Here is a 56433-nt window from a genome sequence, read left to right on the forward strand (position 1 = left end):
CCGACCGCTGGTCGGGCCGCCCCGACGTCCCGCCGGTGACGCTCCGCCTCGGGTACGAGGAGAACAGCCCCAGCTGGCACACCGGCGGCGACAAGGGAGACCCCGTCGTCCTCGGCGGCACCCGCGCCGACCTGCTCGGCTGGCTCTCCGGCCGCGGCGAGAAGGGCGCCCACCTCGCCGTCCTCACGGGCGACCACCTCCCGGAGCTCCCGCCCCTATAGCCCCGCCGTCGGGCCCCCGCCTGTCGGTGCCCGACGATAGGCTGAGCCCATGACGTACAGCGGAGCTGTGAAGGTCGGCGGGCCCGCCGATGTGCACGAGTTGACGGACCTGATGATCTCCAAGGTCGCCGTCGGCCCGATGGACAACAACGCGTATCTGCTGCGCTGCCGGGCGACCGGCGAGCAGCTCCTGATCGACGCGGCCAACGAGGCCCACACGCTCCTCACGCTGATCGGTGACGACGGCATCGCGTCCGTCGTCACCACCCACCAGCACGGCGACCACTGGCAGGCACTCGCCGAGGTGGTCGCGGCGACCGGCGCGCGGACGTACGCGGGCGCGTACGACGCGGAGGGCATCCCCGTGCCGACGGACGTCCTGGTCGAGGACGGCGACACGATCACGGTCGGCCGGGTCACGCTGACCGCCCGCCGTCTCGTCGGGCACACGCCCGGCTCGATCGCGCTCGTCTACGACGACCCGCACGGCCACCCGCACGTCTTCACCGGCGACTGCCTGTTCCCCGGCGGTGTCGGGAACACGTGGAAGGACCCGAAGGCCTTCGCGAGCCTGATCGAGGACGTGGAGACCAAGCTCTTCGCGGTCCTGCCGGACGAGAGCTGGGTCTATCCCGGCCACGGCAAGGACACCACGCTCGGTGACGAGCGGCCGAACCTGCCCGCGTGGCACGCGCGCGGCTGGTGACGGCCCCGGGGCCCGCCTGACCGGCGGAGGCGCACGGTCGATCACCGTGTGCTTCCGCGCGCCCCCGTAACCCCGGTGGACGCCGGGTAGTTGGCGCGACATGCGCCACAGTCACTCTCCGCGTCCGTCCCCGGATCCGGACTCCCCGCCCGATCCGCACGCTCCCGATCTTCCGGACACCCACCCGGACACCCCGGACGCCTTGGACACCCCGGACGCCCCGGACGGCAAGGGATCCCCGGCCTCCCCCGCCGCGCCGCCGCCGTCCATGGCGCGGCTCGCCGCCGCCTCGCTCGTCGGGACGGCCATCGAGTTCTTCGACTTCTTCGTCTACGGGACCGCCGCCGCCCTCGTCCTCGGGCCGCTCTTCTTCCCGACCTTCTCCCCCGTCGCCGGGACCCTCGCCGCCTTCGGCACCTTCGCCGTCGGTTTCGTGGCCCGGCCGCTCGGCTCCGTGCTCTTCGGCCACATCGGCGACCGGTACGGACGGCGCCCGGTCATGTTCGCCTCGCTGGTGCTCACCGGCTGCGCCACGGTGGCGGTCGGCCTCGTCCCGACGTACGCGACCCTCGGCATCGCCGCCCCCGTCCTGCTGCTCGTCCTGCGCTTCCTGCAGGGGCTCGGCCTGGGCGGCGAATGGGGCGGTGCCGTGCTGCTCACCGCCGAGCACGCGCCGGAGCGGCGCCGGGGGCTGTGGGCAAGCTTCCCGCAGGTCGGCCCGCCGGTGGGCTTCCTGCTCGCCAACGGCGTGATGCTGGTGCTGTCGGCCACGCTCACCGAGGCCCAGTTCCGGGACTGGGGCTGGCGCGTACCGTTCTGGGCGGCCGGGGTGCTCGCGGCGGGCGGGCTGCTGCTGCGCTCCTCGCTCCACGAGACCCCGCAGTTCGAGGAGCTGAGCAAGACCGGGCGGCGGGCGAACGCCCCGCTCACCGAGGTGGCGCGCGAGCACTGGCGGCTCGTCCTGCTCACGGCGGGGGCGCTCGCCGTCGGGTACGCGGTCTTCTACACGGTCTCCACCTGGGCCCTGGCCTACGGCACCGAGCGGCTGGGGGTGAGCCGTACGACCATGCTGGTCTGCATCATGGCGGCGGTGGCGCTCTCGGGGATCGTGACTCCGCCGGCGGCGATGCTGGGCGACCGCTACGGCCGCCGCCCGCTCTGCCTGTTCGGCTGCGCGGCCTCGGCGGTGTGGATGTTCCCGATGATCGCCCTGCTGCACACGGGACGGCCGACGCTGATGTTCCTCGGCTTCGCGGGCGCGCTGCTGGCCTTCATCACGATGTTCGCGGTGGTCGCGGCGTACCTGCCCGAGCTCTACGAGCCGAGGGTGCGGTGCACGGGCGCGGCCGTCGGCTACAACCTGGCGGGCGTCCTGGGCGGGGCGCTGACGCCGATCGTGGCGACGGCGCTGTCCGAGGGCGCGGGCCCGCCGTGGGGCGTGGCGGCGTATCTGACGGTGGTCGCGCTGGTGAGCCTCGGCTGCTTCGCCCTGCTGCCGGAGACCGTGCCGGCCCGGTCGGAGGTGCCGGAGCGGGTTCCGGCGCAGGGCGTGTCCGCGTAAGCCGCGAAGGCTGCCCCGGAACGCGACGCGGCCGGTGCGGGCGGTGGTGAGCCGCCCGCACCGGCCGCGGTGCGTTCCTACGGTGCCGTACGCCGTCAGGCTCCGACGCTGTCCTTCTCGGTCTCGCCCGCCTCGGCGGCCGGGTTCTCGCCCTTCGCGGGGGCCTCGGCAGCCTCCGCCGCCTCGCGCTCCGCCTGCTTCTTGGAGGCGATGAGGCTGGTGATCGTGGTGATGACCAGGACGCCACCGATGACGGTGAGGGAGAACGGGATGGAGATCTCGGGGACATGGACCCCGGACTCGTGCAGTGCGTGCAGCACCAGCTTCACGCCGATGAAGCCGAGGATCACCGACAGGCCGTAGCTGAGGTGGACCAGCTTCTTGAGCAGTCCGCCGATCAGGAAGTACAGCTGCCGCAGACCCATCAGGGCGAAGGCGTTGGCGGTGAAGACGATGTACGGGTCCTGGGTCAGGCCGAAGATCGCCGGGATCGAGTCGAGGGCGAACAGGACGTCGGTCGTGCCGATGGCCAGCATGACGACCATCAGCGGGGTCAGCACCCGCTTGCCGTTGACCCTGATGAAGAGCTTCGTGCCGTGGTACTTGTCCGCGACGCCGAACTTCTTCTCGACGGACTTGAGGAGACGGTTCTCCTCCCAGTCCTCCTCGTCCTCTCCGGCGCGCGCCTCCTTGATGAGCTTCCAGGCGGTGTAGATCAGGAACGCGCCGAAGATGTAGAAGACCCAGGAGAAGCTGGCGATGATCGTGGCGCCGGCGGCGATGAAGATCGCGCGCAGGACCAGGGCGATCAGTACGCCGATGAGCAGCACGCGCTGCTGGAGGTGGGACGGCACCGAGAACTTCGCCATGATCAGGACGAAGACGAAGAGGTTGTCGACACTCAGCGACTTCTCGGTGATGAATCCGGCGAAGAACTCGCCGGACGCCTGACTGTTGCCGAAGAACGCGAGGCCGATGCCGAAGAGCACGGCCAGGGCGATCCAGACGATCGTCCAGATTCCGGCTTCCTTGACCGACACGTCGTGGGGCTTGCGCCCGATGAAGAAGTCGATCGCGATGAGGGCGCTCAGACCGAGAATGGTCAGCACCCAGAGAGTCGTCGAAACGTCCACTGCGCCTCCGGCGTCGTACGGCTACTTGATCAGCGTCGTCGCTGCCGGAGGTCTCTTCCACCCGGGCCGTGCATGACGGGCCGGGCCGACGCCCCGGGATCGCCCCCCGGTCGGGGGTGCGTCCGTATTGACGGGAACGCCGCGCTAGGGGAGTACTCCCCTCCGCGCCAAGAACACTACCCGAAGAACCAAGAAAAGGTAAAGGCAAGGGTAAAGGCGACCCAAAGGGCCAGGTCAGCGGGGCTTCGCGTCACCCTTTCGCCAAGTCGACATCCCGTCGGTTCAGCCTCTTCCAGCTCAGCCGCCCCACTGGCGACGGGACTCGGCGACCCGGGCGAGGACCTGCGACAGCACCCGGCTGCCGAACGGGAAGAGCGGCGGCTCGTACGTCCAGGCGTGGCCGACCCACGGATCGGCGAGATGGTCGTCCGGTACCGGCGTGATCCGCAGCAGCGAGCGCCACAGCGGGTCGAGCACCGGGCCGTAGGCGGAGGCGTCCTCGCGGTCCGCGACCATCATGAGGTGGACCCCGACCGCCGGGCCCTCGTCCGCGAGGTACCGGAGCCGGGTCACCGCCCGGTCGTCGAAACCGTGCGGGAAGTCATGGACGATCAGAAGCTGCTCGGCGGTGTCCAGACCGGGCGGCAGCGCGTCGGGGGCGCCCGCCCGCAGCGCCATCTGCACCAGGTCCACCCGCTCGGTGAGCCGGCCGAGGACGTCCTGGACCCCGGCGGCTCCGGCGGCCGGCGGGCCCGCGAGCACGCCCGCCTCGACCAGGGGCGCGAGCGCCGGGGCCGCCGTGCCCGCGGGGTCGACGACATGGACCGTGAACTCGCCGGGCGGGTACACCGCGAGCAGCCGGGCCGCGTGCGCGACGGCGGTGTCCATCGCGAGGCGGCGCAGCTCGGCCTCGTCGAGCAGGCCCGCCGCCTCGGAGTGCTCGCGCCCCATGTCGACCCAGAGCCCGCGCTCCAGCGGGAGCCGGACGAGCATCGGGATGCGCAGCTCGGGCCGCTCGGGGAGGTGGAGGTCGCCGAGGCGGACGGCCATCGGGGCCTCCATGGGGACCCGGTAGGCGTGCCAGACGGGGTTGCCCCAGCCGGCGTAGGCGGGCGGCAGGGCCGGTTCGACGACCTGGCACTCGGCGGCGAGCTGGTCCAGGTCCCGGTCCAGGACCTCCTGGGCGCGGGCGGTGAGCTCGTCGTGCTTGGCGCGGGCGGCCGCGCGGGCGGCGTCCCCGGCGCCGCCGATCCGGCTCCGGGGGTCGGAGAGGAGGCCGTCGAGCTCCTTGTCGAGCCGGGACTCGGCGAACTCGCAGGCGCTGCGGTACGCGGCGGTGGTGCGGGCGAGGTCCTCGAACATGCCCCACACCTGGTTGTAGAGCCGCTCGTCCATGGACCAGCCGCTCGCGTCCCCCGCGACGGGAACGGGCGGGGCCGGCCGGGGCGGCTCGGGAGCCGCCCGGCGGCGGCGCGGGTGGGCGTAGTCGATGGGGCCGCCGGCCGAGCTCGTGGGCACGGGGGTGGACGGCGGGGGCGGCGGGGGCGTCGAGGCCGGCGGGGTCATCGGCACGGTGGGCGTCGCCGGCTCGGCGGCGGCCTGCGACTCGTGCGCCGCGGACGCCGACTGCCGTACGCGCTCGGCCTCGGGGACGCGCGGCGGCGGGGCGGAGACCGAGCGGGCCAGGCCCCTTGAGACGGCCTCCAGGATCGTGGCGGCCAGGTCGGCGGGGCGCTGGAGACCCTGGTCGCCGAGCATGGCCGCGAGACCGCCCTCGTACCCCTGGCCCATGGCGCGCACCTTCCAGGCGCCCTGACGGCGGTACAGCTCCAGGGCGACGACGGCGGATTCGCGGTCGAGGCCGGTGATCGTGTAGGTGGCGATCTCGGCGCCGTCGAGGCCGGTGACGGCGACGAAGGGCGCCGCGGCCGCGCCGAAGCGGGTCGGTCCGCCGACGCCGACGGGCAGCGCGAGGAGGACCGAGAGCCGGTGCACGGCGGCCGGGACGGCGTCCAGGTCGACGGCGAGGCGGTGGTCGGCGGCGGCCTGCTGGGAGACCTCGACGCCGGGCAGCGAGGGCGAGCCGGGGTGGGCGATCCATTCGACGCCCGCGACCCGGCCTCCTTCGTCCGCGAGGGTGGCTCCGGCGACGACCGGATGGCCGGCCGAGACCCGGATCTCCAGTCGGGCGTCGGGCAGCGGGTGGTTCTGTCCCCGGACCAGCTCGGCCGTCATCGTCTCTGTCCCCTCGGATCCGATGGTGATGCGGGACAGCTCCCGGCGGCCTGCTGCCTCCGGGAGCTGACGGTGTGTGTGGTGCGGTGCCGGACTACAGGTGCGGCAGGATCGCGGGCATGAGGTCCTGGAACGTCCGGCCGTTGGCCGGGTTGCCCAGGGCCGTCATCTGCCATCCCGAGCCCGCCCGGTGCACCTTCGCCATGATCTGCGCGGTGTACTGACCGCCGCCGTCCAGGGTGAAGCGCGCGAGCTCCTGGCCGTTGGTCTCGTCGACGATCCGGCAGAAGGCGTTCTGCACCTCCTGGAAGGTCTGCCCGGTGAAGGAGTTCACCGTGAAGACGATCTGGTCGATGTGGACGGGGACGCGCTGGAGGTCGACCAGGATCGACTCGTCGTCGCCGCCCGAGCCCGCGCCGCCCACCAGGTTGTCGCCGGTGTGCCGGACCGAGCCGTCGTCACTGACCAGGTGCCGGAAGAAGACCACGTCGACCGGCTGCTTGTCGGCGAAGAGCACCGCGGAGGCGTCCAGGTCGACCTCGCGCGTACGCGAACCGAACAGGCCGCGTCGGGGCGCCGCCCGCCAGCCGAGCCCCATCCGTACGGACGTCAGGTCGCCGCCGCCCTGCTTCTCCAGGCTGATGGCCTGACCCTTGGTCATGTTGACCGTCACGCGCTGTCCCCTCTCTAGCGATCCCCGCCGCCGCCTCCGCTGTGCGCGCCGGTTGTCCAGCACCCTACGCAGGGGCACTGACAGCGCAGCAGAGAGGGCGCGGTTTTGTGTCGGTGTTGCAACACACCGGGCACTCCGGACGGCGGCCCTCCGCACCGCGGGCCACGCCCGCCGCACAGGGCGCCGCCGCCCGCCGTGTCAGGCGAGTCCCGCCTCCTTCATCTGGCGCAACTCCTTCTTCAGCTCTCCCACTTCGTCCCGCAGCCGGGCGGCCACCTCGAACTGCAGCTCCGCCGCGGCGGCGCGCATCCGATCGGTCATCTCCTCGATGATCGCGGCGAGTTCGGTCGCCGGGCGGTCGCCGAGCTCGACCGTGGAGCCCGCCTTGCCGCCCTTGGCCTTGCCCTTGGGGGCGTGCGCGGCGAGGGAGGGCACGGGGGCCTTGGCGCCCTTGCCGTCCTTGCCCTGGCGGTAGCCGGTGCCGAGGAGCTGCTCGGTGTCGACCTCCTCGCGGGCGATGGTGGCCACGATGTCGTTGATCTTCTTGCGGAGCGGCTGCGGGTCGATGCCGTTGGCCGTGTTGTACGCGACCTGCTTCTCGCGCCGGCGGTTGGTCTCGTCGATCGCCTTCTCCATGGCGGGCGTGACGGTGTCCGCGTACATGTGGACCTGCCCGGAGACGTTGCGCGCCGCGCGGCCGATGGTCTGGATCAGCGAGGTGCCGGAGCGCAGGAAGCCCTGCTTGTCGGCGTCGAGGATGGCGACGAGCGAGACCTCGGGCAGGTCGAGTCCCTCACGGAGCAGGTTGATGCCGACCAGGACGTCGTACTCGCCGGCCCGCAGCTCGCGCAGCAGCTCGATCCGGCGCAGGGTGTCGACGTCGCTGTGGAGATAGCGGACCTGGATGCCGAGCTCGAGGAAGTAGTCGGTGAGGTCCTCGGCCATCTTCTTGGTCAGCGTGGTGACGAGGACCCGCTCGTCCTTCTCGGTGCGCAGCCGGATCTCGTGGACCAGGTCGTCGATCTGGCCCTCGGTGGGCTTGACGACGACCTCGGGGTCGACGAGGCCGGTGGGGCGGATGATCTGCTCCACGAAGCCGTCGCCGCGCGACAGCTCGTACGTGCCGGGGGTGGCCGAAAGGTAGACGGTCTGGCCGATCCGCTCCTGGAACTCCTCCCACTTCAGCGGCCGGTTGTCGAGCGCGGAGGGCAGCCGGAAGCCGTGGTCGACCAGGGTCCGCTTGCGGGAGGCGTCGCCCTCGTACATGGCGCCGATCTGCGGGACCGTGACGTGCGACTCGTCGATGACGAGGAGGAAGTCCTCGGGGAAGTAGTCCAGGAGCGTGTTGGGGGCGGAGCCGGGCTCGCGGTCGTCGAAGTGCATCGAGTAGTTCTCGATGCCGGAGCAGGAGCCGATCTGGCGCATCATCTCGATGTCGTACGTGGTGCGCATGCGCAGGCGCTGCGCCTCCAGCATCTTGCCCTGCTTCTCCAGCTCGGCGAGCCGGGTCTCCAGCTCGCGCTCGATGCCGTTGACCGCCTTCTCCATGCGCTCGGGGCCCGCCACGTAGTGGCTGGCGGGGAAGACGTACAGCTCGTGGTCCTCGCTGATGACCTCGCCGGTGAGCGGGTGGAGCGTGGAGAGCGCCTCGATCTCGTCGCCGAACATCTCGATGCGGACGGCGAGCTCCTCGTAGACCGGGAAGATCTCGATGGTGTCGCCGCGGACCCGGAAGGTGCCCCGGGTGAACGCCAGGTCGTTGCGCGTGTACTGGATGTCGACGAAGCGGCGCAGCAGCTGGTCCCGGTCGATCTCCTCGCCGACCTTGAGCGGGACCATCCGGTCCACGTACTCCTGGGGCGTGCCGAGACCGTAGATGCAGGAGACGGAGGCGACCACGACGACGTCCCGGCGGGTCAGCAGCGAGTTCGTCGCGGAGTGGCGGAGCCGCTCGACCTCCTCGTTGATCGAGGAGTCCTTCTCGATGTAGGTGTCCGACTGCGGGACGTACGCCTCGGGCTGGTAGTAGTCGTAGTACGAGACGAAGTACTCGACCGCGTTGTTCGGCAGGAGCTCGCGGAACTCGTTGGCCAGCTGGGCGGCCAGCGTCTTGTTCGGCGCCATCACGAGCGTGGGGCGCTGCAGCTTCTCGATCATCCACGCGGTGGTCGCGGACTTTCCTGTGCCGGTCGCGCCGAGGAGGACGACGTCCTTCTCGCCCGCGCGGATGCGCCGGTCGAGCTCGGCGATCGCCGCGGGCTGGTCGCCGCTGGGCTGGTAGGGACTGACGACCTCGAAGGGCGCCACCGTACGTTCGATCTGGGAAACGGGCCGCATGGAACCACCGTACGACCCCCCACTGACAGTCGGGCCGCCCCCGGCTCAGCGGGTGCTCGCAAACCCCGCTCTCACCACTCCTGGGAGCGGTGCGCGCCCCGGCCCGCGGTCCGGCCGGCGCTCCTGCGGCCTGCGCGTGTGCCGCGCGTGCCGCGTCCGGAGGGCTGTCGGGCGGACCAGTTCGCGGGCTCGCCGTAGGCGGGGGCGCGGCGCTGGGCGGGCACGCCGGGGCGGTACGGGCCGTGGGTGGTGGGGCGCTGCCAGTCCGGGTCGCCCATCACGAGCAGCGGGTCGAACATGACGACCACGGCGGCCAGGAGCAGGAAGACCGCCGGGCCGATCAGCATCGGCAGGAGGAGCGAGGTGGCGGAGTCGCCGCTTCCGGTGGCGCCGCCCATGCCGTGGACATGGACGTTGACGGCCGCCATGGCCGTGTAGTGCATGCCGCTGACGGCGAGGCCCATCACCATGCTGGCGCCGACGCTGGCCAGGAATCCGCGCACCGAGACGGCCGCCCAGAGGGCGGTGGTGGCCGCGACGACGGCGATCACCACGGAGAGGGCGACGGTGGGGGTGTCGTAGTCGATGGTCCCCTGGAGCCGCATGCCGGCCATGCCCAGGTAGTGCATGGTCGCGACGCCGAGACCGGTGATCGTGCCGCCGGTGACCAGGGTGAGCGCGGTGGCGCCGCGGTAGCCGACGATGAAGATGCCGATGCCGACCATCAGGATGGCGACGCCCAGGCTGGCGAAGGTGATCGGGCGGTCGTAGCTGATCGGCGCCCGGTCGACGGAGAAGCCGATCATCGCGATGAAGTGCATCGTCCAGATGCCGGTGCCTATCGAGGTGGCGCCGAGGGCGAGCCAGCCGGCCTTGAAGCTGTCGCGGTGCCGCAGGGATCTCGTGGTGCAGCGCAGACCCAGGGCCCCGCCGAGGCAGGCCATGAGATAGGCGGCGACCGGTGTGACGAGGCCGTAACTGAAACCGTCGACCGTGCCCTGCATGAGCGTCTGCCCTCCAACCCCGTGGTGTCACGTCGTCCGATTTCAGTCGGTACCGCTGAGTAGTCCTACCGGGGCGAGATTATGGCGCGCCGAGGGCCGTACGACCACGAGGTCCGGGAATTGGCGGCGGTGAGACCGAGACGAGACCGGGCCGTGACGACCGCGATGTCAGTGGCCGGTCGTACGGTGAGGTCCATGGACACCACGGTGGAATGGGCGGTCGTGCCGAGCGACATCGGTCCGCTGCTGCTCGCGGCGACCGATCGCGGCCTGGTGAGCGTGGTCTTCCACGCCGATGAGGCGGTGCGGGAGGCGGCGGTCGGCCGGCTGGCGGGGCAGCTCGGCGCGGAGCCGGTGCAGAGCGCCTCGGGCCGGCTCGCCGAGCCGATACGGCAGCTCGCCGAGTACTTCGCGGGCGGGCGGCGCGCGTTCGACCTGCCGCTCGATTGGACGCTGACGGCGGGCTTCAACCGCCAGGTGCTGCGCGAGCTGGCGGAGGGGGTGCCGTTCGGGGCGGTCGTCGGGTACGGAGACCTGGCGAAGCGGGTTGGGCAGCCGGGCGCCGCCCAGGCCGTCGGGGCGGCGATGGGCGCCAATCCGCTGCCGGTGGTCGTGCCGTGCCACCGGGTGGTGGAGAGCGACGGCGGGATCGGCGGCTTCGGGGGCGGCCTGGAGACCAAGCGGACGCTGCTCGCCCTGGAGGGCGTGCTGCCGCAGCCGCTCTTCTGAGGCACGGGGCGTTCTCAGGGGCGGGGGCGGCTGGCACACTCTCGTCAGTGACCAACAGCCCCGATGCCCCTGACGCCGCCGGCTCTCCCCTCACCGCGTTTCCGACGGAGAAGTCCCCCGTCACGGCGGGTGACGCGGCCGCCGCCGGACACATACCGGCGCTGCGGCGGCGCATACAGGCCGTGCTGATCGCCGGGCAGATACTCGGCGGGCTCGGCATAGCCACCGGTATCGCGCTGGCCGCCGTCCTGGCCAAGGAGGTCAGCGGCTCGGAGGCCCTGTCGGGTCTCGCCTCGACCGCCTCGGTGGCAGGACCCGCGCTGCTCGCCATGCCGCTGGCCGCCCTCATGGGCGCGCGCGGGCGGCGGCCCGGGCTCGTCCTGGCCTATCTGATCGGGGCGCTCGGCGCCGGAGTCGTCGTCCTCGGAGCCGTCGTCGACAGCTTCCCGCTCCTCCTCGCCGGTCTGGTCGGCTTCGGGGCCGCGTCCTCGGCGAACCTCGCGGCCCGGTTCGCCGCCGCCGACCTGGCCGAACCGGACCGCCGCGCCCGGGCCATCTCCACCGTCGTCTGGGCCACGACCATCGGCGCGGTCCTCGGACCCAACATCGCCGCGCCCGCCGGTGAGAGCGTGGCCGGCCTCGGCATCCCAGCGGCGGCCGGACCCTTCGTCTGGGCGGCCGGCGTCTTCCTCGTCGCCGCGCTCGTGGTGGCGCTGCTGCTGCGCCCAGACCCGCTCCTGACGGCCCGCGCTCTCGCGGCCCCCGAGGACGGCCAGGAGGCCGACGCCCGCTCGCTGCGGGCGGGGGTGCGGGCGGTACGGGAGTCCTCCGGCGCCCGCCTCGCGCTGGTGACCGTCGCCGCCTCGCACACCGCGATGGTCTCGATCATGTCGATGACCCCGGTGGCGCTGAGCCACCACGGCGCCGGGATCCAGCTGATCGGCCTCGTCATCAGCGGCCACATCGCCGGCATGTACGCCTTCTCGCCCGTCATGGGCTGGCTGTCGGACCGGCTCGGCCGGCTCTCCGTCATCGGGCTCGCGGTCGGACTCCTCTCCGTGGCCGCGCTGCTCGCCGGCACGGCGGGGCCGAGCCACGGCCAGACCGCCGCGGGCCTCTTCGTCCTCGGCCTGGGCTGGTCGGCGGGTCTTGTGTCGGGCTCGGCCCTGCTCACGGACTCCGTGCCCCAGGCCGCCCGGGCCGCGGTACAGGGCCTGTCGGACTTCATGATGAACACCGCCGCGGGAGTCGGCGGTCTGATGGCCGGGCTGATCGTGGCCGAGGCGGGCTACGGCTGGCTGAACCTGGTGGGCGCGTGCCTGCTGCTGCCGATGGCGGCGCTGGCGGTCCGCGGAGTCATGCGCCGGACGGCCTGACGGCCTGACGGCCTGACGGCCCTCGAAGCCGAACATCAGATATTGGATCCGATATCCAAGATCCAATATCCGATGTCCGATGCCGTCCCGAACCCGTCGCGCTCAGAGGCTGATGTGGTACGCCTTGCGCAGCGTCTCGTGCACCGTCCAGGTGGTCCGGTCGCCCTCGCGCAGCACGCACGCGTCGCCCGGGCCGATCTCGAGCGTGGCCCCGCCCTCGACGGCGACGGTGGCGCGCCCGCTGACGACGACGAAGAGCTCGTTGGCCTCCGTGTCGGTCACCACGCCGGGGGTGATCTGCCAGATGCCGCGCACCTGCTTGCCGTCGGCGGACTCCCAGAGGACCTTTCCGGTCACCTCGGGCGTGCCGGAGACGATCTGGGCGGGGTCGAGCGGCTCGGGCTCAAGGTCCGCGTCGGGGATGTGGACGGCGAAGGAGGCCTGGTCGTGTGTCGTCATGGCGGGTGACTGTAGCGGGATCTCCGGCCTGCCCCACGGCCGGGACAGGGTGGAGGAATCGACTCCACTTCCCGTCTGACCAGGAGACTTCACCGGGTCGCCCACCGGCGACGGAATCCGAAGCGCGGCCTCGGACCGGCACCCGAACGGCCGCCCGCCCTTCCGCCCGTTCACCACGGCGGCCCGGCGACTGATTTCGTACACGGTGCCGTACACGCCCACTTGGCCTAGCTCGGGTCGAAGTCGCCCGCTCCGGCGTCGTATAGGTGACAGATGGACACCTCGGCCCCCTCGGGGGCGGAATGGCTCATACGCGTACGCCGGCGAGGGCGGCATCGCGGCGCGGCACGGCCGGAAACCGGGGGTGGCGGGGCAGGTTACGGACCGATGTCCCCGCTGGTCACCGATGGCGCCTTTGGTGCGCCCAATGTTGGTCGGTCGGAATCCACCGAGCCCCCTGTCCTGCTTGGCGTGCGCGCGTCAAACTCCCTCGTGACCTCCTCCCCCACCTCCGACAGGAGAGTGTGATGCCCGCGATATCCATCGCTCCCCGCACCATCCCCGGCACCGCCCGCCGCACCGCGGCACTCACCGCCGCCGCGCTCCTCGCGGCCGTCTCGGCCGTCACGGCCGCCCCCGCGGCCCAGGCCGCCACCGGCCCCGGCGCCCCCCAACCGCAGGCCCCCGGCGCCTCCTACAAGGCCGCGCACGACACCCTCGGCCCGCAGCGGCTCACCCCGGCCCAGCGGAGACTGAGCGCCGCCAAGGAGGCCGAGGCGAGCAGAGGCTTCGACGGCCTCCGCACCCGGGCCGCGCTCGCCGGCTACAAGGTCTCCGGCGGACTCCACCAGTCGCAGAAGACCTCGTACTGGTGCGGACCCGCCACCCTCGTGATCACCCAGTCCGCGCGCGACGGAGTCGCCGGCCGCTCGCAGCAGGACGCGGCGACCCTCCTCAAGACCAACACCAGCGGCACGGCCTGGTACGGCATCAACATCAACGTGCCCAACCCGACCGGCTATCCGATGGCCGACGCCCTGAACAGCCGCCTGCCCGGCGCCGGTTACGTACCCCGGGCGCTGCCGTACACCCCGACCGCCACCGACAAGGCGAACTTCAAGCAGGCCATCACGCACAACACCGACAACGACTACGCGATCGCGGGCAACGCCTGGGAGGTACCGGGCGGCCCGCATCTCGTCGGTCACCCGAACGTGGAGATATTCCACTGGGTCTCGATCGACGGCTACAACACCGACAACGCCGCCGGACAGGTCAACTACCTCGACCCGGTGGGCGGGGTGAGTACGAGCGTGATCTCGTGGGCGGGCTCCGTGCCCAAGGCGGCGCACATCTCGTCCGACACCATCACCACCATCATGGGTGGCCGTGGCTACGTCTGGTAAATCCCCCCGGCCGTCCTCCCCCGCCGGGGCCCGCGCCCTGGCCCTGCTGCTGACGGGCGTCCTGTTCGCGGGATGCTCGTCGGCGCGGTCCGGTCCCGAGCCGGTGCCGGACCGGTCCAGCGCACCGGCACCCCGGCCGAGCGCGCTTGCGGCCGCGTGCGAGGTCGGGCTCCCCGCGGCCTGGCGCTCCGCGCTCGACGCGGGCGAGCTGCGGACCCCGGCGGGGCAGCGGGCGGTGCTGACCGACACCGGACCGGGCTGGACGGTCGTCCAGCTCACCGGCGGCGACCGGCGCCGGGCCGCCCTGATCCGCCCGGGCGGCGCGCCGCGCACGCTGCTCGACCTCGCCGACCCGGTCGAGCACCAACTCCTCGCGGCCGACTTCGACGGCCGCCGCTGGGCCGCGTTCGCCGTCCTGGAAGGACGGACCCTGGACAGCCCGTGGAGCCTGTACGTGTGGGACGCCGAGACGGGCGCGTCCCGGCGGCTCGCCCGGGCCGACCGGCCGGGCCCCCTCCCCCAGCCGGTCGTCCGCGACGGCACGGTCCACTGGGCGCAGGGCGTCGGCGACGGCAGGGCCACGGTGTACGCGGCCCCGGCGGCCGGCGGCGCCCCGAGGGCCCTGCGTACGGGCGTGATGGACACGCCGTTCGCCGCGGGCGGGCTGCTCGTGTGGCGGGAGTCGGCGGGTGCCAACACCCGGCTCGCCGCCGTCTCCTTCACCAACGGCCGCGCCGCCGCGCTGCCCGGCCCGCTGGCCGCGCTCCGCGACATCCGCTCGGTGGTCTCCGACGGCGGCACCTGGGCCTGGGTGGAGGGCGAGTCCGCGCCCCGGCTGATGGTGTGGCGTCCGGGGGACGCGCGGGCGACGGCGGTCGTGACCACCTCCCCGGCGGTCGACGGCATGGACCAGTTGCGGATCAGCGGCCGTCTGGTCACCTGGCGCACCCCCGAGACCTCGTACGCCCTGGACCTGAACTCGGGCTCGTACGCGCGGATCACTCCGGCGTACGGCTACGCGCAGGCCAGGGGCGGCGCATTGGCGGTCGCGTACAGCGTGGGCAACGCGAAGAACGCCGACGCCCGACCGGTGATCCAGGTGGTCGACGCGGGCCGGTTGCCCGGGCTGCCGCGCTGTGGCTGAAGCACGCCACCGAGGTTTGAGGGGCGTGTGGTCGGCCAGAAATGGGACATGTCCACACAGGTGTCCGAAGAAGTGCGGGAGGCTCTCCGCGAAGGCCGGCCCGTCGTCGCGCTGGAGTCCACGATCATCTCCCACGGCCTGCCGCGCCCGCGCAATCTGACCGTGGCCCGGGAGCTGGAGGCGCTGGTACGGAGCGGGGGCGCCGTGCCCGCGACGATCGCGGTGATCGACGGGGTGGCCCATGTCGGCCTGGACGAGGCCGGGTTGATACGGATCGCGGAGGACCCGACGGTCCGGAAGCTGGGCCACCGCGATCTCGGGCCCGCGCTCGCGACCGGGGCGACCGGCGCGACGACGGTCTCGGCGACCGCGTGGCTCGCGGACGCGGCCGGCATCCGGGTCTTCGCGACCGGCGGGCTCGGCGGGGTGCACCGGGAGTGGACCGAGACGCAGGACGAGTCGGCCGATCTGCGGCTGCTCTCCCGGGTCGGGATCACGGTGGTGTGCGCGGGCGTGAAGTCGATCCTCGACGTCCCGGCGACCCTGCAACGCCTGGAGACCCTGGGCGTGACGGTGGTCGGGTACGGGACGGAGCACTTCCCCGGGTTCTATCTGGCCTCCTCCGGGGAGCCGGTCGACTGGACGCTCCGGACACCCGAGGAGGTGGCGGGGGTGATACGGGCGAAGGACGGCCTCGGCGAGCCGTACGCGGCGCTGATCGTCGCCAACCCGGTCCCGGTGGGCGAGCAGTTGGATCCGGCGCTGCACGACCGGGTCCTCGCCCAGGGCCTCGCGGCGGCGAAGGAGAAGGGGATCGGCGGCCAGGCCGTGACCCCGTTCCTGCTGGAGTATCTGATGGTGCACACCGACGGGGCGTCCCTGGAGGCGAACCTGGCGGCGGTGCGCGGCAATGTGCGGCTCGGGGCGCGGATCGCCGCCGCGTACGCCGGCGTCGGCGCATGAGCGGTCTCCTCGTCGTCGGTGACGTGGTCACCGACATCGTGGCCCGGCACCGGACGCCGCTCGCTCCGGCGACCGACACGGCCGCCGAGATCCGTCGGCTGCCGGGCGGAGCGGGGGCCAACGCGGCCTGCTGGGCGGCGCGTTCGGGCTGCGCGTCGGTGGCGCTGCTCGGCCGGGTCGGCGCGGACGAGGCCGTGTGGCACGAGGGGGCGCTGCGCCGGGCGGGCGTGCGGCCGATGCTGGTCACGGACGGCGAGGTCGGTACGGCGACGGTGATATCCCTGGTCGACGCGGGCGCCGAGCGTACGTTCCTGACCGACAGCGGCGCGGCGCTGCGCATCTCCCCCGCCGACTGGTCCGACGCGTTCCTCGACGGAGCGGCGCGCCTTCATCTGTCGGGGTATCTCTTCTTCGCCGAGTCGAGCCGTGCCGCCGCGCTGCGGGCGATGAGCGGCGCGCGGCAGGCGGGGATCCCGGTGAGCGTGGACCCGGCGTCCGAGGGGTTCCTGAAGCAGCTGGGAGTGGAGCGGTTCCTCGCGGCCGCGCGAGGGGCGGAGGCGCTGTTCCCGAACGCCGACGAGGCTCTGTTGCTCACGGGGTGCGCCGATCCCGCCGAGGCTGCGGAGACCCTGAGCCGTACGTTCCCGCTGGTCGCGGTCACCCTCGGGGCCGGGGGCGCGCTGGTCGCCGAGGCGGGCGCGGTCACGGGGCGCGTTCCGGCCCCGGACGTACGGCCGGTGGACTCCACGGGCGCGGGCGACGCCTTCACCGGGGCGTTCCTCGCGGCCCGGCTGGCGGGCGCGGACGCCCTGGAGGCGGCCGAGGCGGGCTGCCGGGCGGGCGCGGAGGCCGTGACGGTGGTGGGCGGGCGCCCGCCGTCGCGGCCCTAGGGCAGGCCGGTCCAGGCGGGGTGGCGGGGGTCGTCGGCGCGGACGACCACGTCGGCGGCGTCGGACGGGCCGACCTCGTTCTCGTACCGCTCGAAGGCGGGCAGGGTCCAGGGCTCCTCGGTGCGGCGCGCGAGGGCGCCGGGCGAGAGCCGCAGATGCGCGGTCGTGTCGAAGGGGAACCAGTGCCCGAGGAGGAACGGCCCGTGCACCACGAGGACTCCGCCCGGCGGGAGTTCCGTGTAGGGGCTGCGGGTGGCGCGGTCGGTGACGGGGTCCCACAGGTCGGGCAGGACGCGCCCGGTGCCGCCCGCCTCCAACGGCCCGAACACCTCGCGCCAGAGCGCCCCGGTGTCGAACCAGCCGCTGTAGTACGAGTCGGGGTCCTGCTTCCCGTACTCGTAACGGAGCGAGGCGGGCCGCAGGAACCCTCCCGTGCCGACGACGAGCACGGACCGGCCGCGCAGCCGCAGCGCCTCGGCGATCCGCTCGGCGGTCTCCTCGGTCGGCGCCGCGGGCGCCCCGTCGATGCCGACCTTCAGCCAGGCGCTCCCGTCACCGGGCGTCGCGCCGTCGATGTGCGCGGCGAGGGCCTCGGAGAGGCGCTCCCAGGTGATCGCTTCGAATCGCACGGGCTTGACCTTGTCATTGGCGTCAGGGTTCGAGCATCGAGTCTATGAACAGCGCAGAGCCGCACAGGATCATTGTCGTCACCGGAGCGGGCACCGGCATCGGCCGGGCCACCGCCCGGGCGTTCGCCGCCGCGGGCGCCGGCGTCGTCGCCGTGGGCCGCAGGCCGGGCCCGCTGGCGGAGACCGCCGAGGGGGTGCCGGGGATCCGGCCGCTGGTCGCCGACATCACGGCCGAGGGCGCGGCCGAGCGGATCGTACGGTCGGTGCTGGACGCACACGGGCGCCTCGACGTCCTCGTCAACAACGCGGGCATCGCCACCGGCGGCCCGCTCGGGACGCTCGACCGGTCGGTCGTCGGCCCGCTCGTCGAGACCAATCTCGTCGCCCCGATCCTGCTGACCCAGGCCGCCGTGCCCGCACTCGAGGCGACCGGGGGTGTGGTCGTCAACGTGACGACGACGGTCGGTCAGCGTGGCTGGCCGAACAACTCCGTCTATCCGGCGACCAAGAGCGCCCTGGAGACGCTCACCCGCTGCTGGGCCGTGGAGCTCGCCCCGCGCGGCATCCGGGTGGTCGCCGTGGCGCCCGGCGCGATCGAGACGCCGATCGCCGACCACATGGGGCTGACTCCCGAGCGGCGCGCGGCGGTCCGGGCGTGGCAGATCGCGCGGACGCCGCTCGGGCGGGTCGGGCTTCCGGAGGAGGTGGCCTGGGCGATCACCCGGCTCGCCTCGCCCGAGGCCGCGTTCCTGACGGGGACGGTCCTGCCCGTCGACGGGGGTGCGCTGGTCGCGTGATACGACTGCGCGGGGAGGTGGGTCCTTGCGCATCGGTGAACTGGCCCGGAGGACGGGGACGACGCCCCGGGCGCTCCGCCACTACGAGCAGGCCGGGTTGATCACGTCGGTCCGTGCGGCGAACGGGTACCGGATCTACGACACGACCGCGGTGGCTCGGGTGTCCAATATCCGCTATCTCCTGGACGCGGGGCTGACCTTGGAGGACGTGGCCGCGTTCAGCGCCTGCCTCGACGGCGACATGCCGGCCGCGCCGCCGTCCGCCCGCGGGCTCGACATCGCCCGCGAGCGGCTGGCCGTCCTGGAGGCCCGGATCGCGGCGCAGACCGCGGCCCGGGACCGGCTGGCCGCCGCTCTGGCCGCACACTTCTAGCGCAGCGCGCAGTCCGGCGCTTCCGCCTCGATCGCGAGCGGTGCGCCCTGGGGCAGCAGGCAGGTCATGTAGAGCACGACGGGCTCGGTGCCGAAGTTGTGTCCGATGTGCCGGTTCCTGCGGCCCGCGGGTTCGACGAACGCCTCGCCCGCGGACAGGGTCTCGACGGAGCAGTCGTGCAGGACGCGGGTCAGCGTGCCCGACTGGACGACGGCGATGATCTGGCCGGGGTGGTGGTGCCAGCCGGTGGAGTCGCCCGGGGCGAGGGTGACGGTCCGGAAGACGACGTCCGTCCGGCCCTTGGGCGGCTTGATCCGGAGCGTCCCGGCGGAGGTCCCCTTCGCGAGCGTGGAGCGGGCCTCGCGCATGCCCGCCCGCTCGACCACCAGGGCCTCACCGGCCCGTGTCCCCCGGTCGGTGCGGACGTCGATCCCCATGGAGCAGCCCCTCCCGCTTCCCCGCGCGGCTCTCGCTTCATGGCCGCAAACAGCCCTACGTTACTCGTAAGGGTGATGAGCCGGACGGGGATTGACGATCAGTCGATCGCCACCGGCAGGAGTCGCTCCCGCAGTTCACCGGCGAGAACGCCGTCTCCGGTCACCTCGATCCGGCCGTCCCGCACCGCCCGGGCGAGCGTCGTCTCCCCGCCCGCCAGGGCCCGGCAGGTCGCGGAGTCCGTCCGCAGCACCACGTCGGCGGGATCGGCCGGCGGTCCGTCTCCGTACGCGGGCGGCCCGTCGCCCCCGACCCGTACATGGAACGCGCCCTCGTCCAGGGTCACTTGGACGACTCCCTCCACCACGCCCTCCAGGGCGCCGATCAGCGGGACGGCGAACCAGTGGGCGCGTACGGCGTCGGTCGGGCGGGGCTCTTCCAGGGCGGGTGCGCCCCACTGCGCCAGGGCCCGCAGGACGGGGAGCAGTGCGCGGCCGCGCGCCGTGAGCTCGTACACGTACGCGGAGACGGGCGCGGGCAGGCGGCGGCGGGTGACGAGTTCGGCGCCCTCCATGTCCTTGAGGCGGCCGGCCAGCACGTCCGTACTGACTCCGGGAAGGTCGGCGTGCAGGTCCGTGTAGCGGCGCGGCCCGGCGAGGAGTTCACGGACGATCAGCAGTGTCCAGCGGTCGCCCACGACGTCGAGGGCACGGGCGGCGGCGCAGTACTGGTCATAGCTTCGACGACGTGGCATGCGACGCAGTCTAGACAAGTTGTTGGACTTTCCAAGCTCGAACTTGGTAAAACCAAGCAGCACCATTACGTCTGGGGAGGTCGTCGCATGGAGTTCCGGCAGTCGAGCAAGCTGAGCGAGGTCTGCTACGAGATCCGGGGCCCGGTCATCGAGCACGCCAACGCCCTGGAGGAGGCGGGCCACAGCGTCCTGCGCCTCAACACCGGAAACCCCGCGCTCTTCGGGTTCGAGGCGCCCGAGGAGATCGTCCAGGACATGATCCGGATGCTCCCGAAGGCCCACGGCTACACGGACTCCCGCGGCATCCTCTCCGCCCGGCGCGCGGTCGCCCAGCGCTACCAGGCGATGGGCCTGCCGGAGGTCGACGTCGACGACGTGTTCCTCGGCAACGGCGTCTCCGAGCTGGTCTCCATGGCCGTCCAGGCGCTCCTGGAGGACGGCGACGAGGTGCTGATCCCCGCCCCCGACTTCCCCCTGTGGACGGCGGTGACCACCCTCGCGGGCGGCAAGGCGGTGCACTACCTCTGCGACGAGTCGGCCGACTGGTACCCGGACCTGGACGACATGGCCGCGAAGATCACCGACCGCACCCGCGCCGTCGTGATCATCAACCCCAACAACCCCACGGGCGCGGTGTATCCGCGCGAGATCGTCGAGGGCATCCTCGACCTCGCCCGCCGCCACGGTCTGATGGTCTTCGCCGACGAGATCTACGACCAGATCGTCTACGACGAGGCCGTGCACTACCCGGCCGCCTCCCTCGCCCCCGATCTCGTCGTCCTCACCTTCGGCGGGCTCTCCAAGACCTACCGGGTCGCCGGCTTCCGTTCGGGCTGGCTGGTCGTCAGCGGACCGCAGCAGCACGCCAAGAGCTATCTGGAGGGCCTGACCATGCTGGCCTCCATGCGGCTGTGCCCGAACGCCCCCGCCCAGTACGCCATCCAGGCCGCGCTCGGCGGCCGGCAGTCGATCCATGAGCTCACCGCCCCGGGCGGCAGGCTCCACGAGCAGCGCGACAAGGCGTGGGAGAAGCTCAACGAGATCCCCGGCGTCTCCTGCGTGAAGCCGAAGGGCGCGCTCTACGCCTTCCCGCGCCTCGACCCGAAGGTGCACAGGATCCACGACGACGAGAAGTTCGTCCTCGACCTGCTGCTGCGCGAGAAGATCCAGGTGGTGCAGGGCACCGGCTTCAACTGGCCCCGCCCGGACCACTTCCGCATCCTGACCCTGCCGTACGCCGACGATCTCGACGCGGCGATCAGCCGCATCGGCCGCTTCCTGAGCGGCTACCGGCAGTAGAAGGGAAGTCGGGGGGAATCAGGCGGAAACTCGGGGGAAAAACGGAGCGGGTCCGAGGGCGTAGCCGGCCCCCGGACCCTGTTCGATGCCGCTCACATCACACGCCGGCACACTTGAGAGCCCGGGTCAGTCGTCATTGCGTCGCGTCCTGCCGTTGGACCACGGCCGATCGAGCTCGGCCGACCAGATTCGAACTGGCATTTCGACGCACCAGGGCCCGGGCCCGGTCGATCCGGCGATGAGCGGCGCATACTGAATCTGGAGCAATAGTCTGAGTTTGAACGCGACCCTTCTCAGAAGGGCCGCGCATTCACGACAAGGCTCAGCTTCAGCTTTGCGCTCCTCGCGCACCCCGACCGTGTTCTGTGGCCGGGGAGTTCATGGGTTGTCCCGCTACCCGAAGAGGTAGCCGAAGACGGCGTCCCCGACCCGCTGGTCGGTGACCTCGGCGCCGTTCGCCTCCTCACGGGCGAACTTCACCGCCTGCTGGAGCTTCTCCACCCGCTCCAGGAGCTCGTTCACGCGCCGGGCCGGCAGGGCGCCGGAGAACTTCACCGTGGTCCAGTAACCGACCGGCACGTCCTCGAAGTACACCTCGACCTGCGCCGGGTGCTTGTCGGTCGCCTCCGCCTTGACGTGGTTGCGCGGCACCTTCTTCGTCCGCACCGTGCGGACGACCTCGGTCTTCCACGCGTCCGTCGACGGGTCCTGCGTCCACGACTCGGCCGCGTCGAGGACGGGCAGCTTGCGGACGAAGGTGTGGATGTCCGTCAGCTGCTTCTCCAGGAACAGGAGGTACGCGACGGGCACCTGGCTCACCAGCACACGTCCGTCGACGGTGACGTCGGCGCGCGCCTCGCAGTTGGCCCAGTCCTTGGTGGCGGTCACATCGAAGAGCCGCGTCAGCGCCCGCGCGGTGTCGCGCAGCACGTCCTCGGCCTTCACCTGCACCAGCGTGGACTCGGGCGGAAGCTGCTCGCCCTCCTCGTCCTTCGGCTGGTAGGTACGGGAGATGCCGGCGAGCAACGCGGGCTTCTGCAGCCCGTGATGTGCCGCCGTCAGGTCCTGCTGCGCCCTGGACTTGACGCCCTTCTCCACTGCGATGATCTGATTGAGTTTCGTTGCCACGCGACAGACCCTAGAGGGTGATGGGACGTGGAATCGAACGAATATCGACGAGGAGCAACCGGAGCCATGGATACGGCCCTGATCGCCGTGGTGGGCACCCTGCTGGGTGTGATCGCCACCCACTGGTTCCAGAGCCGCGCGGACGAGCGCACGGCCTCGCTGGCCCGGGACGAACAGCTGCGCCAGGAGCGGATCTCGGCGTACAGCGCGTTCGCCGGCGAGGTCGTCGACTACCGGCGCAGCCAGAACGACCGTTGGTTCCGGGCCGCGCAGGACCCCGACTCGGAGCGGGCGGAGGAGTCGCGCTACGCCTCGTACCGTCAGCGCACCGCCACCCGTCAGGCGCTCTTCCGCGTCCAGCTGGTCTGTGACGACCCCGCCACCCGCGAACTCGCCGAGTCCGCCTTCGACATGACCAACTGCATGCACGAGGCGCGCGACGAGGAGGACCGCGCGCGGCGCTCCCGGGAGGCGAAGGTGGCGCTCGACCGGTTCATCGCGGCGGCCGCGCCCGGAGTGCGCTGAGGCTGAAGCCGAGACCGAGACCGAGGAGGCCGCCGTGGACCTGGTCGCACCCGTCGTCGTCGAACCGCTCAAACGCCGCCGCTGCTCGGAGTGCGCGCAGGGGCCACTGGAGCGGATGATCGTGGAGTTCAACGCTCCGGTCTGCTTGGACTGCGCCGACCTGGGCCATCTGGTGTTCCTGCGGCGCGGGAACACCGCCCTCACCCGGCGGGCCCGGGAGGGCAGCGCGCTGTGGGCGGTGGTCGTACGGCACAACCGGCGCCGTACCCGGTACGAACGTCAGGGCCTCCTCGTCGAGGAGGCGGCGCTCGCCCGGGCCGAGGCGGCCTGTCTCGCGGACGCGGAGGCGCGGTCGCGGCGGCGGGCGCGGGACGCGGCCCGCCGTGCGGAGCGGGACGCGGAGGTCACGGCCGCCCTCGAGGCGGAGATCCTGCGGCTCTTCCCGCGCTGTCCGCTGGACCGGGCGGCGGAGATCGCGGCTCACGCCTCCCGCAAGGGCAGTGGCCGGGTGGGGCGTACGGCGGCGGGGCGGGCGCTCGACCGGGGTGCGGTCACGGCCGCGGTGCGGGCCGCCGTACGGCATGTCGACACCGAGTACGACACGCTGCTCATGCGCGGGGTTCCCCGGCACCAGGCCCGGACGAACGTCGCACCCACCATCGAGGCGGTGCTCCGGGCCTGGCGACCCGTGTGAGCCGGGAGGTACCGCGCGGGAGGTCTCAGACCTGGGCGCGCGAGCGGCGGTAGAGGAGCGCGCCGCCGAGCAGCATCGCCGCGGCGGCCGGGGCGGCGTAGCCGACCAGGTCCGAGCCGGTGCTGGCGAGCTCGACGGAGTCGCCCTGCGGGCCGGGCGCGGGGGCCGGGACCTCGGCCTCGTCGTCGACCGGGGAAGGCAGCGGCTTCGGCTCGTCCACCGGCGGCTTCGGCTCCTCGACGGGCGCCTCGGGCTCGCCGGGGCCGTTGACGGCGGTGTTGCCGATGGCCGGGTTGCCGATGCCGACGACGTTGACGGAGTTGCCGCTCACGTTGACGGGGAGGTCGATCGGCAGCTGGATGCCGTTGCCGGAGAGCACGCCGGGCGAGCCCGCCGCGATCCCCTCGGCGGTGGCGCCACCGCCGTTGGACGAGCCGCCCTGGTGGGAGCCGCCGCCGGGGTGGCCGCCGCTGCGCGGGGTGCCGGGCTGGTCCTTGTGGTGGCGGCCGCCGCCGTCGGCGTCCGAGCCGTACCCGTCGGACGGGCTCGTGTTGGCGCAGCGGTTGCCCACGGCCGGGTTGAGCAGCCCGACGACGTTGACGGTGTTCCCGCAGACGTTGACCGGGACGTGCACCGGCAGCTGGATCGTGTTGCCGGAGCCGACGCCCGGCGAACCGACCGCGGCGCCCTGTGCGCCGGAGTCGGCGTGCGCGGCTCCCGCCGAGAGCGCGAGTGCGCCACCCGTGACCATCAATGTGGCCAGACCACTTCGGCGAATCTGCCTCATGGCTTCCTGCCTTCTGGAGGTGTTCACGGGCATTCGCCCGTACCGCAATTAACGCGATCCTGGCGAGGCCGGATCAGGCCGTTGGCGGGTTTCACTCCATCGAGTGGGAATGACCTCGAACGGACGGGGTAAACGCTGCCGTTCGAACGACAAGCGGCACGCGGCCCAGAGAGGGCAGGGTCAGCGGCCCAGCAGGTCGGTGAGGGCTCCGACGGGGTCGGCGTCGGGGGTGCCGCGCGGCCACCAGTCCTCGCGGTCGGCGTCCGACTCGTAGCCGTACCAGAGTCCGTCGCGGCCGAAGCGGAGTTGGAGCGACCGGGTCGACAGGTGGTTGCGCCAGGGGCGGAAGGCCGGGAAGTCGGCGGCGAGCAGGGCGGGTCGGGCCCGGTCGAAGGGGCCGGCGGGCGGGTCCCAGGGCTCTTCGAGGACGCTGAGTCCGGCGATTCCGCCCTGCCGCCAGGCGGCGACGGCGCGGGCCAGGTCGGTGGGGGTGCGGTCGAGGGCGTGCGCCAGGTCGCGGTAGAGCGCGCGGGTGGAGGCGGTGAGCCCGGAGCCGGGGTGGGCGGCGGCCAGCCGGACGGCGTCCTGCCAGGGGGTAAGCGCGGCGACGGGGTCGTGGCCGGTGGCGAGGAAGGCGTGGGCGCGGGCGGCGGCCTCCGACGCGAGCAGGTCGAGGGCGAGGGGGTCGGGGGCGTGCGGGTCCGGCGGGTAGACGGGCGGGCGGCCCGGCTGGGCGGGCAGAGGGAGCGGCGGCGGCAGCGGGGGCAGGGCGTGGCCCGTCAGCGGGGCGAGGGCGGTGCGGGCCGGGACGGTCGCCATGGGCGGCGCGGTCGCGCTCTTCTCGGCGGCGGAACGGGCCGCGTTGCGGTGGGTGAGGGCGGCCAGGATCTCATGCTCGCCGCGCCCCCGCATCAGGAAGAGGACGAAGGGGTCCTCGTCGAGGAGCCGGGCCGACTGGTAGCAGAGGGCGGCGGCGTGCTTGCAGGGGAAGCCGTTGTCCGGGCAGGAGCAGTCGGGGACGAGGTCGCCGGGCGCGGGCAGCAGACCGGTGACGGCCTCCAGGGCGTGCGGGACGTCCTTGTCGAGCAGGGCGGCGATGTGGTCGGGGCGGGCGGCGACCTCGTCCAGGAACCGCTCCCAGCCGTCGTCGCCGAGCGTCCGCAGCCGGATCTCGGTGCGGTACGGGCGGGGGCGGGAGCCGTGGACGTACGCGACGACCCGGCCGGGGGTGACCGTGATCGCGTCGACGTGACCGCGCCCCGCGTACGCCTTGCCCCGGGCCAGCCGCGCCGGGTCGAGGGCGGTGTCCTCCAGCACCTCCACCCAGGCGTTGCCCCACCAGGTGGCGGCGAACCGGCCGTCGGGTGCCTCGCGCGGGGCGAGGGCGGGGAACGTACGGCGCAGGTCGTCGTGGCGCGGGCCCCCGAACCTTCCGGACCCGGCCCCGGACCCGGTTCCGGGGCGGCGGGCGGCGCCGGCGCGCGGCGAGGAGCCGGAGCGGCGGTTCATGACGGCCTCCTCAGGGACACGAGGTCGGCCAGCTCGCGGTCGGTCAGCTCGGTCAGGGCGGCCTCTCCGGAGCCGAGGACGGCGTCGGCCAGGGCGCGCTTGGCGCGGAGCATCTCGGCGATGGTGTCCTCCACCGTGCCTTCAGCGATCAGGCGGTGGACCTGCACCGGCTGGGTCTGGCCGATCCGGTAGGCGCGGTCGGTGGCCTGCTCCTCGACGGCCGGGTTCCACCAGCGGTCGAAGTGGACGACGTGCCCGGCCCGGGTGAGGTTGAGGCCGGTGCCCGCCGCCTTCAGCGACAGCAGGAAGACGGGCACGTCACCGGATTGGAAGCGGTCGACCATGCGCTCGCGCTCGGCCACGGGCGTTCCGCCGTGGAGCAGTTGGGCCGGGATCGCCCGGGCGGCCAGGTGGTCGGCGAGCAGCCGGGCCATGGTGACGTACTGGGTGAAGACGAGCACGGAGCCGCCCTCGGCCAGGATCGTGTCCAGAAGCTCGTCGAGCAGGGCGAGTTTGCCGGAGCGGCCGGCGAGCCTGGCCGTGCCGCCGCCCTTGGCCGTCTGCTCCTTGAGGTACTGCGCGGGGTGGTTGCAGATCTGCTTGAGCGAGGTGAGCAGCTTCATGACGAGCCCGCGGCGGGCGATGCCCTCGGCGCCCTCGATCTGCGCCATGGTCTCGCGGACCACCGCCTCGTAGAGCGAGACCTGCTCGCGGGTGAGGGCCACGGGGTGGTCGGACTCGGTCTTCGGCGGCAGCTCGGGGACGATGCCGGGGTCGGACTTGCGGCGGCGCAGCAGGAAGGGCCTGACCATGCGGGCGAGGCGGTCGACGGCCTCCTGGTGCTCGATCTCCTCGTTGTTCTCGACGGCGCGCGCGTGGCGGGAGCGGAAGGCCTTGAGGGGGCCGAGGAGGCCGGGGGTGGTCCAGTCGAGCAGGGCCCACAGCTCGGAGAGGTTGTTCTCGACGGGCGTGCCGGTGAGGGCGACGCGGGCGGCCGTGGGGATGGTCCGCAGCGCCTTGGCGGTGGCGGAGAAGGGGTTCTTGACGTGCTGGGCCTCGTCGGCGACGACCATCCCCCACTCCTGCTCGGCCAGCTGGGGGGCGCTGGTGCGGAGGGTGCCGTAGGTGGTGAGGACGAAGCCCGCAGGGCCGGAGTCCGGGGTGACTCCGTCGAGGGAGCGGTCGGCGCCGTGGAAGCGGCGCACGGGGACGCCGGGGGCGAAGCGCTGGATCTCCCGCTGCCAGTTGCCCAGCAGGGAGGCGGGGCAGACGACGAGGGTGGGGGCGCGGCGGGCCCGGCGCAGGTGGAGGGCGATGAGGGTGACGGTCTTGCCGAGCCCCATGTCGTCGGCGAGGCAGCCGCCGAGTCCGAGCGAGGTCATGAGATCGAGCCAGGCCAGTCCGCGCAGTTGGTAGTCGCGCAGGGTGGCGTCGAGCCCGGCGGGCGCCTCGATCTCCTCGGGTCCGGCGACGAGCCGGTCCCGGAGCGTCGCGAGGGCGCCGACGGGCACGGCGCGGACGGTCTCGCCGTCCACCTCGGCGGTGCCGCTGAGGGCGACCGCGAGGGCGTCGACGGGCTCCAGCAGGCCGAGTTCGCGCTTGCGGGCCTTGCGGACCAGGTCGGGGTCGACGACCACCCACTGGTCGCGCAGCCGCACGATGGGCCGGTGGGACTCGGCGAGCGCGTCCATCTCGCGCTCAGTGAGCGGGTCGCCGTCGAGCGCCAACTGCCAGTTGAAGCGGAGCAGTTCCTCGCTGTCGAAGAACGCCGTGCCGTCGGTGGCGGAGCCCGGGGCGGCCAGGGGCGGGCGGACGACGGCGGAGGCGCTGAGCGAGCGGGCCAGTTCGCGGGGCCAGTGGACGGCCACCCCGGCGTCGGCGAGGCGGGCGGCGGCGGGGCCGAGCAGCTCGTACAGCTCGTCCTCGGTGACGGCGAGGACATCGGGGACGTCGCGCTCCAGGAGCCGGCCGAGCGGTGGCCAGACGCGGGCCGCGCGGCGCAGCGCGAGGACGGCGTCGATCCGGGCACGGGGTCCGAAGAGCTCGTCGCCGCCGCCCGCCCAGAGGGCGGCGGCGTCGATGACGAGGGTGGGGTCGGCCAGGCTGTGGACCTGGAGCAGGGCCGCGGCGGCCTGGCGCTCGTCGCCGCCCTCCTCGGCGACGTCGAAGAGCTCGTACCCGGAGAGGTCGAGCCGGAGCGAGACCCGGACCCCGGCGTCCATGCCGGCGGCGGCCTCGGCCGCCCAGGCACGCGCGCGGGGCAGGTGCTGGGCGCCGCGCGCGGCGAACGGCGCCCCGGCGGCGTGGGCGGCGGCGGGTGTACGGGGCAGGGTGTCGGCGACCGCGTCGAGGAAGGCCCGCACCAGTGCCTCCGGCTCGGGCAGCTGGAGCGGGGTGCGGCCGGGCACGGGCACCGCGTGGGCTTCGTGGGGCATGGCGGCGGCGACGGCCCGCAGATGCGCGATGTCGTCGGCGTCCAGCGGCCCCGCCCGCCAGGCGTCGAGGTCGTCGGCGGTGAGTCCCGGCAGCAGCCTGCCCCGGGCGGCGAGGTGCAGGGCGTGCAGGGCGGCGGCGCCCCAGCAGGCCGCCGCGGGGTGCGCGCCCGGCCGGTGGCGGGCGGCGACCAGCTCGGGGAGGGCCTCGGCGACGCCGAGGGTGACGGCGGGGACCGTACGGCTGCGGACTCCGGCGCCGTGTCGCCGTACGACGGTGAGCTCGGTCGGCTCCGCACCCCCGACGACGGGCAGCGGACCGCCGTCCGGGGACCAGAAGGCGACCCGCCCCTCCCGGGGCAGCGCGGCCGGGAGGAAGACGGCGGCGCAGGTCTGCGCGCTGTGCTGGGCCACGGTCCCGCTCACCTCCCGTTCCTCGACGGATTCCGACTGGATCTCCGACCTTACGGGTGGGGTCTGACAACGGGCCCTCGCGCCGCTTCGCCCGGGCGGCCCAGCCCCGGATGACAGCCCGGGCGGCAGGCGGCAGGGTGACGGGAACAGGGCTTCTGCCGCCTTCGCCCGACAGACGAGGACCCGCCATGTCCGTACACCGGCGTCTCGGCACCGCTGCCGGGACCGTGCTCCTGACGCTCGCCGTCGCGGGCTGTTCCGGCCTCGGCCGCACCGCGGTGGGCCCCGTCACCTACGAGACCGAGCGCGAGGTCGTGATCTCCGTGACGAGCCCGTCGGTGAAGGGCTGCCACCGCTTCCTGGCGCCGTCCGGCGTGACGGCGATCGAGAACGGCACGCTCATCGACGTCAAGGCGTACCGGAACGGCACCTGCCAGGGCGACTACATCTACATCGCCACCAACACGAGCAACAGGATCGCATCGGACAGCCTCCCGTGGCGCAGCTACAGCTTCGTCCACTAGCCGCGCCCCTGCGTGCGGGCCTGCTCAGCGGGGCGTGGGGCGGGCTCTGACCCAGGTGCCGTCGTCCGTCAGATAGGCGTCCACGGCGAGCCCGGCCTCGCCCAGACACCGTTCGAAGTCCTCCTTGCTCAGGGGGCGCGAGCGGAAGGTCTGGGTCCAGCGCAGGTCCGGGAAGACGTACTCGGCGACGACCGAGTTGACGCCGTCGCCGACCGGGTCCGCCGAGAGGATCCGTACCGTGCAGCCGCTCGGGTCCTGGCGTTCGCGCGGCACGTTCCGGTGCCAGTCCTCGCCCTCACGCTGGATCAGGACGCAGCCGTCGTCCCGCACGTGGTCCCTGCAGGTCTCGAGGAGCGCCTGGCGCTCGCTGTGCTCGGCCGTGTGCACCAGGTACGAGGCGAGCATCACCACGTCGAACCGCCGTGCCAGGTCCAGCGATTCGATCGGGCTGCGCACCGTCTCGGCGCCCGGCACGCGCTCCCGTACCGCTTCGAGCATCTCCTCCGACTCGTCCACCGCCGTCACGGCGAAGCCGCGCTCGACCAGAGGCCCCGTCACCCGCCCCGCTCCACAGCCCAGTTCGAGCAGTGAGGCGCCCGGTGGCACGGCCGACTCGATCACATCGGGCTCGATCCCGACCCCCAGACGCAGATACACGTCGACGGCGCAGCCGTCCGGGGTGATGGCTCCGGGCCCTGTCCCTTGGTGTCCCTCACGCATCCGTACGCTCATGCCCGGGAGAACGAAGGGGCTCGGAGAGCCGTTCCCTCCCGGCGCTCCGGAGGCCGCACACCCCTCGTTCGAGTGATGTTCGCCTACGCGCGCCGGGGGTAGACCCTCTGTAGGAGATGCGACCGCCATGCGTACGGGCAGTGAGCCGGCGACCGCACGCAGTGCGCTGCGGTTGCGGTTCTGGCTGAGTCTGTGGGGTCTGCTCTGGGCCGCCTTCGGCACGACGGTGTTCGCCCTGATCGGCAGGCCGGGGTGGGCGGCGGCCTGCGGCGTGCTGTTCCTGGTGGCCGCTGTCGACATGTCGATGGTGCTGCACCATCTGCATCAAGGGCCGCACTGGCAGCCCGGACGCGACATCCCACCGTACGAACCCGACCACGGCGGCACGGGGCGCCGCTGAGAGTCGGCCGGCGAACCCTCGCCGCCGAGCCGATCCCCCTGAGAGCGCCGAGCCGTCAGCTGTCCGTGTCGAAGCGGGCCGCCTGGAGGTACTCGGGCTTGGGGTCGAGCGCGGCCGCGAGCCGGAAGTGCCGGGTGGCCTGATCGGGCCGACCCGAGCGCTGGAACGTGCGGGCCAGGGCGAAGTGCGCGAACGCGTTGTCCGGCTCGCGCTCCAGGACCAGCTCGAACTCCAGCTCCGCGGGACGCAGTTGCGCGGCGGCGAAGAAGGCGCGGGCGCGCAGCAGCCGCGCCGCGGTGTTCTCGGGGTGGGCGGCGATCACCGAGTCGAGCAGTTTCACGGCACCGCGGGGGTCCCGCGCGGCCAGCAGGTGCTCGGCTGCGCGGAAGTCGATGACGTGGGTCTCGGGGTTCCTCTCGGCCACGGTGGCATCCTTCCCTTTGCTCCGGCGGTTCAACATCGGGTGCTGCGGGGCTATTCCACGCCTGCGCGATCCCTACCCAGCCGGAGGCACGGCCGATCGGCGCGGACGCCCCCGCTTTGAACCGGGTTACGCCTTCCCTTCGGCCGCCCGCCGGGTCAGCTGCTCCCAGACCGCGCGCACCTGGGGTTCCAGCGCCTCCAGCGGTCCGTCGTTGTCGATGAGGAGGTCGGCGATCGCCCGGCGCTGCTCGCGCGTGGCCTGGGCGGCCATCCTGGCGCGCGCCTCGGGCTCGGCCATGCCCCGCAGCCGTACCAGCCGGTCGAGCTGGGTCTCGGCGGACGCGTCCACGACCACGACCAGGTCGTAGAGGGGCGCGAGGGCGTTCTCGGTGAGGAGGGGGACGTCGTGGACGACGACGTCGTCCGGTCCGGCCGCGCTCTCCAGCTCGGCGGAGCGGGCGCCGACGAGGGGGTGGACGATCCCGTTCAGGGTGGCCAGGCGATCGGCGTCGGCGAAGACGATGGAGCCGAGCTTCGGGCGGTCGAGCGTGCCCTGCTCGGTCAGGATCTCCGGCCCGAACGCCGCCACGACGGCCGCGAGCCCGGGGGTCCCGGGCTCGACGACCTCGCGCGCGATCTTGTCGGCGTCGATCAGCACGGCCCCGTACGAGACGAGGAGCCGTGACACTGCACTCTTGCCGGCGCCGATACCGCCGGTCAGGCCCACCTTCAGCATGAGCGGCAGCCTATGACCCCCGCCCCGGCCGCTACGCGTCGCCCTCCCGCTCGGCGAGGAAGCGCTCGAACTCGCGGCCCAGTTCGTCCGCCGACGGCAGATCGACGGGCTCCGCGACCAGGCTGCCCCGGGTCTCGGCGCCGGCGACCGCGTCGTACTGGTGCTCAAGGCCCTGGACCAGGGCCGTCAGCTCGTCGTCGCCCTCGCCGATCTGGCGCTCGATCTCGGTCTGGGTGCGCCTGGCCTCGGTGCGCAGCGTGTGGGCGACCCCGGGCAGGACGAGACCGGTGGCGCCGGTGATGGCTTCCAGCGCGGTCAGCGCGGCGTCGGGGTACGAGGACCGGGCGACGTAGTGCGGGACGTGCGCCGCGACGCCGAGGGTGTCGTGGCCGGACTCGGTGAGCCGGAACTCGATGAGCGATTCGGCGCTGCCGGGCACCTGGGCCTCGTCGAAGGGGCTCTTGTGGCCGGGCATGAGGTCCGTGCGGTTGCCGTGCGGGGTGAGGCCGACGGGGCGGGTGTGCGGGACGCCCATCGGGATGCCGTGGAAGTTGACCGAGAGCCGTACGCCGAGCCGTTCGACGATCTGGCGGACGGCGACGGCGAAGCGCTCCCACTCGACGTCCGGCTCGGGGCCGGAGAGCAGCAGGAAGGGCGCGCCGGTGGCGTCCTGGACGAGGCGGACCTCGATGGCGGGCGTTTCGTACGCCGTCCAGCGGTCGCGCCGGAAGGTGAGCAGCGGCCGACGGGCTCGGTAGTCCACGAGCCGGTCGTGGTCGAAGCGGGCCACCACCTGGTGGGGCAGCGTGTCGAGCAGTCGGTCGACGATCTGCTCGCCGGCCTCACCCGCGTCGATGTAGCCGTCGAAGTGGTAGAGCATGACCAACCCGGCCGACTCCTGCGCCAGGGCCACGTCCACCACGGCCAGGCCCTTCTGGTCCCATTCGTACAAATCCTGGGGATCAAGCACGATTACCGCTCCTCCTCGCGTTCCTAGGAAAGAACGCTCCCCGGCCCACGAGCATTCCCCGAGTCCCGGTTTTCGTGAGCGGAGTGTCAGCGCGCGAGCACGCGCACGCGCCCCCGGCGCGATCACGGGGGCGCCCCGGAAACGACGGAGGCCCGCTCCCCCGAAGGGGAGCGGGCCTCGTCGTTGGCTAGCTAGTGCCTAGCAGTACCGGAGCTGATTCAGCTCTGGCCGCCGGCCAGCTTCTCGCGCAGGGCAGCCAGGGCCTCGTCCGACGCCAGGGCGCCGGAGTTGTCGTCCGACTCCGAGGAGTACGAACCACCGGAGACGCCCGCCGGGGCACCGGCCGGAGCGGCGGCGCCACCCTCGGCAGCGGCGGCCTCGTCGGCCTCGCGGGACTTGATGACCTGAGCCTGGTGCTGCTCGAAGCGCTGCTGCGCCTCGGCGTACTGGGTCTCCCAGGCCTCGCGCTGGGTCTCGTAGCCCTCGAGCCAGTCGTTGGTCTCGGGGTCGAAGCCCTCGGGGTAGATGTAGTTGCCCTGGTCGTCGTAGGACGCGGCCATGCCGTACAGGGTCGGGTCGAACTCGACCGACGCCGGGTCGGCACCGAAGGACTCGTTGGCCTGCTTCAGGGACAGCGAGATCCGGCGACGCTCGAGGTCGATGTCGATGACCTTGACGAAGATCTCGTCGTTGACCTGGACGACCTGCTCCGGGATCTCCACGTGGCGCTCAGCCAGCTCGGAGATGTGGACCAGACCCTCGATGCCCTCGTCCACGCGGACGAACGCACCGAACGGAACCAGCTTGGTGACCTTGCCCGGGACGACCTGACCGATCTGGTGCGTGCGGGCGAACTGCTGCCACGGGTCCTCCTGCGTCGCCTTCAGCGACAGGGAGACACGCTCGCGGTCCATGTCCACGTCGAGAACCTCGACGGTGACTTCCTGGCCGACCTCGACAACCTCGGACGGGTGGTCGATGTGCTTCCAGGACAGCTCGGAGACGTGCACGAGACCGTCGACGCCACCCAGGTCCACGAAGGCACCGAAGTTGACGATCGAGGAGACGACGCCGGAGCGGACCTGACCCTTCTGGAGGGTCGTGAGGAAGGTCTGGCGAACCTCGGACTGGGTCTGCTCCAGCCAGGCACGGCGGGACAGGACCACGTTGTTGCGGTTCTTGTCCAGCTCGATGATCTTCGCCTCGAGCTCCTTGCCCACGTAGGGCTGGAGGTCGCGGACGCGACGCATCTCGACCAGGGAGGCCGGGAGGAAGCCGCGGAGGCCGATGTCGAGGATGAGACCACCCTTGACGACCTCGATGACGGTACCGGTGACGATGCCGTCCTCTTCCTTGATCTTCTCGATGGTGCCCCAGGCGCGCTCGTACTGGGCACGCTTCTTCGAGAGGATCAGGCGGCCTTCCTTGTCCTCCTTCTGGAGAACCAGGGCCTCGATCTCGTCGCCGACCTTGACGACCTCGTTCGGGTCGACGTCGTGCTTGATCGAGAGCTCGCGGCTCGGGATGACACCTTCGGTCTTGTAACCGATGTCGAGCAGGACCTCGTCCCGGTCGACCTTCACGATGACGCCGTCGACGATGTCGCCGTCGTTGAAGTACTTGATCGTCTCGTCGATCGCGGCGAGGAAGGCTTCCTCGTTACCGATGTCGTTGACCGCAACCTGCGGGGTGGTGGCGGTGGTCTCGGTGCTGCTCGTCATGTGGGAAAGGGCTCCGGTTACGGACAGAAAGTCGTAGGTACTGCTACGCCGAGAGCCCGTATCGCACCGAAGAAGCCGGACAGCCTATGAAGCGCCTTTCCCGATGAAGGGAGGCGCCTCGCGAACCGAGGGGACATACAACCGTGCGAGCGCGGCCTGCTCCGTCTGAGGCGCGCAGGCCCGCAGCGCAACCTTTAGCATACGGGGGCAGCCGGGACGGGTCAATGCGCGAAGCGCGCAGGCGGGGCGGATCGCCGCATACCCGGCACAATTCGATTCTCCCCAGGCCATCGTGGCCCAGGGGGCCCGCACGGCGGCGCTGTGCGCAAACTACAACGACGGGCGAGATGAACCAAGAGTACGGACACGAAGTCGACCCCGTGGGCAGCGCCGAAGAGGCCGCCGGGGCGGACGGGGCCGACGAGGCGGAGGCGACCCGCCGCGCGGCAGGGGACTCCGAGAGCAGCCGGGCGAGCCGGGGCTGGTGGGACCGGAACGCCGACGAGTACCAGAGCGAGCACGGGGCCTTCCTCGGGGACGACCGGTTCGTCTGGGGACCGGAGGGGCTCGACGAGGCCGAGGCGGGACTGCTCGGGCCGGCGGAGGAGCTGAAGGGACTCGACGTCCTGGAGATCGGGGCGGGGGCGGCGCAGTGCTCGCGCTGGCTGGCCGCCCGGGGCGCGCGGCCGGTGGCCCTGGACCTTTCGCACCGACAGCTCCAGCACGCGCTGCGGATCGGCGGGGACGTGCCGCTGGTCGAGGCGGACGCGGGCGCGCTGCCCTTCCGCGACGGCTCCTTCGACCTGGCGTGTTCGGCGTACGGCGCGGTGCCGTTCGTGGCGGACCCGGTGAAGGTGTTCCGCGAGGTGCGCCGGGTACTGCGGCCGGGCGGCCGGTGGGTGTTCTCGGTGACGCACCCGATCCGCTGGGCCTTCCCCGACGAGCCGGGCCCCGAGGGCCTGTCGATCGCCGCCTCCTATTTCGACCGCACTCCTTATGTGGAGCAGGACGAGGAGGGCCGGGCGGTCTATGTCGAGCACCACCGGACGATCGGCGACCGGGTACGGGACGTGGTGGCCGGCGGCTTCCGGCTGATCGATCTCGTCGAGCCGGAGTGGCCGGCGTGGAACAGCCAGGAGTGGGGCGGCTGGTCCCCGCTGCGGGGGAACCTGATCCCGGGCACGGCGATCTTCGTGTGCGAGCGGGACGGATAGCCCGGACGACCAGCCACGGCGACCCGGATAGCCACCACGGCGATCCGAATAGTCATATGAGCGGACGGGGCCTGTGGACAGCCGGGCCCGTCGCCGGCGGTGACGTACGAAACTGAGTGCGTGATCCGAAACGACGCACTCGACCGTCTCCCCGTCCGCCATGCCGTCCCCGAGCTGCTGACCGCGCTCGAGGAGCGCGGCACGGCGGTGCTGTACGCGCCTCCCGGCACCGGCAAGACCACGCTGGTGCCGCTCGCGCTCGCGGGGCTCATAGGGGACGGACCCCGGCGGCGGGTGCTGGTGGCCGAGCCGCGCCGGATGGCGGTGCGGGCGGCCGCCCGGCGGATGGCGTGGCTGCTGGGCCAGGAGGTCGGCGAGGCCGTCGGCTTCTCGGTGCGCGGCGAGCGCCGGGCCGGTCCCGCGACCCGCGTCGAGGTGGTGACGACGGGCATCCTCCTCCAGCGCCTGCAGCGTGATCCGGAGCTGGCGGGGGTGGACGTGGTGCTGCTCGACGAGTGCCACGAGCGTCATCTCGACGCGGATACGGCGATGGCGTTCCTGGTGGACGTCCGGGCGACGCTGCGGCCGGAGCTGAAGCTGATCGCCGCGTCGGCGACGAGCGACGCCGAGGCCTGGGCGCGGCTCCTCACAACCCTTGAAGGCAGCGATCCCGCGCCCATCGTGTGGGGGAAGGGCGAGGGGCACGGGTATCACGTGCACTTCGCCGCCCCGCCGGCCGGGATCAGGCCCTCCCACGGCACCTGGGTGGATCCCGCCCTCCTGCGCCATGTCGCGGCGACGGTCCGGCTGGCCTGCGAACGGCACACGGGCGACGTCCTCTGCTTCCTGCCCGGTACGGGTGAGATCGCGCGGACGGCGGGGATGCTGGCCGACCTGGACGCGGAGGTGCTGCAGCTGCACGGGCGGGCTCCAGCGGCGGTGCAGGACGCGGTCCTGAAGGGGGCGGAGCCCGGCGGGCGGCGCCGGGTGATCCTCGCGACCTCCGTGGCGGAGTCGAGCCTGACGGTCCCGGGGGTGCGGATCGTCGTGGACTCGGGGCTTGCCAGGGAGCCGCGGACGGACCACGCCCGGGGCCTCGGGTCCCTGGCGACGGTGCCGGTGTCGATCGCGAGCGCGACCCAGCGCTCGGGCCGCTCCGGGCGGGAGGCCTTCGGTGCCGTCTACCGCTGCTGGGCGGAGGCGGACGACGGGCGCCGGGCCCGCTTCCCCTCCCCCGAGATCCAGATCGCCGACCTGGCGTCGTTCGCCCTGCGGGCGTCGTGCTGGGGCGACCCTTCGGCGGAGGGCCTCGCCCTCCTGGACAGCCCGCCGGCCGGGGCGCTGACGGCGGCCCGTTCCGTCCTGACGGCGATCGGCGCGGTCGACGAGGACGGCCGGGCCACGGAGCGGGGCGTACGGATGTCTCGGCTCGGGGTGCACCCCCGGCTGGCCCGGGCTCTCCTGGACGGCGCGCCCGAGGTCGGGGCGCGACGGGCGGCCGAGGTGGTCGCCCTGCTGAGCGAGGAGCCGCCCCGGGAGTACGGGGACGACCTGGCGACCGCCTGGCGCGCCGCGCGGCGGGGCGCCGACGGGTACGGGGCGCGCTGGAAGGCGGAGGCACGGCGCCTCGAACGGGCCGCGGGCGAGGAGGGCCCCGCGGGCCGGGGTGCCGACGAGCGGGGTGCCGGAATCCCGGCCGGGGGCGGTGCTCCGGCCGGGCGCGGGGAGGACGTGGTGGCCGGGCTTGTGACGGCGTACGCGTTTCCGGAGCGGGTGGCGCGGGCGCGGGAGGGGAGCGGGTTCCTGATGGTGTCGGGGACGGGTGCCGAGCTCGCCGAGGGCTCGGGGCTCGGGCGGGCGCCGTGGCTGGCCGTCGCCGTGGCGGACCGGACCGCGCGGAGCGCCACGGCCCGGGTGCGGCTAGCGGCCGTGGTGGACGAGGACGTGGCCCGGGCGGCCGCCGGGCATCTGCTCGCTTCCGGCGAGGAGGTGCATTGGGAGGACGGGGACGTGGTCGCCCGGTCGGTGTCCCGGCTGGGCGCCGTCGAGCTGGCCGCTCGTCCGCTCAGGGAGGCGGCCGACCCGGTGCTCGTGCGGGCGGCGCTCCTGGACGGGCTGGGGCGGGAGGGGCTCGGGCTGTTGCGGTGGAGCCGTGAGGCGCAGGAGCTGAGACAGCGGCTCGGCTTCCTCCGCCGGGTGCTGGGTGATCCGTGGCCGGAGGTCTCGGAGGAGGCGCTCCTTGACCGCGCGGACGAGTGGCTGGAGCCCGAGCTGTCCCGGGCCCGGCGGCGGGCCGACCTCGGCCGGATCGACGCCGGGCAGGGGCTCACGCGGCTGCTGCCGTGGGCGACGGGCGAGGCGGGGCGGCTCGACGAGCTGGCGCCCGAGCGGATCGAGGTGCCCAGCGGGTCGCGGATACGGGTGGACTACGGCGGCGAACAGCCGGTCCTTGCGGTGAAGTTGCAGGAGATGTTCGGTCTCGCCGAGACGCCGAGGGTGGCGGCCGGGACGCCGGTCGTGGTCCATCTCCTCTCCCCCGCGGGACGGCCTGCCGCCGTCACCGCCGACCTGGCCTCGTTCTGGCGCGACGGCTACCGGGCGGTGCGGGCGGAGCTGCGCGGGCGCTATCCGAAGCATCCGTGGCCGGAGGACCCGGCCGGGGCGGAGCCGACCCGGCACACCAGCGCGCGGCTCAGGAGGGAGCGGTAGCGGGGCCGTCCGGGTCGGGGCGCCGGCTGCGCGCCTCCAGCCAGAGGGAGAGGGCGAGCAGAAGGAGGGAGAGGGTGAGGAAGGTCCAGGGCAGATAGGAGGTGACGAGCAGGATGACGGTCCGGTTGGAGTCGACCAGTTCGACGGTGTCGCGGATGTAGTCCTCGCGCATCTTCACGTGGCCGGAGAACGCGGTGACCTTCCAGTCGGTCTTGTCGTTGCGGAGCTCCTCCTCGTGGATCTCCTCGCCGTTGACCGGGGCGCCGGTGACGGGGTCGACCCAGAACATCCGCTTGGTCGTGTACCAGATGGACATGCCCGACTGGCTGATCATCTCGGGGGTGATGCCCTTGACCGGCATCGTCTTCGGCATGGGGACCTTGGTCCAGGGGATGGTCTGCTCGAAGTAGTAGACCTCCATGCCGCGGAAGGTGCGGGTGCCCTTGTAGTGGATGGGGGAGGTGGTGCGGGAGCGGGCGTCGAAGTACTGGTAGTCCCGCTTCTCGGTGAGGAAGGGCCACTTGAACTCGATGCCCTCCCGCCGGACGCTGTCGCCGTCGACCGTGGCGCCGGTGGCGTTGACCGGGTCCTGGGTGTGGGCGTCGAAGACGTAGCGCTCGGGGATCTGGGAGACCATCTTGCCGTCGGGGCCGGTGATGTAGGTGAGGGCGTCCCAGACGACGACGTCGCGGCCGGCGGAGCGTTCGATCCGCTTGGACTCCTCCACGTTGCCCTTGAGGGTCTGGATGATGGTGAGTTTCTCGACCTTCTTGGCCGTGAGGGTCGAGTAGTCGACGAGGGTCGCGGGCTTCGCCTCCAGGACGATCTCCTGGTACTGGTTCGGCGGGATCTTCGCCACGCGGGGGAAGACGTACCAGCGAAGCGTGGGGGCCATCGCGGCGAAGAAGACCGCGAAGGCGAGCAGGACGAGGCTGGCTCGGCGGCGCATGGACGGAGCTCCTCCTACTTCTTGGGGCCGGGGTCGGCGGTGAGGAGGGGCTTGGGCGAGGTGGGCCCGTCGGGCGGCAGGTCGACCGCGGAGACGAGGAGGATCACGAGGAGGACTGGGACCAGCCCGATGGCGGCGGCTACGAGGGCGCGCATGGTCGGCCTCCCGGTGCTCGATCTGATGCGGCGTCAGGGCTGGGGCACCGTAGCAACGCGGGCCCGAGATGAGAACACGTTGCACTCAGAACGCAGAGCGCCGCCCCCTCGTCCGGGTGGACGGGAGGGCGGCGGACCGACCGGCCGTGCGGCGCGGCGCCCGTCGGGGGGCGCCTGCCGGGCGGTGACTCAGGTCGTCGGCGAGGAGGACGGGGTCGGCGTCGGCTCGGGCTCCGGGGCCGGGGCGGTGACCTTGAGCTCGATGGTCACGGAGCCGCCGCCGGGCGCCGTGAGCCGGAGCAGGAAGGTGCCGGCCTGGTCGTCCGCGAAGATGTCGGGGAGGGTGAGCAGTCCGAAGGCGTCCGTCTTCAGGCCCGTGAGGGTGCGGACGGGGTTGCCGTCGGCGTCCTTGAAGTACGGGCCCTTGCTGTTCTGCTGCGGGTCCTCCGCCGAGCTGATCATGGTGGCGGTCAGGCCCACCGAGGAGGCGATGGCGCCGTCGAGGGTGGCCTTCACCAGGACGCGGTCGGCGAACCGGGCGCCCGTGGTGGCGGTCAGCTCCGTGGCGTCGCCGCGGACCAGCTGGTCGGCCTGCCGCTCGGTGACGGTCGCCGAGAAGGAGACGGACGCGGTGTTGCGGCCCACGACCGTGGCCCGGACCGTGAAGGTGCCCGTCTGCTCGCCGGCCCGGACGTTCGGCGCGACGGCCCGGCCGTTGAGGCCGGTGAGGACGGTGACGCTCTTCGCCACGCCACCGAGGTTGGCGTCGGTGGAGCCGACGATCTCGAAGCGGACACCCACTCCGGCGACGGGCTTGCCCGCGGCGTCCAGCGCCTCGACCGTCGGGCGCTCGGCGAAGACGCTGCCGACGGTGGCCGTCAGGGTGCCGGTGCCGGCGTCCTTGAGCGTGGCGACCTTCGAGGCCGCCGGCGGGGTGACGGGCGGCGTGACCGGCGGAGTGGTGCCGGGCTTGGACGGGTTCGGCTTCGGCGTGGTCGGGCTGGGCGACGGGGTGACGGGCGTCGTCGGCGTGGGCCTCGAGGAGGGGCCGGTGCTCGGGGTGTCGCTGCGGTCGACGGGCAGCACGCCCGTGCCGTCCGGGACCTGGTGGGTGCCGCGCTTGTAGTACTCGAACCAGGAGAGCACCGTGCGCAGGTACTCGGTCGAGCGGTTGTAGCTGAGGATCGCCCGGTCCAGGTCCGCCTTGACCGCGAGGTCGCGGTTGTTGGCGCACAGGTACATACCGGCCGCCTGGGCGGCGTCGTAGATGTTGTTGGGGTCCTTGCGGCCGTCGCCGTTGGCGTCCTGACCCCAGGTCGCCCAGGTGGAGGGGATGAACTGCATCGGGCCGACGGCGCGGTCGTGCGTCGTGTCGCCGTCGAAGGCGCCGTTGTCGGTGTCCGAGATGTTCGCGAAGCCGACACCGTCGAGCTTCGGGCCGAGGATCGGCGAGAGGGTGGTGCCGTTGGCGTCGACCCGGCCGCCACGCGCCTGACCGGACTCGACCTTGCCTATGCCGGCGAGCAGCTGCCACGGAAGGTTGCACGTGGGGTCGCTGGAGCGGATCGACTGCTCGGCCCGCTTGTAGGCGGCGAGCACGGACGCGGGTATGCCGGCCTCCGCGGGGCCGGTGATGATCGGCAGGTCTATGGAAGTGCCGGGCTTGTTCGGCGTGTTCAGCGGGGGCAGGTCGGTGTAGTACGGCGAGTCGCCGGTGGCCGAACCGTCGGGCGGGGTCGGCGTCGCATCCCCGGCACCGACCGGCCGGTCCCCGGCCGCGCTGTCCGAGGGAGGCGGCACGACGCCGGGCGCCTGCGAGGCAGCCAGTGCCGCCACCGCCGCCGCTACGACGGCACCGCTCGTGGCTCCCCTGCGCAGACGGCGGCCGAATTGCGCTGCCATACGTATGGTCCCTCCCCCTCGACTGCACCCGCGCTCCCCGCGCGAGACCTCAGGCGACCCTATGTCACCGACCGGCCCCGGGACACCGCGCCCTGACCGTGTTTCACGCTTTCGTCACCTCTTGGTCGCCCACGGTCCGGTTGAGATCGCTCCCGCATACTGGGCGTGACCGCCGACCGCCGCCGTGGGAGACGTCCGGGGCCGGCGCGGACACGAGGGGGAAGTTCCGATGCCGTTCACGCTCAGCCATGCCGCCGCGGTGCTGCCGGGCATCCGCCGCGACGGCACCGGACGCGGACCGCTGATCGCCTCCGCGCTCGTGGCGGGATCGTTCGCGCCCGACATGACCTATTTCGCGGCGACCGCGGTACCGGAAGCGATGCTCTTCGGGAGCGTCACGCACTCCCCCGTGGGCATCCTGACGGTCGATCTGCTGATCACCGCCGCGCTGGTGGCCGTGTGGCTGATGGTGCGTGAGCCGCTGGTGGCCCTGCTGCCGGCCCGACGGCAGAGCCGGGTGTACGGCTTCGTCCGGGGCGGCTCCTGGCGCGGCCGGCCGGTCCTGCCGCTGGCCACCTGGTTCTGTCTGTCGGCGGCGCTCGGCGCCTCGACGCACGTGGTGTGGGACTCCTTCACCCATCTCGACCGCTGGGGCACCCGCGCGCTCCCGTTCCTCGGCGAGATCATCGCCGGCTTCCCGGTCTATCTGTACTTCCAGTACGGAGGATCGGCCCTGGCGCTCGTGCTGCTGGTGTGGTTCACGGTACGGGCGCTGCGAGCCGCCCCCGGCGGGGCGACCCCGCCCGCCGAGGTGCCGGTCCTGAGCCGCCGGGGCCGATGGCTGGCCGGCGGGCTCGTCGGCGCGTGCGTCCTGGCCGGGATCGTGCACCGCTGCCTGCGCTGGTACGCGTACTGGGGGCGGATCGAGACGCCCCTGGACATCATTCCGACGGCCTGCTTCGGCGGCGGCGCGGGGCTCGCCGTCGGCCTTCTGCTGTACGGAGCGGGGATGCGGCTGCGCGGAGCGCGCCCGCGTCCGGCGTCGCCCCATGAGGCCGCGGGTCGTGAGCCGGAGCGCTCCCGTCCGGGATCTCACTGATCGAGCTCTCCGGCGTGGACCCGCGCGCCGCGGCACCGGCGCAAGCGCCGCCGCGCCCGCTCACGGCCCCGGCGGCGCGCCGGGAACCGTGAGCGATCCGGGCCGTCAGTGGGCCGCCGACTCCCAGTCCGCGCCCACGCCGACCGAGACGTCGAGCGGGGCGCGCAGCGAGGCGGCCGCGGACATCTGCTCGCGGACGAGGGACTCGACCTTCTTCCGCTCGCCCGGGGCCACTTCGAGGACGATTTCGTCGTGGACCTGGAGCAGCATGCGGGAGGCGAGACCGGCCTCGTTGAGCGCCCGGTCCACGTTCAGCATCGCGACCTTCACGATGTCCGCCGCCGTGCCCTGGATCGGCGCGTTCAGCGCCATCCGCTCGGCGGCCTCACGGCGCTGGCGGTTGTCGCTGTTCAGATCCGGCAGGTACCGGCGGCGGCCCAGCATCGTCTCCGTGTAGCCCGTGGCGCGCGCCTCGTCGACGACGCGGCGCAGATAGTCCCGTACCCCGCCGAAGCGCTCGAAGTAGGTGTCCATCAGGGCCCGGGCCTCGCCCGCCTCGATGTTCAGCTGCTGCGAGAGGCCGAAGGCCGACAGGCCGTACGCCAGGCCGTAGGACATGGCCTTGATCTTGCGGCGCATCTCGGCGTCGACGGCGGACCGCTCGACGCCGAAGACCTGCGAGGCGACCGTGGTGTGCAGGTCCTCACCGGAGGTGAAGGCCTCGATGAGGCCCTCGTCCTCGGAGAGGTGGGCCATGACCCGCAGCTCGATCTGGCTGTAGTCCGCCGTCATCAGGGACTCGAAGCCCTCGCCGACGACGAAGCCGTGCCGGATCGCCCGGCCCTCGTCGGTGCGCACCGGCACGTTCTGCAGGTTCGGGTCGGTGGAGGAGAGCCGGCCGGTCGCGGCGACAGTCTGGCTGAAGGTGGTGTGGATGCGGCCGTCGGCGGCGATCGTCTTGATCAGGCCCTCGACCGTGGACCGCAGGCGCGCCTGCTCGCGGTGGCGGAGCATGATCACCGGCAGGTCGTGCTCGGTCTGCCCGGCCAGCCACGCCAGCGCGTCGGCGTCCGTGGTGTACCCGGTCTTGGTCTTCTTCGTCTTCGGCAGGTTCAGCTCGCCGAAGAACACCTCCTGGAGCTGCTTGGGCGAGCCGAGGTTGAACTCGTGCCCGACCGAGGCGTGCGCCTCCTTCACGGCCTGCTGCACCGCGCCGGCGAACTGCTGCTCCATGGCCTCCAGATGGGCCCGGTCGGCGGCGATGCCGTGCCGCTCCAGGCGGGCCAGGAGCTCGGACGTCGGCAGCTCCACGTCGTGCAGCAGCTCGCGGGCGCCGACCTCGCCGAGCTTCTCCTCGAAGGCGCCACCGAGGTCGAGGACGGCCCGGGCCTGCGTCATCAGGGCCTCGGCCTCCGCCGAGTCGTCGGCGCCGAAGGCGAGCTGGCCGTCGGCGGCGGACGCCGGGGCGAGCTCACGGCCGAGGTACTCCAGGGACAGCGCGTCGAGCGCGAAGGAGCGGCGGCCCGGCTTGACGAGGTACGCGGCGAGCGCGGTGTCCATGGCGACACCGGCGACGCTCCAGCCGTGCTCGGGGAAGACCCGCATCACGCCCTTGGCGTTGTGCAGCACCTTGGGCCGGTCCGGGTCGGCGATCCAGGCGGCGAAGGCCTGCTCGTCGGCCTCGTCGAGCTCGGTCGTGTCGAACCAGGCCGCGGCGCCGTCGGCGGCCGCCAGCGCGATCTCGCCCACGTTCCCCGTGCCCAGCGCCCAGCTGTCGACCGTGGCCATGCCCAGCGGCTTCGTGGCGTGCTCGGCCAGCCAGGGGGCGAGCTCGCCCGCGCCCAGGACCGAACCGTCCAGCTCCACACCCGCGGCGGGCGCCGGGGCCTGCTCCTCGCCGGCGCCCGGGTCGACCGCGAGCAGCCGCTCGCGCAGCGACGGGTTACGGATCTCCAGGGTGTCGAGGACCATCGCGACGGCCGTGCGGTCGTACGGCACGCGCTCCAGGTCCTGGACGGTGCTCGGCAACTCGACGTCCCGCACCATCTCCGTCAGGACACGGTTGAGCTTGACCGCCTCCAGGTGGTCCCGGAAGTTCTGCCCAGCCTTGCCCTTGATCTCCTCGGCGCGCTCGACCAGCTCCGCGAAGGAACCGAACTGGTTGATCCACTTCGCCGCGGTCTTCTCACCGACACCGGGGATGCCCGGCAGGTTGTCCGACGGGTCGCCGCGCAGCGCCGCGAAGTCCGGGTACTGCTGCGGCGTGAGGCCGTACTTCTCCTCGACCTTCTCCGGCGTGAACCGGGTCAGCTCGGAGACGCCCTTCGTCGGGTACAGCACGGTCACGTGGTCCGAGATCAACTGGAACGAGTCCCGGTCGCCGGTGACGATCAGGACCTCGAAGCCGGCCGCCTCGGCCTGCGTGGCGAGCGTGGCGATGACGTCGTCGGCCTCGAAGCCGTCGATCGCGAACCGCGGCGCGCGCATCGCGTCGAGCAGCTCGCCGATCAGCTCCACCTGCCCCTTGAACTCGTCCGGGGTCTTCGAGCGGTTCGCCTTGTACTCCGGGAACTCCTGTGACCGCCAGGTCTTGCGGGACACGTCGAACGCGACCGCGAAGTGCGTGGGCGCCTCGTCGCGGAGCGTGTTCGCCAGCATCGACGCGAAGCCGTAGATGGCGTTCGTCGGCTGTCCGGTCGCGGTCGTGAAGTTCTCCGCGGGCAGCGCGAAGAACGCCCGGTACGCCAAGGAGTGCCCGTCCATGAGGAGCAGGCGCGGACGGGTTTCTTCGGTCTTCTTCGATGCTGTATCAGCCACGGACACGATCCTGCCACGGACCACTGACAATCCCGCCCACAGCAGCCCTCGGGCACACGCTGTCGGTGGCCCGTGACAGGATCGAAGGCGTACGCCACACATGACCGCTCAAGGGAGAGCGCGATGGTCAGCAAGCCCCCCGCAGGCGACCCGGTCCAGGACGCGCCGCAGGTCGAGCCGCCACAGCACGCCGCCGCCGGCCTCGCCGCCGTCGCGCACACCCTGAGGATCTCCCAGGCACAGATGGGCGTGCGGCGCACCGCGCGGACCCTGCTCAAGGTCAACCAGAAGGACGGCTTCGACTGCCCCGGCTGCGCCTGGCCCGAGGGCGACAAGCGGCACGTGGCGGAGTTCTGCGAGAACGGGGCGAAGGCGGTCGCCGAGGAGGCCACGCTGCGCCGCGTGACCCCGGACTTCTTCGCCGCGCACCCGGTGGCGGACCTCGCGCACCGCAGCGGGTACTGGCTGGGCCAGCAGGGCCGCATCACCCAGCCCATGTATCTGCCGGAGGGCGCCGAGCGGTACGAGGCGGTCACCTGGGAGCGGGCGTTCGCGATCATCGCCGAGGAGCTGACCGCCCTCTCCTCCCCCGACGAGGCCCTCTTCTACACCTCCGGGCGGACCAGCAACGAGGCCGCGTTCCTGTTCCAGCTCTTCGCCCGCGAGTTCGGCACGAACAACCTGCCGGACTGCTCCAACATGTGCCACGAGTCCTCCGGTTCGGCGCTCAACGAGACCATCGGGATCGGCAAGGGCAGCGTCTCTCTCGAAGACCTGCACCAGGCCGACCTGATCGTCGTCGCCGGACAGAACCCGGGCACGAACCACCCCCGGATGCTGTCCGCCCTGGAGAAGGCCAAGGCCGCCGGCGCGAAGATCATCTCGGTCAATCCGCTGCCCGAGGCGGGCCTGGAGAAGTTCAAGAACCCGCAGACCCCGCAGGGCCTCCTCAAGGGCGCCTCGCTCACCGACCTCTTCCTCCAGATCCGCATCGGCGGCGACCAGGCCCTCTTCCGCCTCCTCAACAAGCTGGTCCTGGAGACCCCGGGCGCGGTCGACGAGGAGTTCGTACGGGAACACACCCACGGGTACGAGGAGTTCACCGCCGCCGCGCGCGCCGCCGACTGGGACGAGACGCTCGCCGCGACCGGCCTCGACCGCACCGAGATCGAGCGGGCCCTGGAGATGGTCCTCGCCTCGAAGCGGACCATCGTCTGCTGGGCCATGGGCCTCACCCAGCACAAGCACTCCGTGCCCACGATCCGCGAGGTCGTCAACTTCCTTCTGCTGCGCGGCAACATCGGCCGCCCCGGCGCGGGCGTCTGCCCCGTACGCGGCCACTCGAACGTGCAGGGCGACCGCACCATGGGCATCTTCGAGCGGCCCGCGCCCGCGTTCCTGGACGCCCTGGACAAGGAGTTCGGGATCGTCTCGCCGCGCCACCACGGCTTCGACGTGGTCCGCTCCATCCAGGCGCTCCGCGACGGCGAGGCGAAGGTCTTCTTCGCCATGGGCGGCAACTTCGTCGGAGCCACCCCCGACACCGACGTCACCGAGACGGCGATGCGCCGCGCCCGGCTCACCGTCCACGTCTCGACCAAGCTGAACCGCTCCCACGCGGTCACCGGCACGCGCGCGTTGATCCTGCCCACGCTCGGCCGCACCGACAAGGACGTCCAGAGCAGCGGCAAGCAGTTCGTGACCGTCGAGGACTCGATGGGCCAGGTGCACGCCTCGCGCGGCAACCTGCCGCCCGCGAGCCCGCACCTGCTCTCCGAGCCCGCGATCGTGGCCCGCATGGCCCGCGCCGTCCTCGGCGCCGGATCGGCCACGCCCTGGGAGGAGTTCGAGAAGGACTACGCCACGATCCGCGACCGCATCGCGCGCGTGGTGCCCGGCTTCGACGACTTCAACGCCCGCCTGGCCGCCTCCCCCGGCGGCTTCGCCCTCCCGCACGCGCCGCGCGACGAGCGCCGCTTCCCGACCACGACCGGCAAGGCCAACTTCACCGCCGCGCCCGTCGAGTACCCGACGGTCCCCGAGGGCCGGCTGCTCCTGCAGACCCTGCGCTCGCACGACCAGTACAACACCACGATCTACGGCCTCGACGACCGCTACCGCGGCATCAAGGGCGGCCGCCGGGTCGTCCTCGTCCACCCCGAGGACGCGGCCGCCCTCGGCCTCGCGGACGGGGCGTACACCGACCTCGTGAGCGAGTGGAAGGACGGCGTCGAACGGCGCGCGCCCGGCTTCCGGGTCGTCCACTATCCGACGGCCCGGGGCTGCGCGGCCGCGTACTACCCGGAGACCAACGTCCTCGTGCCGCTCGACTCCACGGCGGACATCAGCAACACCCCCGCCAGCAAGTCCGTGATCGTCCGGCTGGAGCCGGCGGGGTAGGGGGACCGGCCCTGGGCCGGTGACCGGGGCGGGGCGGCCGGCGGCCGTTACCGGGGGTGACCACCCCACGGCCGGGACCGTCTGGAACAATCTCCCCTCGCCTAAGCGTTTGCTCAGGCACGCACTGACGACGTACGCAGTACGAAGACGAACGGAGCCGGGCCGATGGGCGAGCAGCAGCACGTGAAGTTCCCGCAGGAAGTCCTCGACGAGTACGCCGCGCTCGGCGTGGACCTGCCCGCCCTGTTCTCGGCGGGCCACCTCGGCAACCGCATGGGCGTGCAGATCCTCGAGGCCTCGGCGGACAAGGTCGTCGGCACGATGCCGGTGGAGGGCAACACCCAGCCGTACGGTCTGCTGCACGGCGGCGCCTCCGCCGTCCTCGCCGAGACCCTCGGTTCGGTCGGCTCCATGCTGCACGGCGGCATCTCCAAGATCGCGGTGGGCGTGGACCTGAACTGCACCCACCACCGCGGCGTCCGCAGCGGCCTCGTGACGGGTGTCGCGACCCCGGTGCACCGCGGCCGGTCCACGGCGACGTACGAGATCGTGATCACCGACGAGCAGGACAAGCGGGTCTGCACGGCCCGCCTCACCTGCCTGCTCCGCGAGGTCACCGCCAAGGACGCCGGCAACCTCCCGAACACGGGCGGCAGCGGCGCCGGGGCCTGAGCCCCCAGCCCGCGAAGGGCTTCCGGTGCGGCCCGGGACGGCCATGACCGTCCCGGGCCGTTCCATGTTCCGAACCCTCCAACTCGCCCGGCATCAAGGCCCGTTGTGCCGAGCACGGGCCATCCACTAGCGTCGCCGCCATGGGGCTTCCGGCGCGCACGACGGTCACGACCGCCCTCCGCGTCACCCTCCGCACCGGCGTCGCCGCATGCGCCGCGTGCGCCCTCGCCGCGCTCCCCGGCTGCACCGACGGCGAGCCCCGCGCGGGCCCCGACGCCCGCCCCTCCACCACCGCCTCAGCCACCCCTCCACCCACCGCCCGGTCCCCCGTGGACCTCTGCGTCGATCTCGTCTCGTACTGGGTCAAAGAAGCCCTGGTCGGGAGCGAGTGGGCGGGGCTCGACTGGGAGCAGAAGGGGCTCTCCAACGAGCAGTTGGTGATCCACGACGACGTCCTCGCACTCGCCCGCGCGAAGGAGCGCGCCGCCGGGCGCGAAGCGGCGGTCTCGTTCACCGACGAGGAGACCCGAAGACGGTGCGCGGCGGCGAACGGCGCGACCGGGAGCTCGGAGAACTGGAAGCCCCCTCCGTAACGCTCCGTGACGTCGGTGCGAGGAGGAAGCGGAGCGCTGCACTCAGCGTTCCGTCCGCTGACGTTTGAGTGACTGTCCGATATCCGGAGACCTCCGCGAGCGGGCCGACAGGAGCATGGTCTGCTCAAGCCCCTTAGCGGAACTGGGCGTTCTCACTATGTGAACACCGGCTTGCTGACCTGTTTGCCCCAGTTTGCCCACCCGCTGTCCACCTCCTCTCCCCCTCGCGATAACAAGACAGTCACATCCTGACCTCCCCGCTCCCCACCTCCCCCACCTGCGCTTAGAGTCACGGCCAGTCACCGCGCCGCCGGGCGCGTCCACTGCACGGCCCTGCACCACCCAGTCATCCCCAGTACGGCCCGGCATTCACAAACGGCACCTCCAGCTCCACGCTTCACGGCACCGCCTCAGCTCGAGGGGGCCGCGCCAGGGAAAGGATTCATCGTGCGCAACCGTTCCTTGCTCATCCTCACCACCGTGGTCACCACGGGAGCACTCACCCTCACCGCCTGCGGTTCGCGCGACGACAAGGGCGGGTCCGACAACTCCGCCGGCGGCACGACCGTCGTCATCGGTGTCGACGCGCCGCTCACCGGCTCGCTGTCCGCGCTGGGTCAGGGCATCAAGAACTCCGTGGACCTGGCGGTCCAGACCGCCAACAAGAACAAAGAGGTCCCGGGCGTCACCTTCAAGATCGAGGCCCTCGACGACCAGGCCGTCCCGGCCACCGGCAAGGCCAACGCCACCAAGCTCGTCGGCATCAAGGACGTCCTCGGCGTCGTCGGCCCGCTGAACTCCGGCGTCTCCCAGTCGATGCAGGCCGACTTCGACAAGGCCAACCTCACCCAGGTCTCCCCGGCCAACACCAACCCGTCCCTCTCCCAGGGCGACAACTGGGGCAAGGGCGAGTTCAAGCGCCCCTTCAAGACCTACTTCCGTACCGCCACCACCGACGTCATCCAGGGCAAGTTCGCCGCGAACTACCTGTTCAAGGACGCCGGCAAGAAGAAGGTCTTCGTCGTCAACGACAAGCAGACCTACGGTGCCGGCCTCGCCGCGATCTTCTCCGACGAGTTCAAGCGCCTCGGCGGCACCGTCGTCGGCACGGACTCCGTGACGGTCAAGGAGACGGACTTCTCCTCCACCGCCAACAAGATCAAGGGCTCGGGCGCCGACTCCGTCTACTTCGGCGGCCAGTACCCCGAGGGCGGCCTCCTCTCCGACCAGGTCAAGAAGGCCGGCGCCAAGATCCCCACCATGGGCGGCGACGGCATCTACGACCCCGAGTTCATCAAGGCCTCCGGCGAGGCCAACGACGGTGACCTCGCCACCTCGGTCGGCTTCCCCGTCGAGAAGCTCCCGACGGCCAAGAAGTTCATCGCCGACTACTCGGCGGCCGGCTACAAGGACCCGTACGCGGCCTACGGCGGCTACTCCTACGACGCCGCGTGGTCCATCATCCAGGCCGTCAAGGCCGTCGTCGCCGCCAACAACGGCAAGCTCCCCGACGACGCCCGCGCCAAGGTCACCGAGGCCATGTCCAAGGTCTCCTTCGAGGGTGTGACCGGCAAGGTCTCCTTCGACCAGTACGGCGACACGACCAACAAGCAGCTCACCGTCTACCAGGTCAAGAACGGCGCCTGGGTCGACGTCAAGTCCGAGACCTTCCAGGACTGACCCCCGCACAGCCCCGCACAGCACCACGCACCAAATGAACCAAGCCGCGCGAGGGCGCAAACAGCGCCCTCGCGCGGAGTCATATCCGACACGCTCATCGGAGGCCCTGCGGTGAACGAACTGCCGCAACAGCTGGCCGACGGCCTTGCCCTCGGGGCCCTTTACGGTCTCATCGCCATCGGTTACACGATGGTCTACGGCATCGTCCAGCTCATCAACTTCGCCCACGGCGAGATCTTCATGGTCGGCGGCTTCGGCGCGCTCACGGCATACACGATCCTGCCCGAGGGCACTGCCCTCGTCATCGCGATCCCCATCATGCTGATAGGCGGCGCGGTCGTCTCCGTGGCCGTCGCCACCGCCGCCGAACGCTTCGCCTACCGCCCCCTGCGCGGCGCCCCCCGGCTCGCCCCCCTGATCACGGCCATCGGTCTGTCGATCGTGCTCCAGCAGCTCATCTGGGGCTTCTACCCCGGCGCCAAGAGCAAGGTCACCTTCCCCGAGTTCCAGGGCGGACCCTTCGAGATCTTCGACGGCCTGTCGATCTCCCGCGCCGACACGTTCGTCCTCGTCGCCGCCCCCGCGTGCATGCTCGCCCTCGGCCTCTTCGTCTCGAAGAGCCGCAGCGGCCGCGCCATGCAGGCCACGGCACAGGACCCGGACACCGCGAAGCTGATGGGCATCAACACCGACCGCATCATCGTGATGGCCTTCGCTATCGGCGCCGCGTTCGCCGCGGTCGCAGCGGTCGCCGAGGGCCTCGACAAGGGCCAGATCCGCTTCGAGATGGGCTTCCTGCTGGGCCTCAAGGCCTTCACCGCAGCCGTCCTCGGAGGCATCGGCAACATCTACGGCGCCATGATCGGCGGCGTCGTCCTCGGACTCGCCGAAACCCTCTCCATCGCCTACGTCGAACACATCCCCGGGATGGCCCAGTTCGGCGGCGGCGCCTGGAAGGACATCTGGGTGTTCTCCCTCCTCATCCTGGTGCTCCTGTTCCGGCCACAAGGTCTGCTCGGACAACGCGCCGCGGACAGGGCGTGATCGCGATGACGACCGATCTCACCACCCCCGAGACGCCGGACACCCCGGAGACGCCCGCAGCGTCCCCGACGCCGGCCAAGACCGACGCCGCCAAGGCGCCCGGCCTCCTCCACTGGATCGTCGCCGCCGGTGGCCTCGTCACCGTCGCGAGCACCTTCCTCGCCTGGACCTACACCTCCGAATTCCCCGGCGACCTCACCGTCACCGGCTACCCCGGCGGCCTCCAGGTCCTCACCCTCGTCGGCGGCCTCCTCCTGACGCTCTTCGCCCTCTCCGGGCTCGGTGTCAAGGGCCTGCGCTGGCTCACCCCGGCCGGCTCCAGCAAGGCGCTGCAGTTCCTCGCCCTCGGCGTGCTCGGCACCACCTGGTACACCGTGATCGCCATCGCGGCCCAGCTCGGCGGCCTCGCCCACCTGGAGCCCGGCGGCTTCATCGCCGCCGTCGCCACGCTCGTCCCGCTGGCCGCGTTCGCGCTCAAGGACGACTCCCGCAAGCCGGCGAAGCCCAAGGAGATCCCCTCCTGGGCCGAGATCCTGCTGATCGTCGTCGCCTTCGCGATCGGCATGTACGCCGTCACCTACGGCATCTCCACCGAATACCCCGAGCTGTTCATCGGCTACCTGCTCCTCGTGGGCTTCGGTGCCGCCGGACTCAACAAGGCCGGTCTCATCGGCCGGGTCTCGGCCATCGCGTCGAAGAACAAGCAGATCGCCGCCGTCGCGGCCTTCGCCGCCGCGGCCGTCTTCCCCTTCACCCAGACCACCGACACGTTCACCGTGATCGCCGTGCAGATCCTGATCTTCGCCACGGTCGCCCTCGGTCTGAACGTCGTCGTCGGCCTGGCCGGCCTGCTCGACCTCGGATACGTCGCGTTCCTCGGCGTCGGCGCCTACACGGCCGCCCTCGTCTCCGGGTCCACGGCCTCCGCGCTCGACATCGAGCTCCCGTTCTGGGCCGCCATGATCATCGGAGCGCTCGCCTCGCTGATCTTCGGCGTCATCATCGGCGCACCGACCCTCCGGCTCCACGGCGACTACCTCGCCATCGTGACGCTCGGCTTCGGAGAGATCTTCCGCATCACCGTCAACAACATGGACGGCGACAACGGACCCCAGATCACCAACGGCCCCAACGGCATCCCGAACATCCCGGCGCTGAACATCTTCGGCTACGACTTCGGCGAGACCCACACCATCCTCGGCGTGGAACTCGGCAGCTACGCCAACTACTACCTGCTGATGCTGCTCGTCATGGTCCTCGTCGTCCTGGTCTTCAGCCGGGCACAGGACTCCCGCATCGGCCGCGCCTGGGTCGCCATCCGCGAGGACGAGACCGCCGCCACCGCCATGGGCATCAACGGCTTCCGGGTCAAGCTCATCGCCTTCGCCCTCGGCGCCACCCTCGCCGGCGTCGCGGGCACGGTCCAGGCCCACTTCCAGGGCACGGTCCTCCCCGAGATGTACGTGTTCGCCGGCCCCGTCGCCCCGAACTCCGCGTTCCTCCTCGCGGCCGTCATCCTCGGCGGCATGGGCACCATCCGCGGCCCGCTCCTCGGCGCGGCGCTGCTCTTCCTCATCCCCGAGAAGCTGGCCTTCCTCAAGGACTTCCAGCTCCTCGCGTTCGGCCTCGCGCTCATCCTGCTGATGCGCTTCCGCCCGGAGGGCCTCATCCCCAACCGGCGCGCCCAGCTCGAGTACCACGAGCACGAGGAGAGCGCCGACAAGATCGACGTACCGGACCAGCGGCCGCCCGCCGACCCGATCGTCGGAACCTCGAAGGCGGGTGCGTGAACGCCATGACGACGACCACCACCACGGAAAACACGGCAGCGGCCTCCACCGGCGCCACGGTCCTCGACGCCAGCGGTGTCACCATGCGCTTCGGCGGACTCACCGCCGTGCGCAACGTGGACCTCACCGTCCGCGAGGGCGAGATCGTCGGTCTGATCGGCCCCAACGGCGCCGGCAAGACCACGTTCTTCAACTGCCTGACCGGCCTGTACATCCCCACCGAGGGACAGGTCAGCTACAAGGGCACGGTGCTGCCGCCCAAGCCGCACCTCGTCACCAAGGCCGGCATCGCCCGCACCTTCCAGAACATCCGCCTCTTCTCCAACATGACGGTCCTGGAGAACGTCCTCGTCGGACGCCACACCCGGACCAAGGAGGGCCTCTGGTCCGCGCTCCTGCGCGGCCCCGGCTTCAAGAAGGCGGAAGTCGCCTCCCGCGAACGGGCCATGGAACTCCTGCAGTTCATCGGCCTGGAGCACAAGGCCGAACACCTCGCCCGCAACCTGCCCTACGGCGAGCAGCGCAAGCTGGAGATCGCCCGGGCCCTCGCCAGCGACCCCGGCCTGCTCCTCCTGGACGAGCCGACCGCCGGCATGAACCAGAACGAGACCCGCGCCACCGAGGAACTCGTCTTCGCCATCCGCGACAAGGGCATCGCCGTCCTCGTCATCGAGCACGACATGAAGTTCATCTTCAACCTGTGCGACCGGGTCGCGGTCCTCGTCCAGGGCGAAAAGCTCGTCGAAGGCACCTCCGAGGTCGTCCAGGGCGACGAGCGCGTCGTCGCGGCCTACCTCGGCACGCCGTTCGAGGGCGCGCCGGGCGCGGAGGAGGTCGCCGAGGTCGAGGCGGCGGAGGCACACGCGGAGGCGGAAGCCGCTTCCGCCGACGAGGCCCCGGCCTCCGAGGCCCCCGCCGACGAGACCCCGGAGGCGGAGGCCACCGAAGCCGACACCCCGGAGGCGGAGGCCCCCGAAGCCGACGCCCCCGAGGCCGACGCTCCGGCAGCGGACAGCACCACCGAAGGAGACACCAAGTGACCGCACTTCTCGAGGTCGAGGACCTCAGGGTCGCCTACGGCAAGATCGAAGCCGTCAAGGGCATCTCCTTCTCCGTCGAAGCCGGCCAGGTCGTCTCCCTGATCGGCACCAACGGAGCCGGCAAGACCACCACCCTGCGCACCCTCTCGGGCCTCATCAAGCCCGCCAGCGGGAAGATCACCTTCGACGGCCAGGTCCTCAACGGCATCCCCGCCCACAAGGTCGTCTCCCTCGGCATGGCCCACTCCCCCGAGGGCCGGCACATCTTCCCCAAGCTCACCATCGCCGAGAACCTCCAGCTCGGAGCCTTCCTCCGCAAGGACAAGGACGGCATCGAAAAGGACATCCAGCGCGCCTACGACCTCTTCCCCATCCTGGGCGAACGTCGCAAGCAGGCCGCCGGCACCCTCTCGGGCGGTGAGCAGCAGATGCTCGCCATGGGCCGGGCCCTCATGTCCCAGCCCAAGCTGCTCATGCTCGACGAGCCCTCCATGGGCCTCTCCCCGATCATGATGCAGAAGATCATGGAGACCATCGCCACCCTCAAGGCCGAAGGCATGACCATCCTGCTCATCGAGCAGAACGCCCAGGCAGCCCTGTCCCTCGCGGACTACGGCTACGTCCTGGAGGTCGGCACCATCAAGCTCTCCGGCACCGGCCAGGACCTCCTGGTCAACGACGACGTACGCAAGACGTACCTCGGCGAGGAGTAGTAAGAGGCGCACTCCGCCCCACGGACAGAAGGCCCGCCCCACAAGGAAGTGGGGCGGGCCTTCTCCTTTGTACGTACGCGGTGCTACTGACCGCCCTTGGCCGCCTTCTTCTCCTCGGCGTCCTCGATGACCGCCTCCGCGACCTGCTGCATCGACATCCGCCGGTCCATCGACGTCTTCTGGATCCACCGGAACGCGGCCGGCTCCGTCAGCCCGTACTGCGTCTGCAGAATCGACTTCGCCCGGTCCACCAGCTTCCGCGTCTCCAACCGCTGGGAGAGGTCCGCGACCTCCTTCTCCAGCGCCCGCAGTTCCGCGAACCGCGACACCGCCATCTCGATCGCCGGCACCACGTCACTCTTGCTGAACGGCTTCACCAAGTACGCCATCGCCCCGGCGTCCCGCGCCCGCTCGACGAGGTCGCGCTGCGAGAACGCGGTGAGCATGAGGACGGGGGCGATCGACTCACCCGCGATCTTCTCCGCGGCGGAGATGCCGTCCAGGACGGGCATCTTCACGTCCAGAATCACGAGGTCGGGCCGGTGCTCCCGAGCGAGCTCGACGGCCCGCGCCCCGTCGCCGGCCTCGCCGACGACCGAGTACCCCTCTTCTTCGAGCATCTCCTTGAGATCCATGCGGATGAGGGCCTCGTCCTCGGCGATGACGACACGGGTCGTCAGCGGCGGAACGTGCGACGCGTCAGCGGCGTCGTCGGCGGGCTGGGGCGACTCGGGGGCGGTCACGGGGGCTCCTCGTTGCAGGGCAGGTACTGCTACATGAGCCTACCTAGGTCCTGTATGTTTGAGACACAGCAGGTTGCCACTGACCTTCGTTTCGAAGGGGCCCCGGTAGCCCAGCGGAAGAGGCAGTGGTCTCAAACACCATACAGCGTGGGTTCGAATCCCACCCGGGGCACTTGACCTTCGATTCCAAGGATTCGTGGGAGCTTGGCGATCTTCACTCGTCGCAGTGAACGCCTCTACGATTCCCTTCGCGCGGAACATGACGCGGCCAGCCTGAAGGCATGGAACAGCACAACCCTTCGATTCGCGGCGAAGCGCTCTCCCTGCTCCGCCAGGGGCTCACCAACCGGACCGTCGCGGTACGTCTCAACGTGCCACGCGGGACAGTCGGTTGGTGGCTCTCGGAGGACCGCCGAAAGCGCGGCGTCCGGTTCGAGCGCCCCACGGACTGCCCCGTCTGCACGCGTCACGCGTTCGACGCGCCCGCGTACGCCTATCTCTTGGGCCTCTACCTCGGCGACGGCCACATCACGTCGAAGCGGAAGCAGCACCATCTGTCGATCTTCTGCAGCACGTCCTGGCCGGCTCTGATCGACGCGGCGGAAGCAGCGATGCGCAAGGTGATGCCCACACCGAGGGTCGGTCGGCGGGTCCGGCAGGGGTGCACCGAGGTGAAGTCGTACACGAAGCACTGGAAGTGCCTGTTCCCTCAACACGGGCCCGGCAGAAAGCACGAACGCACGATCAGCCTGGAACCGTGGCAGCAGGCGATCGGCGTCGAGTGGACGCACTGC

The 56433-nt window shown here is 71.9% G+C and carries 51 protein-coding genes and 1 tRNA gene (2 of these 52 cut by a window edge); 29 read left to right on the top strand and 23 right to left on the bottom strand.

Annotated features, from left to right (window positions below):
- The 3 genes from ACWCO8_RS33120 to ACWCO8_RS33130 form a co-directional block, all read left to right on the top strand.
- Positions 1-221: the 3' end of a maleylpyruvate isomerase family mycothiol-dependent enzyme gene (locus ACWCO8_RS33120; protein ID WP_451035304.1), read on the top strand. It extends 481 nt beyond the left edge of the window; only the last 221 of its 702 coding nucleotides appear in the window; its start codon lies beyond the left edge, outside the window; its stop codon occupies positions 219-221.
- Positions 222-270: 49 nt separating this feature from the next.
- Positions 271-927, top strand: a complete 657-nt coding sequence (locus ACWCO8_RS33125; protein ID WP_362014045.1) for an MBL fold metallo-hydrolase — start codon at positions 271-273, stop codon at positions 925-927.
- A gap of 268 nt (positions 928-1195) precedes the next feature.
- Positions 1196-2488, top strand: coding sequence for an MFS transporter (locus tag ACWCO8_RS33130; protein WP_451035380.1), 1293 nt, complete (start codon positions 1196-1198; stop codon positions 2486-2488).
- A 95-nt stretch (positions 2489-2583) separates the two neighbouring features.
- Here the strand turns inward: ACWCO8_RS33130 and ACWCO8_RS33135 are convergent, their stop codons facing one another.
- The 5 genes from ACWCO8_RS33135 to ACWCO8_RS33155 form a co-directional block, all read right to left on the bottom strand.
- A complete protein-coding gene (locus ACWCO8_RS33135) occupies positions 2584-3621 on the bottom strand; it encodes a TerC family protein (RefSeq protein ID WP_451035305.1) in 1038 nt (345 codons plus the stop codon).
- 297 nt (positions 3622-3918) lie between these two features.
- Positions 3919-5856 (bottom strand): TerD family protein, encoded by a 1938-nt coding sequence (locus tag ACWCO8_RS33140; RefSeq protein WP_451035306.1) that lies wholly within the window; start codon positions 5854-5856, stop codon positions 3919-3921.
- 94 nt (positions 5857-5950) lie between these two features.
- Positions 5951-6529, bottom strand: coding sequence for a TerD family protein (locus ACWCO8_RS33145; RefSeq protein ID WP_451035307.1), 579 nt, complete (start codon positions 6527-6529; stop codon positions 5951-5953).
- Between the two features lie 198 nt (positions 6530-6727).
- Positions 6728-8866 carry an excinuclease ABC subunit UvrB gene (uvrB, locus tag ACWCO8_RS33150; RefSeq protein ID WP_451035308.1) on the bottom strand — a complete coding sequence of 713 codons (2139 nt, stop codon included), beginning with the start codon at positions 8864-8866 and terminating at the stop codon, positions 6728-6730.
- Positions 8867-8937: 71 nt separating this feature from the next.
- The gene (locus tag ACWCO8_RS33155; RefSeq protein WP_451035309.1) at positions 8938-9870 is read right to left on the bottom strand and encodes an MHYT domain-containing protein; all 933 of its coding nucleotides are present in this window, start codon (positions 9868-9870) and stop codon (positions 8938-8940) included.
- A 195-nt stretch (positions 9871-10065) separates the two neighbouring features.
- Here ACWCO8_RS33155 and ACWCO8_RS33160 point away from each other — a divergent pair, with 195 nt between their 5' ends.
- Positions 10066-10599: a methylated-DNA--[protein]-cysteine S-methyltransferase gene (locus tag ACWCO8_RS33160; RefSeq protein ID WP_451035310.1), complete on the top strand. Its 534-nt coding sequence runs from the start codon at positions 10066-10068 to the stop codon at positions 10597-10599.
- A gap of 47 nt (positions 10600-10646) precedes the next feature.
- The gene (locus tag ACWCO8_RS33165) at positions 10647-11975 is read left to right on the top strand and encodes an MFS transporter (RefSeq protein ID WP_451035311.1); all 1329 of its coding nucleotides are present in this window, start codon (positions 10647-10649) and stop codon (positions 11973-11975) included.
- Positions 11976-12077: 102 nt separating this feature from the next.
- On the opposite strand, the gene ACWCO8_RS33170 is transcribed toward ACWCO8_RS33165, so the two are convergent.
- Positions 12078-12434, bottom strand: a complete 357-nt coding sequence (locus ACWCO8_RS33170) for a cupin domain-containing protein (protein ID WP_451035312.1) — start codon at positions 12432-12434, stop codon at positions 12078-12080.
- A 527-nt stretch (positions 12435-12961) separates the two neighbouring features.
- Here ACWCO8_RS33170 and ACWCO8_RS33175 point away from each other — a divergent pair.
- The 4 genes from ACWCO8_RS33175 to ACWCO8_RS33190 are packed head-to-tail and all read left to right on the top strand — an operon-like array spanning position 12962 to position 16837.
- A complete protein-coding gene (locus ACWCO8_RS33175; protein WP_451035313.1) occupies positions 12962-13840 on the top strand; it encodes a hypothetical protein in 879 nt (292 codons plus the stop codon).
- A complete protein-coding gene (locus tag ACWCO8_RS33180; RefSeq protein ID WP_451035314.1) occupies positions 13824-14984 on the top strand; it encodes a hypothetical protein in 1161 nt (386 codons plus the stop codon). The genes ACWCO8_RS33175 and ACWCO8_RS33180 overlap by 17 nt, the downstream gene beginning before the upstream one ends.
- 48 nt (positions 14985-15032) lie before the next feature.
- A complete protein-coding gene (locus ACWCO8_RS33185; RefSeq protein WP_451035315.1) occupies positions 15033-15947 on the top strand; it encodes a pseudouridine-5'-phosphate glycosidase in 915 nt (304 codons plus the stop codon).
- A complete protein-coding gene (locus ACWCO8_RS33190) occupies positions 15944-16837 on the top strand; it encodes a carbohydrate kinase family protein (RefSeq protein ID WP_451035316.1) in 894 nt (297 codons plus the stop codon). Before ACWCO8_RS33185 ends, ACWCO8_RS33190 begins: the two co-directional genes overlap by 4 nt.
- Here ACWCO8_RS33190 and ACWCO8_RS33195 read toward each other — a convergent pair.
- A complete protein-coding gene (locus tag ACWCO8_RS33195; protein WP_451035317.1) occupies positions 16834-17466 on the bottom strand; it encodes a uridine kinase in 633 nt (210 codons plus the stop codon). The genes ACWCO8_RS33190 and ACWCO8_RS33195 overlap by 4 nt on opposite strands.
- Before the next feature lie 44 nt (positions 17467-17510).
- Between ACWCO8_RS33195 and ACWCO8_RS33200 the strand changes: the two genes are divergently transcribed.
- Complete coding sequence (locus ACWCO8_RS33200; protein ID WP_451035318.1) at positions 17511-18263, top strand: SDR family NAD(P)-dependent oxidoreductase; 753 nt, start codon at positions 17511-17513, stop codon at positions 18261-18263.
- Positions 18264-18288: 25 nt separating this feature from the next.
- Positions 18289-18636 carry a MerR family transcriptional regulator gene (locus ACWCO8_RS33205; protein ID WP_451035319.1) on the top strand — a complete coding sequence of 116 codons (348 nt, stop codon included), beginning with the start codon at positions 18289-18291 and terminating at the stop codon, positions 18634-18636.
- Here the strand turns inward: ACWCO8_RS33205 and ACWCO8_RS33210 are convergent.
- Positions 18633-19073 carry a cupin domain-containing protein gene (locus ACWCO8_RS33210; protein ID WP_451035320.1) on the bottom strand — a complete coding sequence of 147 codons (441 nt, stop codon included), beginning with the start codon at positions 19071-19073 and terminating at the stop codon, positions 18633-18635. The genes ACWCO8_RS33205 and ACWCO8_RS33210 overlap by 4 nt on opposite strands.
- A 98-nt stretch (positions 19074-19171) precedes the next feature.
- Positions 19172-19825: a winged helix-turn-helix transcriptional regulator gene (locus ACWCO8_RS33215; protein WP_451035321.1), complete on the bottom strand. Its 654-nt coding sequence runs from the start codon at positions 19823-19825 to the stop codon at positions 19172-19174.
- 87 nt (positions 19826-19912) lie between these two features.
- On the opposite strand from ACWCO8_RS33215, the gene ACWCO8_RS33220 reads away from it, so the two are divergent.
- Complete coding sequence (locus ACWCO8_RS33220) at positions 19913-21124, top strand: pyridoxal phosphate-dependent aminotransferase (RefSeq protein WP_352186317.1); 1212 nt, start codon at positions 19913-19915, stop codon at positions 21122-21124.
- A gap of 393 nt (positions 21125-21517) precedes the next feature.
- Here the strand turns inward: ACWCO8_RS33220 and ACWCO8_RS33225 are convergent, their stop codons facing one another.
- Entirely contained in the window at positions 21518-22252 is a 735-nt protein-coding gene (locus ACWCO8_RS33225; RefSeq protein ID WP_362014017.1) for a DUF7873 family protein, read from the bottom strand.
- Between the two features lie 66 nt (positions 22253-22318).
- On the opposite strand from ACWCO8_RS33225, the gene ACWCO8_RS33230 reads away from it, so the two are divergent.
- Together ACWCO8_RS33230 and ACWCO8_RS33235 are read left to right on the top strand one after the other, a co-directional pair.
- Positions 22319-22777: a hypothetical protein gene (locus tag ACWCO8_RS33230; protein ID WP_451035322.1), complete on the top strand. Its 459-nt coding sequence runs from the start codon at positions 22319-22321 to the stop codon at positions 22775-22777.
- Between the two features lie 34 nt (positions 22778-22811).
- Positions 22812-23471, top strand: a complete 660-nt coding sequence (locus ACWCO8_RS33235; protein ID WP_451035323.1) for a DUF2293 domain-containing protein — start codon at positions 22812-22814, stop codon at positions 23469-23471.
- Positions 23472-23496: 25 nt separating this feature from the next.
- Here the strand turns inward: ACWCO8_RS33235 and ACWCO8_RS33240 are convergent, their stop codons facing one another.
- The 3 genes from ACWCO8_RS33240 to ACWCO8_RS33250 form a co-directional block, all read right to left on the bottom strand.
- Entirely contained in the window at positions 23497-24258 is a 762-nt protein-coding gene (locus ACWCO8_RS33240) for a chaplin (RefSeq protein WP_451035324.1), read from the bottom strand.
- 180 nt (positions 24259-24438) lie between these two features.
- A complete protein-coding gene (locus ACWCO8_RS33245) occupies positions 24439-25767 on the bottom strand; it encodes an SWIM zinc finger family protein (RefSeq protein WP_451035325.1) in 1329 nt (442 codons plus the stop codon).
- The gene (locus ACWCO8_RS33250; protein WP_451035326.1) at positions 25764-28625 is read right to left on the bottom strand and encodes a DEAD/DEAH box helicase; all 2862 of its coding nucleotides are present in this window, start codon (positions 28623-28625) and stop codon (positions 25764-25766) included. Before ACWCO8_RS33250 ends, ACWCO8_RS33245 begins: the two co-directional genes overlap by 4 nt.
- A gap of 176 nt (positions 28626-28801) precedes the next feature.
- Between ACWCO8_RS33250 and ACWCO8_RS33255 the strand changes: the two genes are divergently transcribed.
- The gene (locus ACWCO8_RS33255; protein ID WP_451035327.1) at positions 28802-29137 is read left to right on the top strand and encodes a hypothetical protein; all 336 of its coding nucleotides are present in this window, start codon (positions 28802-28804) and stop codon (positions 29135-29137) included.
- 24 nt (positions 29138-29161) lie between these two features.
- Here the strand turns inward: ACWCO8_RS33255 and ACWCO8_RS33260 are convergent, their stop codons facing one another.
- On the bottom strand, positions 29162-29857 hold the full coding sequence (locus ACWCO8_RS33260) for a class I SAM-dependent methyltransferase (protein ID WP_451035328.1): 696 nt from the start codon (positions 29855-29857) through the stop codon (positions 29162-29164).
- A gap of 139 nt (positions 29858-29996) precedes the next feature.
- Here ACWCO8_RS33260 and ACWCO8_RS33265 point away from each other — a divergent pair, with 139 nt between their 5' ends.
- Positions 29997-30269, top strand: a complete 273-nt coding sequence (locus tag ACWCO8_RS33265) for a DUF6343 family protein (RefSeq protein WP_362014002.1) — start codon at positions 29997-29999, stop codon at positions 30267-30269.
- Positions 30270-30324: 55 nt separating this feature from the next.
- Here ACWCO8_RS33265 and ACWCO8_RS33270 read toward each other — a convergent pair whose 3' ends face one another.
- From ACWCO8_RS33270 to rpsA, 4 genes are all read right to left on the bottom strand, one after another.
- Positions 30325-30693 carry a tetratricopeptide repeat protein gene (locus tag ACWCO8_RS33270; protein WP_451035329.1) on the bottom strand — a complete coding sequence of 123 codons (369 nt, stop codon included), beginning with the start codon at positions 30691-30693 and terminating at the stop codon, positions 30325-30327.
- Positions 30694-30819: 126 nt separating this feature from the next.
- Complete coding sequence (gene coaE, locus ACWCO8_RS33275; RefSeq protein ID WP_451035330.1) at positions 30820-31428, bottom strand: dephospho-CoA kinase; 609 nt, start codon at positions 31426-31428, stop codon at positions 30820-30822.
- Positions 31429-31459: 31 nt separating this feature from the next.
- Positions 31460-32398 carry a PAC2 family protein gene (locus ACWCO8_RS33280; RefSeq protein ID WP_362013997.1) on the bottom strand — a complete coding sequence of 313 codons (939 nt, stop codon included), beginning with the start codon at positions 32396-32398 and terminating at the stop codon, positions 31460-31462.
- Between the two features lie 218 nt (positions 32399-32616).
- A complete protein-coding gene (gene rpsA, locus ACWCO8_RS33285; protein ID WP_019885395.1) occupies positions 32617-34119 on the bottom strand; it encodes a 30S ribosomal protein S1 in 1503 nt (500 codons plus the stop codon).
- 347 nt (positions 34120-34466) lie between these two features.
- Between rpsA and ACWCO8_RS33290 the strand changes: the two genes are divergently transcribed.
- Positions 34467-35333 carry a class I SAM-dependent methyltransferase gene (locus ACWCO8_RS33290; protein ID WP_451035331.1) on the top strand — a complete coding sequence of 289 codons (867 nt, stop codon included), beginning with the start codon at positions 34467-34469 and terminating at the stop codon, positions 35331-35333.
- 120 nt (positions 35334-35453) lie between these two features.
- Positions 35454-38042 carry an ATP-dependent helicase HrpB gene (gene hrpB, locus ACWCO8_RS33295; RefSeq protein WP_451035332.1) on the top strand — a complete coding sequence of 863 codons (2589 nt, stop codon included), beginning with the start codon at positions 35454-35456 and terminating at the stop codon, positions 38040-38042.
- Here hrpB and ACWCO8_RS33300 read toward each other — a convergent pair.
- The 3 genes from ACWCO8_RS33300 to ACWCO8_RS33310 form a co-directional block, all read right to left on the bottom strand.
- Positions 38026-38991: a DUF3068 domain-containing protein gene (locus tag ACWCO8_RS33300; protein WP_451035333.1), complete on the bottom strand. Its 966-nt coding sequence runs from the start codon at positions 38989-38991 to the stop codon at positions 38026-38028. The genes hrpB and ACWCO8_RS33300 overlap by 17 nt on opposite strands.
- A gap of 14 nt (positions 38992-39005) precedes the next feature.
- Entirely contained in the window at positions 39006-39146 is a 141-nt protein-coding gene (locus ACWCO8_RS33305) for an SPW_0924 family protein (protein WP_362013991.1), read from the bottom strand.
- 189 nt (positions 39147-39335) lie between these two features.
- Positions 39336-41048 (bottom strand): lytic murein transglycosylase, encoded by a 1713-nt coding sequence (locus ACWCO8_RS33310; RefSeq protein WP_451035334.1) that lies wholly within the window; start codon positions 41046-41048, stop codon positions 39336-39338.
- A 229-nt stretch (positions 41049-41277) separates the two neighbouring features.
- On the opposite strand from ACWCO8_RS33310, the gene ACWCO8_RS33315 reads away from it, so the two are divergent.
- On the top strand, positions 41278-42147 hold the full coding sequence (locus tag ACWCO8_RS33315; RefSeq protein WP_451035335.1) for a DUF4184 family protein: 870 nt from the start codon (positions 41278-41280) through the stop codon (positions 42145-42147).
- 105 nt (positions 42148-42252) lie between these two features.
- Here the strand turns inward: ACWCO8_RS33315 and polA are convergent, their stop codons facing one another.
- Positions 42253-44964, bottom strand: a complete 2712-nt coding sequence (gene polA / locus ACWCO8_RS33320; RefSeq protein WP_451035336.1) for a DNA polymerase I — start codon at positions 44962-44964, stop codon at positions 42253-42255.
- 123 nt (positions 44965-45087) lie between these two features.
- Here polA and ACWCO8_RS33325 point away from each other — a divergent pair, with 123 nt between their 5' ends.
- The 8 genes from ACWCO8_RS33325 (at position 45088) to ACWCO8_RS33360 (ending at position 54896) form a co-directional block, all read left to right on the top strand.
- Positions 45088-47364 (top strand): FdhF/YdeP family oxidoreductase, encoded by a 2277-nt coding sequence (locus tag ACWCO8_RS33325; protein WP_451035337.1) that lies wholly within the window; start codon positions 45088-45090, stop codon positions 47362-47364.
- Between the two features lie 165 nt (positions 47365-47529).
- Positions 47530-48036: a PaaI family thioesterase gene (locus tag ACWCO8_RS33330; RefSeq protein WP_451035338.1), complete on the top strand. Its 507-nt coding sequence runs from the start codon at positions 47530-47532 to the stop codon at positions 48034-48036.
- Positions 48037-48176: 140 nt separating this feature from the next.
- On the top strand, positions 48177-48629 hold the full coding sequence (locus ACWCO8_RS33335; RefSeq protein WP_451035339.1) for a hypothetical protein: 453 nt from the start codon (positions 48177-48179) through the stop codon (positions 48627-48629).
- Positions 48630-49076: 447 nt separating this feature from the next.
- Entirely contained in the window at positions 49077-50309 is a 1233-nt protein-coding gene (locus ACWCO8_RS33340) for a branched-chain amino acid ABC transporter substrate-binding protein (protein ID WP_451035340.1), read from the top strand.
- Positions 50310-50420: 111 nt separating this feature from the next.
- A complete protein-coding gene (locus ACWCO8_RS33345; RefSeq protein WP_451035341.1) occupies positions 50421-51353 on the top strand; it encodes a branched-chain amino acid ABC transporter permease in 933 nt (310 codons plus the stop codon).
- Between the two features lie 5 nt (positions 51354-51358).
- On the top strand, positions 51359-53143 hold the full coding sequence (locus ACWCO8_RS33350; protein WP_451035342.1) for a branched-chain amino acid ABC transporter permease: 1785 nt from the start codon (positions 51359-51361) through the stop codon (positions 53141-53143).
- 5 nt (positions 53144-53148) lie between these two features.
- Positions 53149-54183: an ABC transporter ATP-binding protein gene (locus ACWCO8_RS33355; RefSeq protein ID WP_451035343.1), complete on the top strand. Its 1035-nt coding sequence runs from the start codon at positions 53149-53151 to the stop codon at positions 54181-54183.
- Positions 54180-54896 (top strand): ABC transporter ATP-binding protein, encoded by a 717-nt coding sequence (locus ACWCO8_RS33360; protein ID WP_362013973.1) that lies wholly within the window; start codon positions 54180-54182, stop codon positions 54894-54896. Before ACWCO8_RS33355 ends, ACWCO8_RS33360 begins: the two co-directional genes overlap by 4 nt.
- 83 nt (positions 54897-54979) lie before the next feature.
- Here ACWCO8_RS33360 and ACWCO8_RS33365 read toward each other — a convergent pair whose 3' ends face one another.
- A complete protein-coding gene (locus tag ACWCO8_RS33365; RefSeq protein WP_451035344.1) occupies positions 54980-55639 on the bottom strand; it encodes an ANTAR domain-containing response regulator in 660 nt (219 codons plus the stop codon).
- 99 nt (positions 55640-55738) lie between these two features.
- Between ACWCO8_RS33365 and ACWCO8_RS33370 the strand changes: the two genes are divergently transcribed.
- Both ACWCO8_RS33370 and ACWCO8_RS33375 read left to right on the top strand, forming a co-directional pair.
- A tRNA-Leu gene (locus ACWCO8_RS33370) sits at positions 55739-55811 on the top strand.
- Positions 55812-55920: 109 nt separating this feature from the next.
- Positions 55921-56433, top strand: partial view of a helix-turn-helix domain-containing protein gene (locus ACWCO8_RS33375; protein WP_451035345.1) — the 5' portion only. Its footprint extends 87 nt past the window's final position; 513 of the gene's 600 nt are visible here — the first part of the coding sequence; the start codon lies at positions 55921-55923; the stop codon falls past the right edge of the window.

The sequence above is a fragment of the Streptomyces sp. NPDC001927 genome, assembly GCF_053594455.1.

Bases quoted from the DNA above. Each gene is read 5' to 3' on its own strand.
- ACWCO8_RS33315 (WP_451035335.1), top strand. From the start codon at position 41,278: ATGCCGTTCACGCTCAGCCATGCCGCCGCGGTGCTGCCGGGCATCCGC.
- ACWCO8_RS33260 (WP_451035328.1), bottom strand. From the start codon at position 29,857: ATGCGTGAGGGACACCAAGGGACAGGGCCCGGAGCCATCACCCCGGAC.
- rpsA (WP_019885395.1), bottom strand. From the start codon at position 34,119: ATGACGAGCAGCACCGAGACCACCGCCACCACCCCGCAGGTTGCGGTC.
- ACWCO8_RS33325 (WP_451035337.1), top strand. From the start codon at position 45,088: ATGGTCAGCAAGCCCCCCGCAGGCGACCCGGTCCAGGACGCGCCGCAG.
- ACWCO8_RS33170 (WP_451035312.1), bottom strand. From the start codon at position 12,434: ATGACGACACACGACCAGGCCTCCTTCGCCGTCCACATCCCCGACGCG.
- ACWCO8_RS33290 (WP_451035331.1), top strand. From the start codon at position 34,467: ATGAACCAAGAGTACGGACACGAAGTCGACCCCGTGGGCAGCGCCGAA.
- uvrB (WP_451035308.1), bottom strand. From the start codon at position 8,866: ATGCGGCCCGTTTCCCAGATCGAACGTACGGTGGCGCCCTTCGAGGTC.
- ACWCO8_RS33265 (WP_362014002.1), top strand. From the start codon at position 29,997: ATGCGTACGGGCAGTGAGCCGGCGACCGCACGCAGTGCGCTGCGGTTG.
- ACWCO8_RS33160 (WP_451035310.1), top strand. From the start codon at position 10,066: ATGGACACCACGGTGGAATGGGCGGTCGTGCCGAGCGACATCGGTCCG.
- ACWCO8_RS33175 (WP_451035313.1), top strand. From the start codon at position 12,962: ATGCCCGCGATATCCATCGCTCCCCGCACCATCCCCGGCACCGCCCGC.
- ACWCO8_RS33255 (WP_451035327.1), top strand. From the start codon at position 28,802: ATGTCCGTACACCGGCGTCTCGGCACCGCTGCCGGGACCGTGCTCCTG.
- ACWCO8_RS33330 (WP_451035338.1), top strand. From the start codon at position 47,530: ATGGGCGAGCAGCAGCACGTGAAGTTCCCGCAGGAAGTCCTCGACGAG.
- ACWCO8_RS33230 (WP_451035322.1), top strand. From the start codon at position 22,319: ATGGATACGGCCCTGATCGCCGTGGTGGGCACCCTGCTGGGTGTGATC.
- ACWCO8_RS33210 (WP_451035320.1), bottom strand. From the start codon at position 19,073: ATGGGGATCGACGTCCGCACCGACCGGGGGACACGGGCCGGTGAGGCC.
- ACWCO8_RS33190 (WP_451035316.1), top strand. From the start codon at position 15,944: ATGAGCGGTCTCCTCGTCGTCGGTGACGTGGTCACCGACATCGTGGCC.
- ACWCO8_RS33350 (WP_451035342.1), top strand. From the start codon at position 51,359: ATGACGACCGATCTCACCACCCCCGAGACGCCGGACACCCCGGAGACG.
- ACWCO8_RS33240 (WP_451035324.1), bottom strand. From the start codon at position 24,258: ATGAGGCAGATTCGCCGAAGTGGTCTGGCCACATTGATGGTCACGGGT.
- ACWCO8_RS33305 (WP_362013991.1), bottom strand. From the start codon at position 39,146: ATGCGCGCCCTCGTAGCCGCCGCCATCGGGCTGGTCCCAGTCCTCCTC.
- ACWCO8_RS33310 (WP_451035334.1), bottom strand. From the start codon at position 41,048: ATGGCAGCGCAATTCGGCCGCCGTCTGCGCAGGGGAGCCACGAGCGGT.
- ACWCO8_RS33155 (WP_451035309.1), bottom strand. From the start codon at position 9,870: ATGCAGGGCACGGTCGACGGTTTCAGTTACGGCCTCGTCACACCGGTC.
- ACWCO8_RS33185 (WP_451035315.1), top strand. From the start codon at position 15,033: ATGTCCACACAGGTGTCCGAAGAAGTGCGGGAGGCTCTCCGCGAAGGC.
- ACWCO8_RS33300 (WP_451035333.1), bottom strand. From the start codon at position 38,991: ATGCGCCGCCGAGCCAGCCTCGTCCTGCTCGCCTTCGCGGTCTTCTTC.
- coaE (WP_451035330.1), bottom strand. From the start codon at position 31,428: ATGCTGAAGGTGGGCCTGACCGGCGGTATCGGCGCCGGCAAGAGTGCA.
- ACWCO8_RS33200 (WP_451035318.1), top strand. From the start codon at position 17,511: ATGAACAGCGCAGAGCCGCACAGGATCATTGTCGTCACCGGAGCGGGC.
- ACWCO8_RS33125 (WP_362014045.1), top strand. From the start codon at position 271: ATGACGTACAGCGGAGCTGTGAAGGTCGGCGGGCCCGCCGATGTGCAC.
- ACWCO8_RS33355 (WP_451035343.1), top strand. From the start codon at position 53,149: ATGACGACGACCACCACCACGGAAAACACGGCAGCGGCCTCCACCGGC.
- ACWCO8_RS33245 (WP_451035325.1), bottom strand. From the start codon at position 25,767: ATGAACCGCCGCTCCGGCTCCTCGCCGCGCGCCGGCGCCGCCCGCCGC.
- ACWCO8_RS33215 (WP_451035321.1), bottom strand. From the start codon at position 19,825: ATGCCACGTCGTCGAAGCTATGACCAGTACTGCGCCGCCGCCCGTGCC.
- ACWCO8_RS33220 (WP_352186317.1), top strand. From the start codon at position 19,913: ATGGAGTTCCGGCAGTCGAGCAAGCTGAGCGAGGTCTGCTACGAGATC.
- ACWCO8_RS33140 (WP_451035306.1), bottom strand. From the start codon at position 5,856: ATGACGGCCGAGCTGGTCCGGGGACAGAACCACCCGCTGCCCGACGCC.
- ACWCO8_RS33130 (WP_451035380.1), top strand. From the start codon at position 1,196: ATGGCGCGGCTCGCCGCCGCCTCGCTCGTCGGGACGGCCATCGAGTTC.
- ACWCO8_RS33335 (WP_451035339.1), top strand. From the start codon at position 48,177: ATGGGGCTTCCGGCGCGCACGACGGTCACGACCGCCCTCCGCGTCACC.